61 protein-coding genes (1 of these 61 running past the window's edge) are annotated in these 54,408 nt (G+C 70.3%); 35 read left to right on the forward strand and 26 right to left on the reverse strand.

Annotated elements, in window-relative coordinates; genetic code table 11:
• Window positions 1-27: 27 nt before the first annotated feature.
• From H284_RS0100275 to H284_RS0100300, 6 genes are all read right to left on the reverse strand, one after another.
• Window positions 28-216: a hypothetical protein gene (locus H284_RS0100275; protein ID WP_018191040.1), complete on the reverse strand. Its 189-nt coding sequence runs from the start codon at window positions 214-216 to the stop codon at window positions 28-30.
• Between the two features lie 29 nt (window positions 217-245).
• Window positions 246-746 carry a peptide ABC transporter substrate-binding protein gene (locus tag H284_RS0100280; protein ID WP_231371025.1) on the reverse strand — a complete coding sequence of 167 codons (501 nt, stop codon included), beginning with the start codon at window positions 744-746 and terminating at the stop codon, window positions 246-248.
• A gap of 293 nt (window positions 747-1,039) precedes the next feature.
• Entirely contained in the window at window positions 1,040-1,483 is a 444-nt protein-coding gene (locus tag H284_RS0100285) for a VOC family protein (RefSeq protein ID WP_018191038.1), read from the reverse strand.
• Window positions 1,484-1,536: 53 nt separating this feature from the next.
• The gene (locus H284_RS0100290; protein WP_018191037.1) at window positions 1,537-2,775 is read right to left on the reverse strand and encodes an RNA polymerase sigma factor; all 1,239 of its coding nucleotides are present in this window, start codon (window positions 2,773-2,775) and stop codon (window positions 1,537-1,539) included.
• A complete protein-coding gene (locus H284_RS0100295) occupies window positions 2,772-3,101 on the reverse strand; it encodes a YciI family protein (protein WP_018191036.1) in 330 nt (109 codons plus the stop codon). Before H284_RS0100295 ends, H284_RS0100290 begins: the two co-directional genes overlap by 4 nt.
• 96 nt (window positions 3,102-3,197) lie before the next feature.
• Window positions 3,198-4,589 carry a DUF1254 domain-containing protein gene (locus tag H284_RS0100300; RefSeq protein WP_018191035.1) on the reverse strand — a complete coding sequence of 464 codons (1,392 nt, stop codon included), beginning with the start codon at window positions 4,587-4,589 and terminating at the stop codon, window positions 3,198-3,200.
• Between the two features lie 171 nt (window positions 4,590-4,760).
• Between H284_RS0100300 and H284_RS0100305 the strand changes: the two genes are divergently transcribed.
• Window positions 4,761-6,407 carry a SulP family inorganic anion transporter gene (locus tag H284_RS0100305; protein ID WP_020074730.1) on the forward strand — a complete coding sequence of 549 codons (1,647 nt, stop codon included), beginning with the start codon at window positions 4,761-4,763 and terminating at the stop codon, window positions 6,405-6,407.
• Between the two features lie 23 nt (window positions 6,408-6,430).
• Window positions 6,431-7,102, forward strand: coding sequence for a GAP family protein (locus H284_RS0100310; protein WP_018191033.1), 672 nt, complete (start codon window positions 6,431-6,433; stop codon window positions 7,100-7,102).
• A 56-nt stretch (window positions 7,103-7,158) separates the two neighbouring features.
• On the opposite strand, the gene H284_RS0100315 is transcribed toward H284_RS0100310, so the two are convergent.
• Both H284_RS0100315 and H284_RS0100320 read right to left on the reverse strand, forming a co-directional pair.
• Window positions 7,159-7,701: a P-loop nucleotide/nucleoside kinase family protein gene (locus tag H284_RS0100315; RefSeq protein ID WP_018191032.1), complete on the reverse strand. Its 543-nt coding sequence runs from the start codon at window positions 7,699-7,701 to the stop codon at window positions 7,159-7,161.
• Window positions 7,698-8,261 carry a hypothetical protein gene (locus H284_RS0100320; RefSeq protein ID WP_018191031.1) on the reverse strand — a complete coding sequence of 188 codons (564 nt, stop codon included), beginning with the start codon at window positions 8,259-8,261 and terminating at the stop codon, window positions 7,698-7,700. Before H284_RS0100320 ends, H284_RS0100315 begins: the two co-directional genes overlap by 4 nt.
• Window positions 8,262-8,330: 69 nt before the next feature.
• Between H284_RS0100320 and H284_RS0100325 the strand changes: the two genes are divergently transcribed.
• The gene (locus tag H284_RS0100325) at window positions 8,331-9,995 is read left to right on the forward strand and encodes a SulP family inorganic anion transporter (protein ID WP_020074731.1); all 1,665 of its coding nucleotides are present in this window, start codon (window positions 8,331-8,333) and stop codon (window positions 9,993-9,995) included.
• Window positions 9,996-10,110: 115 nt separating this feature from the next.
• On the opposite strand, the gene H284_RS0100330 is transcribed toward H284_RS0100325, so the two are convergent.
• Window positions 10,111-10,743, reverse strand: a complete 633-nt coding sequence (locus H284_RS0100330; protein ID WP_020074732.1) for an MBL fold metallo-hydrolase — start codon at window positions 10,741-10,743, stop codon at window positions 10,111-10,113.
• Window positions 10,744-10,862: 119 nt separating this feature from the next.
• Between H284_RS0100330 and H284_RS0100335 the strand changes: the two genes are divergently transcribed.
• The gene (locus H284_RS0100335; protein WP_020074733.1) at window positions 10,863-11,531 is read left to right on the forward strand and encodes a GAP family protein; all 669 of its coding nucleotides are present in this window, start codon (window positions 10,863-10,865) and stop codon (window positions 11,529-11,531) included.
• A 28-nt stretch (window positions 11,532-11,559) separates the two neighbouring features.
• On the opposite strand, the gene H284_RS0100340 is transcribed toward H284_RS0100335, so the two are convergent.
• Window positions 11,560-12,858, reverse strand: a complete 1,299-nt coding sequence (locus H284_RS0100340; RefSeq protein ID WP_020074734.1) for an alpha/beta hydrolase — start codon at window positions 12,856-12,858, stop codon at window positions 11,560-11,562.
• A gap of 220 nt (window positions 12,859-13,078) precedes the next feature.
• Between H284_RS0100340 and H284_RS0100345 the strand changes: the two genes are divergently transcribed.
• Window positions 13,079-14,338 carry a hypothetical protein gene (locus H284_RS0100345; protein ID WP_020074735.1) on the forward strand — a complete coding sequence of 420 codons (1,260 nt, stop codon included), beginning with the start codon at window positions 13,079-13,081 and terminating at the stop codon, window positions 14,336-14,338.
• 19 nt (window positions 14,339-14,357) lie between these two features.
• Here the strand turns inward: H284_RS0100345 and H284_RS0100350 are convergent, their stop codons facing one another.
• Window positions 14,358-15,074, reverse strand: a complete 717-nt coding sequence (locus tag H284_RS0100350; RefSeq protein WP_020074736.1) for an SDR family oxidoreductase — start codon at window positions 15,072-15,074, stop codon at window positions 14,358-14,360.
• Between the two features lie 111 nt (window positions 15,075-15,185).
• Between H284_RS0100350 and H284_RS0100355 the strand changes: the two genes are divergently transcribed.
• Genes H284_RS0100355 through H284_RS0100370 form a run of 4 tightly spaced genes read left to right on the forward strand, consistent with a single transcriptional unit; the run spans window position 15,186 to window position 18,484 of the window.
• Window positions 15,186-16,085 carry a LysR family transcriptional regulator gene (locus tag H284_RS0100355; protein ID WP_020074737.1) on the forward strand — a complete coding sequence of 300 codons (900 nt, stop codon included), beginning with the start codon at window positions 15,186-15,188 and terminating at the stop codon, window positions 16,083-16,085.
• A gap of 16 nt (window positions 16,086-16,101) precedes the next feature.
• Window positions 16,102-17,691, forward strand: coding sequence for an alpha/beta hydrolase (locus H284_RS0100360; protein WP_231371026.1), 1,590 nt, complete (start codon window positions 16,102-16,104; stop codon window positions 17,689-17,691).
• Window positions 17,692-17,735: 44 nt separating this feature from the next.
• Window positions 17,736-17,978: a hypothetical protein gene (locus tag H284_RS0100365; protein WP_039731156.1), complete on the forward strand. Its 243-nt coding sequence runs from the start codon at window positions 17,736-17,738 to the stop codon at window positions 17,976-17,978.
• On the forward strand, window positions 17,975-18,484 hold the full coding sequence (locus H284_RS0100370) for an ASCH domain-containing protein (protein ID WP_231371027.1): 510 nt from the start codon (window positions 17,975-17,977) through the stop codon (window positions 18,482-18,484). Before H284_RS0100365 ends, H284_RS0100370 begins: the two co-directional genes overlap by 4 nt.
• On the opposite strand, the gene H284_RS0100375 is transcribed toward H284_RS0100370, so the two are convergent.
• Complete coding sequence (locus tag H284_RS0100375; RefSeq protein ID WP_020074741.1) at window positions 18,400-19,326, reverse strand: AraC family transcriptional regulator; 927 nt, start codon at window positions 19,324-19,326, stop codon at window positions 18,400-18,402. The two genes, H284_RS0100370 and H284_RS0100375, sit on opposite strands and share 85 nt — an antisense overlap.
• Before the next feature lie 157 nt (window positions 19,327-19,483).
• Between H284_RS0100375 and H284_RS0100380 the strand changes: the two genes are divergently transcribed.
• Both H284_RS0100380 and H284_RS0100385 read left to right on the forward strand, forming a co-directional pair.
• A complete protein-coding gene (locus tag H284_RS0100380) occupies window positions 19,484-20,494 on the forward strand; it encodes an aldo/keto reductase (protein WP_029042760.1) in 1,011 nt (336 codons plus the stop codon).
• Window positions 20,495-20,521: 27 nt separating this feature from the next.
• Window positions 20,522-21,367: an MBL fold metallo-hydrolase gene (locus tag H284_RS0100385; protein ID WP_020074743.1), complete on the forward strand. Its 846-nt coding sequence runs from the start codon at window positions 20,522-20,524 to the stop codon at window positions 21,365-21,367.
• Window positions 21,368-21,373: 6 nt separating this feature from the next.
• Here H284_RS0100385 and panD read toward each other — a convergent pair whose 3' ends face one another.
• On the reverse strand, window positions 21,374-21,784 hold the full coding sequence (panD, locus tag H284_RS0100390; protein WP_020074744.1) for an aspartate 1-decarboxylase: 411 nt from the start codon (window positions 21,782-21,784) through the stop codon (window positions 21,374-21,376).
• A 129-nt stretch (window positions 21,785-21,913) separates the two neighbouring features.
• On the opposite strand from panD, the gene H284_RS0100395 reads away from it, so the two are divergent.
• Genes H284_RS0100395 through H284_RS0100405 form a run of 3 tightly spaced genes read left to right on the forward strand, consistent with a single transcriptional unit; the run spans window position 21,914 to window position 23,559 of the window.
• A complete protein-coding gene (locus tag H284_RS0100395) occupies window positions 21,914-22,324 on the forward strand; it encodes a hypothetical protein (RefSeq protein WP_020074745.1) in 411 nt (136 codons plus the stop codon).
• Window positions 22,318-22,536: a helix-turn-helix transcriptional regulator gene (locus H284_RS0100400; protein WP_018191015.1), complete on the forward strand. Its 219-nt coding sequence runs from the start codon at window positions 22,318-22,320 to the stop codon at window positions 22,534-22,536. Before H284_RS0100395 ends, H284_RS0100400 begins: the two co-directional genes overlap by 7 nt.
• A 27-nt stretch (window positions 22,537-22,563) precedes the next feature.
• On the forward strand, window positions 22,564-23,559 hold the full coding sequence (locus tag H284_RS0100405; RefSeq protein WP_020074746.1) for an NAD(P)-dependent alcohol dehydrogenase: 996 nt from the start codon (window positions 22,564-22,566) through the stop codon (window positions 23,557-23,559).
• Between the two features lie 12 nt (window positions 23,560-23,571).
• Here H284_RS0100405 and H284_RS0100410 read toward each other — a convergent pair whose 3' ends face one another.
• Entirely contained in the window at window positions 23,572-24,543 is a 972-nt protein-coding gene (locus H284_RS0100410) for an AraC family transcriptional regulator (RefSeq protein WP_231371028.1), read from the reverse strand.
• Window positions 24,544-24,567: 24 nt separating this feature from the next.
• Between H284_RS0100410 and H284_RS0100415 the strand changes: the two genes are divergently transcribed.
• From H284_RS0100415 to H284_RS0100460, 10 genes are all read left to right on the forward strand, one after another.
• Window positions 24,568-25,152 carry a TetR/AcrR family transcriptional regulator gene (locus tag H284_RS0100415; RefSeq protein ID WP_196802814.1) on the forward strand — a complete coding sequence of 195 codons (585 nt, stop codon included), beginning with the start codon at window positions 24,568-24,570 and terminating at the stop codon, window positions 25,150-25,152.
• 124 nt (window positions 25,153-25,276) lie between these two features.
• The gene (locus H284_RS0100420; RefSeq protein WP_020074749.1) at window positions 25,277-26,200 is read left to right on the forward strand and encodes a helix-turn-helix domain-containing protein; all 924 of its coding nucleotides are present in this window, start codon (window positions 25,277-25,279) and stop codon (window positions 26,198-26,200) included.
• A gap of 75 nt (window positions 26,201-26,275) precedes the next feature.
• On the forward strand, window positions 26,276-26,989 hold the full coding sequence (locus H284_RS0100425; protein ID WP_020074750.1) for an alpha/beta hydrolase: 714 nt from the start codon (window positions 26,276-26,278) through the stop codon (window positions 26,987-26,989).
• A gap of 18 nt (window positions 26,990-27,007) precedes the next feature.
• Window positions 27,008-27,973: an alpha/beta hydrolase gene (locus tag H284_RS0100430; protein ID WP_020074751.1), complete on the forward strand. Its 966-nt coding sequence runs from the start codon at window positions 27,008-27,010 to the stop codon at window positions 27,971-27,973.
• Window positions 27,970-28,464 (forward strand): MaoC family dehydratase, encoded by a 495-nt coding sequence (locus H284_RS0100435; RefSeq protein WP_020074752.1) that lies wholly within the window; start codon window positions 27,970-27,972, stop codon window positions 28,462-28,464. The genes H284_RS0100430 and H284_RS0100435 overlap by 4 nt, the downstream gene beginning before the upstream one ends.
• Window positions 28,461-29,417: a DUF5996 family protein gene (locus H284_RS19825; RefSeq protein WP_231371029.1), complete on the forward strand. Its 957-nt coding sequence runs from the start codon at window positions 28,461-28,463 to the stop codon at window positions 29,415-29,417. Before H284_RS0100435 ends, H284_RS19825 begins: the two co-directional genes overlap by 4 nt.
• Window positions 29,414-31,012: an MFS transporter gene (locus H284_RS0100445; RefSeq protein WP_020074754.1), complete on the forward strand. Its 1,599-nt coding sequence runs from the start codon at window positions 29,414-29,416 to the stop codon at window positions 31,010-31,012. The genes H284_RS19825 and H284_RS0100445 overlap by 4 nt, the downstream gene beginning before the upstream one ends.
• A gap of 161 nt (window positions 31,013-31,173) precedes the next feature.
• The gene (locus H284_RS0100450) at window positions 31,174-31,983 is read left to right on the forward strand and encodes an NmrA family NAD(P)-binding protein (protein WP_020074755.1); all 810 of its coding nucleotides are present in this window, start codon (window positions 31,174-31,176) and stop codon (window positions 31,981-31,983) included.
• 29 nt (window positions 31,984-32,012) lie between these two features.
• Entirely contained in the window at window positions 32,013-32,420 is a 408-nt protein-coding gene (locus H284_RS0100455) for an arsenate reductase ArsC (RefSeq protein ID WP_020074756.1), read from the forward strand.
• Between the two features lie 266 nt (window positions 32,421-32,686).
• Window positions 32,687-32,962: a hypothetical protein gene (locus H284_RS0100460; protein ID WP_020074757.1), complete on the forward strand. Its 276-nt coding sequence runs from the start codon at window positions 32,687-32,689 to the stop codon at window positions 32,960-32,962.
• 24 nt (window positions 32,963-32,986) lie between these two features.
• Here H284_RS0100460 and H284_RS0100465 read toward each other — a convergent pair whose 3' ends face one another.
• A complete protein-coding gene (locus H284_RS0100465) occupies window positions 32,987-33,598 on the reverse strand; it encodes a TetR/AcrR family transcriptional regulator (RefSeq protein WP_020074758.1) in 612 nt (203 codons plus the stop codon).
• Between the two features lie 78 nt (window positions 33,599-33,676).
• Here H284_RS0100465 and H284_RS0100470 point away from each other — a divergent pair, with 78 nt between their 5' ends.
• Window positions 33,677-34,120 (forward strand): ester cyclase, encoded by a 444-nt coding sequence (locus H284_RS0100470; RefSeq protein WP_020074759.1) that lies wholly within the window; start codon window positions 33,677-33,679, stop codon window positions 34,118-34,120.
• 27 nt (window positions 34,121-34,147) lie between these two features.
• Here the strand turns inward: H284_RS0100470 and H284_RS0100475 are convergent, their stop codons facing one another.
• Window positions 34,148-34,615, reverse strand: coding sequence for an SRPBCC family protein (locus tag H284_RS0100475; protein WP_020074760.1), 468 nt, complete (start codon window positions 34,613-34,615; stop codon window positions 34,148-34,150).
• A gap of 76 nt (window positions 34,616-34,691) precedes the next feature.
• Between H284_RS0100475 and H284_RS0100480 the strand changes: the two genes are divergently transcribed.
• Window positions 34,692-35,498 (forward strand): SRPBCC domain-containing protein, encoded by an 807-nt coding sequence (locus tag H284_RS0100480; RefSeq protein WP_020074761.1) that lies wholly within the window; start codon window positions 34,692-34,694, stop codon window positions 35,496-35,498.
• Between the two features lies 1 nt (window position 35,499).
• Here the strand turns inward: H284_RS0100480 and H284_RS0100485 are convergent, their stop codons facing one another.
• From H284_RS0100485 to H284_RS0100495, 3 genes are read right to left on the reverse strand one after another with little or no spacing between them, the layout of a single operon-like run.
• The gene (locus tag H284_RS0100485; RefSeq protein ID WP_020074762.1) at window positions 35,500-36,333 is read right to left on the reverse strand and encodes a carbohydrate ABC transporter permease; all 834 of its coding nucleotides are present in this window, start codon (window positions 36,331-36,333) and stop codon (window positions 35,500-35,502) included.
• The gene (locus H284_RS0100490) at window positions 36,326-37,267 is read right to left on the reverse strand and encodes a carbohydrate ABC transporter permease (RefSeq protein ID WP_020074763.1); all 942 of its coding nucleotides are present in this window, start codon (window positions 37,265-37,267) and stop codon (window positions 36,326-36,328) included. The genes H284_RS0100485 and H284_RS0100490 overlap by 8 nt, the downstream gene beginning before the upstream one ends.
• Complete coding sequence (locus H284_RS0100495; protein ID WP_020074764.1) at window positions 37,264-38,598, reverse strand: ABC transporter substrate-binding protein; 1,335 nt, start codon at window positions 38,596-38,598, stop codon at window positions 37,264-37,266. The genes H284_RS0100490 and H284_RS0100495 overlap by 4 nt, the downstream gene beginning before the upstream one ends.
• 198 nt (window positions 38,599-38,796) lie before the next feature.
• Between H284_RS0100495 and H284_RS0100500 the strand changes: the two genes are divergently transcribed.
• Genes H284_RS0100500 through H284_RS0100510 form a run of 3 tightly spaced genes read left to right on the forward strand, consistent with a single transcriptional unit; the run spans window position 38,797 to window position 42,660 of the window.
• On the forward strand, window positions 38,797-40,218 hold the full coding sequence (locus H284_RS0100500; protein WP_020074765.1) for an LLM class flavin-dependent oxidoreductase: 1,422 nt from the start codon (window positions 38,797-38,799) through the stop codon (window positions 40,216-40,218).
• Window positions 40,215-41,423, forward strand: coding sequence for an acyl-CoA dehydrogenase family protein (locus tag H284_RS0100505; protein ID WP_020074766.1), 1,209 nt, complete (start codon window positions 40,215-40,217; stop codon window positions 41,421-41,423). Before H284_RS0100500 ends, H284_RS0100505 begins: the two co-directional genes overlap by 4 nt.
• Before the next feature lie 10 nt (window positions 41,424-41,433).
• Complete coding sequence (locus H284_RS0100510; protein WP_020074767.1) at window positions 41,434-42,660, forward strand: acyl-CoA dehydrogenase family protein; 1,227 nt, start codon at window positions 41,434-41,436, stop codon at window positions 42,658-42,660.
• A 16-nt stretch (window positions 42,661-42,676) separates the two neighbouring features.
• On the opposite strand, the gene H284_RS0100515 is transcribed toward H284_RS0100510, so the two are convergent.
• The 3 genes from H284_RS0100515 to H284_RS0100525 all read right to left on the reverse strand — a co-directional run bounded on the left by H284_RS0100515 (window position 42,677) and on the right by H284_RS0100525 (window position 44,797).
• Complete coding sequence (locus H284_RS0100515) at window positions 42,677-43,048, reverse strand: VOC family protein (protein WP_020074768.1); 372 nt, start codon at window positions 43,046-43,048, stop codon at window positions 42,677-42,679.
• A 67-nt stretch (window positions 43,049-43,115) separates the two neighbouring features.
• Complete coding sequence (locus H284_RS0100520) at window positions 43,116-43,676, reverse strand: dihydrofolate reductase family protein (protein ID WP_020074769.1); 561 nt, start codon at window positions 43,674-43,676, stop codon at window positions 43,116-43,118.
• Between the two features lie 173 nt (window positions 43,677-43,849).
• Entirely contained in the window at window positions 43,850-44,797 is a 948-nt protein-coding gene (locus H284_RS0100525; protein ID WP_020074770.1) for an RNA polymerase subunit sigma-70, read from the reverse strand.
• Between the two features lie 523 nt (window positions 44,798-45,320).
• Here H284_RS0100525 and H284_RS0100535 point away from each other — a divergent pair.
• The 3 genes from H284_RS0100535 (at window position 45,321) to H284_RS19830 (ending at window position 48,829) form a co-directional block, all read left to right on the forward strand.
• Entirely contained in the window at window positions 45,321-47,234 is a 1,914-nt protein-coding gene (locus H284_RS0100535; protein WP_231371030.1) for an alpha/beta hydrolase, read from the forward strand.
• Complete coding sequence (locus tag H284_RS0100540; RefSeq protein WP_231371031.1) at window positions 47,231-47,938, forward strand: hypothetical protein; 708 nt, start codon at window positions 47,231-47,233, stop codon at window positions 47,936-47,938. The genes H284_RS0100535 and H284_RS0100540 overlap by 4 nt, the downstream gene beginning before the upstream one ends.
• Before the next feature lie 147 nt (window positions 47,939-48,085).
• Window positions 48,086-48,829 carry a hypothetical protein gene (locus H284_RS19830; protein WP_020074774.1) on the forward strand — a complete coding sequence of 248 codons (744 nt, stop codon included), beginning with the start codon at window positions 48,086-48,088 and terminating at the stop codon, window positions 48,827-48,829.
• Between the two features lie 174 nt (window positions 48,830-49,003).
• On the opposite strand, the gene H284_RS0100550 is transcribed toward H284_RS19830, so the two are convergent.
• The 3 genes from H284_RS0100550 to H284_RS0100560 all read right to left on the reverse strand — a co-directional run bounded on the left by H284_RS0100550 (window position 49,004) and on the right by H284_RS0100560 (window position 52,259).
• Entirely contained in the window at window positions 49,004-49,366 is a 363-nt protein-coding gene (locus H284_RS0100550; protein WP_018190985.1) for a YciI family protein, read from the reverse strand.
• A gap of 91 nt (window positions 49,367-49,457) precedes the next feature.
• Window positions 49,458-50,201, reverse strand: a complete 744-nt coding sequence (locus H284_RS0100555) for a class I SAM-dependent methyltransferase (protein ID WP_020074775.1) — start codon at window positions 50,199-50,201, stop codon at window positions 49,458-49,460.
• A gap of 192 nt (window positions 50,202-50,393) precedes the next feature.
• Window positions 50,394-52,259 carry a sensor domain-containing diguanylate cyclase gene (locus H284_RS0100560; RefSeq protein WP_020074776.1) on the reverse strand — a complete coding sequence of 622 codons (1,866 nt, stop codon included), beginning with the start codon at window positions 52,257-52,259 and terminating at the stop codon, window positions 50,394-50,396.
• Window positions 52,260-52,580: 321 nt separating this feature from the next.
• On the opposite strand from H284_RS0100560, the gene H284_RS0100565 reads away from it, so the two are divergent.
• The gene (locus H284_RS0100565; protein ID WP_018190982.1) at window positions 52,581-52,796 is read left to right on the forward strand and encodes a hypothetical protein; all 216 of its coding nucleotides are present in this window, start codon (window positions 52,581-52,583) and stop codon (window positions 52,794-52,796) included.
• An 18-nt stretch (window positions 52,797-52,814) separates the two neighbouring features.
• Here H284_RS0100565 and H284_RS0100570 read toward each other — a convergent pair whose 3' ends face one another.
• A complete protein-coding gene (locus H284_RS0100570) occupies window positions 52,815-53,204 on the reverse strand; it encodes a RidA family protein (RefSeq protein ID WP_020074777.1) in 390 nt (129 codons plus the stop codon).
• A 188-nt stretch (window positions 53,205-53,392) separates the two neighbouring features.
• Here H284_RS0100570 and H284_RS0100575 point away from each other — a divergent pair, with 188 nt between their 5' ends.
• Both H284_RS0100575 and H284_RS0100585 read left to right on the forward strand, forming a co-directional pair.
• Window positions 53,393-53,791, forward strand: coding sequence for a hypothetical protein (locus H284_RS0100575; RefSeq protein WP_020074778.1), 399 nt, complete (start codon window positions 53,393-53,395; stop codon window positions 53,789-53,791).
• Between the two features lie 270 nt (window positions 53,792-54,061).
• A protein-coding gene (locus H284_RS0100585) for an FBP domain-containing protein (protein ID WP_020074780.1) crosses the window boundary here: on the forward strand, window positions 54,062-54,408 show its 5' portion. The gene runs 139 nt beyond the window's last position; the window shows 347 of its 486 coding nt (coding positions 1-347); its start codon is at window positions 54,062-54,064; the stop codon falls past the right edge of the window.

Below are 54,408 nucleotides of genomic sequence, written 5' to 3' on the forward strand. Positions count from 1 at the left end.
ACCCCGGAGGTTCTGCTGCTCGGCCGGTCAGGCCGAGGCGGCCGTCGCCGCGCGGGTGGCGCGACGCCGACGGATGTAGTTGGCGCGCACGAGCGCCAGCCCGACCAGGACGAACGCGGCCGCTACGAACGTGTAGGCGAAGGCGTCGAATCCGGTCGTGGCGAGGGCTGTGGCGCCGGCGATCCCGCCGACGATCGGGGTTGCGGTTCCGTACATGACGTCACCTGTCCAATCTGGTGGGAGTGTTACGCCTGCTCGGCGGTGCGGCGGCGTCGGACGAGGACGATGCCCGCGAGACCGATGCCCGCGATAGCGGCTGCGCCGCCGATCGCCGGGGCGATCACGGGGATCGCCGGCTGGTCGTCCGTCCACGTGAACGTGCCCGAAATCTCGGGTTCGCCGGTTAGCTGCTTGATGTTGAACGTCAACTGTGTTTGGAGCGGCGCGGGGGTGGTCTGGCCGAGCTTGAGCGTCGGAATCTTCACCTCCGTGATGGTGGGCACGAGCCCAGTCGTGTTGATCTGGAGAGTCCAAATACCGGTGAGACTGTGGGGGAAGAGGTTGTAGTTGACTCCGTCGATTGTTGTGGCGAAGCCCTTATCGGGATTTCCCGGGCTGTTCTCCGTGCCGGGCACGCCGTTGAAGCTGTTCCGCCAGACGGTGCCCGCGGGCAGACCCAGTTCGACGCTGATGATGCCGGTTGGCTCACTCAGTGTCCAAGCTGTGCCTGTCATGGCGACGTCCAAGTCTTGACCGATGGGTCCGGTGGCACTGATCAGAGTGCCAGCGGGGGTCGCCACGATCTCCGCGAAGGCAGGCGTCGCTGTGAGGACTCCGACACCCCCGATGCCGGTGATCAGAACGCCGGCTAGTACGGCGTTACGAAGTTTCGTCATAGTGTTCCTTTCGGGTGTTCGCTTCCACGAAGGGAAGCTCACCCAGGATCACCGGCCCCTTACTTCTACTCAGGCGGAATCGGGCCTATAGAGTAGTGCGCTGCGTGCCCCGCGCGGCGCTATTGAGTAGTCCGCAGGACCACTCACTCCCCCGAGGGCGTCAGCTTCTGCGCCAGCATCAGCAGGATTCCGCTCGGCCCGCGCAGGTACGTCAGCTTATAGATGTCCTCGTAGGTCGCGACGCCGCGCAGCGGGTAGTAGCCGTGTCGGGCCGCGATCGCCAGCGACGCGTCGATGTCGTCGACGGAGAACGCGACGCGGTGCATGCCGATCTCGTTCGGGAGCGTCGGTGGCGTCGGGATCGCGTCCGGGTGCAGGTACTCGAAGAATTCGAGGCGACCGTGGCCGTCCGGCGTCTGCAGCACCGCGATCTTCGCGTGGTTGCCGTCCAGCCCGACCGCGGTGTCCGCCCACTCCCCGCTGACCGTGTCGCGCCCGAGCACGGTCAGGCCCAGGTCGGTGAAGAACGCGATCGCGGCTTCGATGTCGTCGACGGCGATGCCGACGTTGTCCAGGGCGATGGGCATGGGGCGTCTCCTTGAGCGGTCGGACGGCGGTGGCGCCATGCTATCGGGCCGTCTCAGCGCGCGGCGAGGCGGTCCCGCTGGCGGGTCAGGTAGGCGGTCTCGGCCGCGTTGTCCGTCAGGGCGAGCGCGGCCTCGTACGCGGCGCGTGCATCCACCTCCCGTCCCAACCGCATCAGCAGCAGCGCGCGCGCCGCGTGGAAGGGGTGGTAGCCGGACAGCTGAGGGGCGAGCGCGTCCAGCAGCGCGAGGCCGGCCGCCGGGCCGTCCTGCTCCCCCACCGCGACCGCGCGGTTCAGCCGGACGATGGGCGACGGATCGAGCACCGCCAGCTGGTCGTACAGTGCGACGATCTGCGCCCAGTCCGGCGCGTCTCCGTCCGTGTGCACGGCGTTGATCGCCGCCAGCAGCTGGTAGCGGCCGGGCGGCTGGCCCGACGCCAGCCGTTCGCGCACGAGGGCGTGGCCCTCGGCGATGAGGGACGCATCCCACATCCCGCGGTCCTGCTGCCCCAGCGGCACCAGTTCGCCGGTGGACGAGACGCGGGCGTCGCTCCGCGCTTCGCTCAGGAGCATGAGCGCGAGCATCCCGGTGACCTCGCCGTCGTCCGGCAGGAGTTCGTGGAGGAGCCGTGTGAGGCGGATCGCCTCCCGGGTGAGATCGCGCCGCACCGGCGCAGTGTCGGGGCCGGAGGCGAGGTATCCCTCGTTGAAGATCAGGAACAGCACGGTCAGCACACCGGAGACCCGCTGCGGCAGGTCGTCAGCGGTCGGCAGCCGGTACGGGATGTTCGCCGCCGCGATCTTCGCCTTCGCCCGGGTGATGCGGGCGCCCATCGTGGTGTCCTGGACGAGGAACGCGCGGGCGATCTCGGGCACGCCGAGGCCGCCCACCATCCGCAGGGTCAGCGCGATCCGCGCCTCCATGGCGAGAGCCGGATGACAGCACGTGAAGATGAGTCGCAGCCGGTCGTCGTCGACCGCGCCGACCGGCTCGGGCTGCGTGTCGTACACGAGGTGCGCCTCCCTGTGCCGGGCGTCGCGGGTGCTCTCGCGGCGGATGCGGTCGATAGCTTTACGGGTGGCGGTGGTGGTGAGCCACGCGCCGGGACTCGGCGGGATACCGTCGACGGGCCAGCGCTCGGCGGCGGTCGCGAAGGCCTCGGCGGCCGACTCCTCCGCCAGATCGAGGCTGCCGAACCGCTTGGCGAGCGTGGCGACGACCCGCGCCCACTCCTCGCGGTGGGCCCGGGTGAGGGCGTCGTCCGCGGCGGTGACCCGTCGAAGAGTGGTCACACGACGAGGAGGGGTCGCACCTCGAGCCGGCGGTTGCAGGCCTTGGAGCCCTCGGCCATCAGCTCCAGGGCGACGTCGAGGTCGGGTGCTTCGATCAGCCAGAAGCCGGCCGCCCACTCCTTCGCCTCGACGAACGGGCCGTCGGTGAAGACGGGCTCGTCGCCGCGCCCGTCGATGACGGTGGACACGGACGGGTCGGCCAGTCCGCCGGCGAACACCCAGTGGCCACCGGCCCGCAGCTTGTCGTTGAAGGCGTCGATGGCGACGGCCTCCTCCTCGGTGCCCGAGTTGCTGCGGCTGTCGATGACGTTCACGAGATACTGCATGCGCACATCCTCTCCCTTCGGGCCGCCTCCTCGCGGCAGCCTCCACCCCTGCTACGAACGCGGGCGTCGCGTTTCGACAGTTCGGGCGGATCCACCTCAGACCGGGACGATGTCCCCGAGCTTCCAGCTGCGATCGAAGTACGGCTCGAGCGGGCCGTAGAGGCGGAAGTACGAGAACCAGTGCTTGCCCGGGATGGTCTGCACCCAGTTCGTGTCGCCGGTCGCGGGCGGTGTCGGGCCGAAGAACAGGTCGACGGAGCCGTCGGCGTTGGTGACCAGCTCGGGGTCGCGCGAGCCGCGGTCGCCGCGCTGCTGCTCGGTGTCGATCAGGCAGCGTGTGGCCACGTCGTAGACGGTGGCCGACCAGAACAGCTTCGCCGGGACATCCGCGGGCACGTGGAGGGTGTAGCTGCGGCCGCCGTCGAGCCACGCGCCGTCGCCGTCGGTGTACGCGCCGAGATACGCCTGGCCGACGCCGGGCGTCTGGCTCTTCATCGCCTCCGAGAAGCTGACCGCCTCGTAGAACCAGGAGGCGCGTTCGAGCAGCTCGTCATATCCATCGCCGCGCTGTGCGGAGTCGTCGAGGACGATCGCCTGCTCCCAGCGCCGGTCCGGCCAGTAGGCGCCCTGCGCGAACCGCTTGGCGAACGTGTTCGCCTGCGCCATCAACTCCCCCGCCGCCGCTCCCTGCTCGAGGATCCTGACCAGCCGCTCGGACGGCTCGAACGGCTTCCCCTTCTCGATGCCGAGCTGCTTGAGCATGGCGAGGTAGAAGCGGTCGCGCTCGTCCACCACCTCGCTCTGATAGATGTCGTGCAGCCGCCTCCAGTAATCGAGCCCGCGCGGCTGGTCGCCGGTCCAGGGGCGGCCGTCGGGCGACACGATGCGCGTCGGTGCCGGGTTCTCGCGATCGGCGTATGGGTAGATCCGCACGGCACGCACCAGGGCGTCGGCGCGCTCCGGGTCGGGGTCGAGGGTGCGGAACCCGAACATGATGTTGACGCCGGAGGACCGCAGCGTGCGATAGTCGTCGCCCAGACCATCCGGCTCGTCCATGCCGGGGCCGAGGATGACGTACTTTCCGCCCTGACCGCGGTCCGGGCCCATCTCGCCCATCGCGCCGACCTCGCGCTGCCAGAAGTCCGAGACGCCTCCCGCGGTCGGTCCGGCGGGCAGTTCGATCACCAGGGGGCCGCTCGCGGACAGGTCGAAGAAGTTCAGGATGTACGGGGTCGTCGCGTTCGCCGTGATGAGTCCCAGCCGATCCCGGTAACTGAGGTACCGCACCAGGTCGCTACCGGTGGCGCCGAACACGTCGTAGTGCTGGGTCTTCCATTGCGCGTAGGAGACGAGCGGCAGAGCCCAGAGGTACGCCTGGCAGGCGAGCTGGTAGTCCAGTTCGTCGAAGATCGTCGGGATCGCCTCGCGCGACGGCAGGTCGCCGTCGCTGGGGAGGCCGGCCAGGCGTCCGGGCAACTCGACGGTCATGGTTTCGTCCCTCCCACGAGGTCGGGTCGACGTCCCCCGACCGTACGATGCGCTCGCGTCGTCGCGGCACGTGGCGCCAGGATATTGATCGAGCGGGCCAGCGTCTAGGGGCGGTGTCCGGCGAAAATCAGGCTCTAGCGCGGCCCATCCGTCTCCCCTCAGACTGAGCGCATGCAGCGACCGCTCGCGGGTCTCACCTGGCGCAATGCCGGCGGTGAGGCGGTCGCGGGCGTCACGCTGCTGGCCATCGCCGTGCCGCTCAACATCGGCTACGCGCAGATCGCCGGGCTGCCGCCCACGGCCGGGCTGTACGCGCTTGTGCTCCCCGCGATCGTGTACGCCTTGATCGTGTCGTCCCGGCAGCTGGTGGCGTCGCCGGATGCGGCGGCGGCCGCGCTCGTCGCCTCCTCCATCGGCGGACTGGCCGTCGCGGGATCCGCCGACTACCTCACCCTGGCGTTCGCGCAGGCGATCATCTGCGGGGTGCTGTTCGCGTTCGCGGCGGTGCTCAAGCTCGGGTTCCTGGCGAACTTCCTCTCCAAGCCCATCCTGGTCGGGTTCGTCGGCGGGCTGGCGCTCGACATCCTGGTCAGCCAGATCGCGAAGATGCTCGGGGTGAAGATCGACTCGGGTGCCGAGTTCACCGACAAAGTGGGCGCGCTCGTCACCGGGCTGCCCACGCTGAACGGATGGTCGGTGCTGATCGCCGCCCTGTCCGTCGTCGTGCTCGTGGTCGGCAAGCGCGTCGCCCGGGCGGTCCCGTGGGCGTTGATCGTGCTCGTGGTCGCGACCGTGGCCGTCGTCGCCAGCGGGCTGGAGGCGCAGGGCGTCTCCGTGCTCGGCCCGGTGGATGCGGGTCCGCCGACCCTCACCTGGCCGGTGCTCGACTGGGGTCGCTGGCTCGCCCTCATCCCCTCGGCCATCGCGCTGACGCTGGTGACCATGGCCGAAGGGCTGCTCGTCGCGCGCAGTTACGGCGAGAAGCACCGCTACGGCACGAGCCCCAACCGCGACCTGCTCGCGTTCGGGGCGGCGAACGTCGCCGCCGGCGCGACGGGCGGATTCGCGGTCGGGTCGTCGACCTCCCGCACCGCCGCGATGGACCAGGCGGGATCGCGCACCCAGCTGCCGTCGCTGGTCGCGGCGGTCGGCACTCTGCTGCTGCTCGTGTTCGGCACGGGACTGCTGGAGCACATCCCCTCGCCTGCCATCGGCGCGATCGTGGGGGTCGCGATCATCCCGCTGCTCGGCATCCGCGAATTCGGGGAGCTGTGGCGGCAGGACCGGTTCGAGTTCGCGATCGGCGCCGTCTGCTTCGTCGTGACCGTGCTGATCGGCGCGATCCCGGGCATCTTCGTTGCCTTCGTCCTCGCGCTGATCAACCTCGCCCAGCGGGCCTCCTCCCCCGCGATCGACGTTCTGGAGGCGGACGGCGACCCGCACTCGTCGCTGCTCGACCCGGCGCCGCGCGGGGCGACGACGGCCCCGGGCATCGTGATCATCCGGCTCGCCGCTCCCCTCTTCTTCGCGAACGGGTCGGTCTTCGCCGACGCCGTCAAGCGCGCGGTCACCTCAGCGAGCGGCGTCCGCAACGTCGTACTCGACCTCGAAGCGGTGACCGACATCGACGTAACCGGCGCCGAGGCCTTCGCCGGCCTGAAGGCCTGGCTGCACGACAACGGCGTCGCCCTGTCGTTCAGCCGGCCGCGCACCGAGCTCGTCGACTGGATGCGCGACCTCGGCGTGCTCGACGACGAGCGCCTCTACCCGACCAACCGGGCCGCGCTCGCGGACCTCGGCGCCCCCTCCGTCGGCTGACGGCCACGAGAAAGCAGGACACTATGGGACCGGTCATCGGAGACGTCATCCCGCTCGCGCTCGGCGTGGCGATCAGTCCCATCCCGATCATCGCGGCGATCCTCATGCTGCTGTCGCCGAAGGCGCGCGGGACCAGCCTGGGCTTCCTCCTCGGTTGGCTGCTCGGCATCGTCGTCGCCGTCGTGGTGTTCACCCTCCTCTCGTCGGTCCTCCCGCAGGGCGACCCTTCCGAGTCGAAGCCGATCCTCGGCACCGTCGAGATCGTGCTGGGCCTGCTGCTGCTCGTGCTCGCGGTGCAGCAGTGGCGCGGGCGCCCGAAGGTCGGTACCGAACCGGCGCTGCCGAAGTGGATGTCGGCGATCGACACGATGACGGGCGCCCGAGCGCTCGTGCTCGGCTTCCTCCTCTCCGCCCTCAACCCGAAGAACCTGCTCATGGGTGTCGCCGCCGGCGTCGCCATCGGCTCCGACGCGCAGACGACGGCGGAGACGGTCGTCGCGGTGATCGTCTACACGGTCATCGCCGCATCCACCGTCGCCATCCCCGTCATCGCCTACCTGGCCGCCTCCGCCCGGATGGCCCGGCCGCTCGAATCCCTGCGCGCCTGGCTGGTCTACAACAACGCCACCATCATGGCCGTGCTGCTCCTGGTGATCGGCGTCGTGCTGATCGGCAAGGGACTCGGGGAGTTCTGACGGCCCTCGAGAGTCTCGGCGTGGTGGAGAAGGCCACGGCTGCTGCTCCGCGCCCTTCAGGACGGGTAGCGCTCTGCCAAGGCGGCGAGCACCTGGGCGACGGAGGCGTCGACAGGTGTGCGCGCATCCACCGTTATCGCGCGCTCGTCCGCGCCCGGAGCCTCGAAGTCGCCCAGATGCGCACCCATCACGTCGTCGGTGACGTCGTGGCGGGCGAGGTCGCTGCGGTTCGCCGCGAGACGCGCGCGGATCAGCTCCTCCGGGGCGTCGACGAAGACGAGGGCCGTCTCGGCGTGAGCGCGGGCGGCGAGCTCACGCCAGCGGTCGCGGAGGAACCGCGGCGAACTCGTGTCGTCGACGACGACGGCGCGTCCTGCGCTGAGCGCTTCTTCGACACGAGCCGACGCTTCGTCGTTGGTGCGCATCCATTCGGACACCGGGATGCCGTCGCCGCCGCGCAGTCCACGCTCTTCGTTGATGGCGTCGAGGCTCACCCGGTGCGCCCCGAGCCGGTCAGCCAGCGCGAGCGCGAGCGTCGACTTTCCGGAGAACGAGCGCCCGCACATGACAACCAGCAGAGGTGCGTTGCGGGTGGTCACCGAGTCGCCCGCGTCGACGGGCTGGACGGAAGCCAGCCGACCGTGCGGAGGATGTCGACCGCGACCTCCTCCGGCGTCCTGCCCGTCGTGTCGATGCGCATCACGGACTCGGGGGCGTGGGCTTCCAGCCGTACCGCAGCTGCCGCACTGCGCGCCAGGTGGGCGTCGAAGGATGCGCCGCGCTCGCGCTGGGCCAGCCGTCCCCGGACCGCTTCGTCGCTGCCCTGCAGGAGGACGGCCGCGATCTCCGCATCCTCGCCGAGTGCCTGCCGCAGCTGCGGGATCGTGACCACGGCCGCCGTGTTCGTGTAGACGAGGCGGCCGTATCCCAGGTCGCGGTAGTTGGTCCACATCGCGGCGAGGTTTCGCTCCGCGAGCAGCGCTTCCGGATACGCGCCCCACGGGGCTGGGTGCGCCAGGTCGAGGTTGTCGCCCTCGATGATGGCGTGCGCGACGTCGCCGGCCGAGAGGATGTCGTGGATCGCCAGCGCGACCGTCGACTTGCCGACTCCCGAGCGGCCGCCGATCAGCAGCGCCTTCGTCGCAGTGGTGGTCGGCACGGTGGGAATCTATCCGAGGGCTCAACTGCTGTCCAGCCGGGAGCGGCGGCCGTCGCTACCCTGTGGCCTGTGCGCGCCAAGAAGCGACGGCTGCGTCGCCGTGACATCGTCAAGGACGCCATCGCCGGGATCGTCCTCGGCATCGAGAGCGTGCCGGACGGCCTGGCGTCCGGGCTGCTCGCCGGCGTCAATCCGCTCGCCGGTCTCTACGCGTACCTGTACGGGATGGTCGGCGCGGCCGTGCTCACGAGCAGCACGTTCATGGCGGTGCAGGCGACCGGGGCGATGGCCCTCGTCATCCAGGACGCGAACCTGGAGACGCGACCCGACCCGGACCGTGCGCTCTTCACGCTCGCCCTCATGACCGGGCTGGTCATGTGCATCGCCGGGTTGCTGAAGGGCGGACGGCTGATCCGCTTCGTCCCCGCCGACGTCATGACCGGGTTCATCACCGCGGTGGGCGTCAACATCATCCTCGGCCAGCTATCGGCGTTCACCGGCTACTCGGGGGAAGGCAGCAACCGGGTGACGCGGTCGATCGACCTGCTCCGGCACATCCCGCAATGGAGCATCCCGACCGTGATCGTCGGTGCCGTCACGATCCTCGCCATCGTCGTGCTGCAGCGCACACCGGTGGGCGGGTTCGGGCTCGTGATCGCGGTCGTCGTCGGGTCGCTAACGGCTGCCGCTCTGAATCTGTGGGTGGATGCGCGGGTGCCGCTGCTCGGCGACATCGTCGTGGTTCCGGCCGGGCTGCCGTTGCCCACCCTGCCGTCGATCGGCGACGTCCCGTATCTGCTGATCCCCGCTGTGTCCCTCGCGCTCGTCGGACTCATCCAGGGCGCCGGGGTGTCCGCGGGCATCCCGACGGCGAGCGGGCGGCCGGCGAACGCATCCCGCGACTTCATCGGGCAGGGCGTCGGCAACATCGTGTCGGGGCTGTTCCGCGGAATGCCCGTCGGCGGGTCGATGTCGGGGTCCTCCCTGTTGGTCACTGCGGGAGCGCGGTCGAAGCTGGCGCTGTTCGTCGCCGGGGTGACGATGGCGCTGGTCATCGTGTTCGCGTCGGGCATCGTGGCGCTCACGGCGATGCCGGCGCTCGCCGGGCTGCTCATGACGATCGGCTACGCGGCCATCAAGCCGAGCCGCGTCTACTCGGTCGTGAAGAGCGGGATCCTGCCCACAGCGGTCATGACGGTCACCTTCGTGCTCACCCTCGTCATCCCGTTGCAGTTCGCCGTGCTCGCCGGAGTCGGGCTCGGCATCATCCTCTTCGTCGCCCGGCAGTCGAACCGGCTGCGGGTGCGGCAGGTGCACCTCGACGCGAGCGGCGGGATGCGCGAATCGGACCCGCCGGCAACCGTCGGCACGCGCGAGGTGATCGTGCTGCAGCCGTACGGGAGCCTGTTCTTCGCGAGCGCGCCCTCGTTCGAGCGGCAGCTGCCGAGCGTCGACGAGGACACGGAGGGCTCGGTGGTGATCATCCGGCTGCGCGGGACCGACGAACTGGATCTGGCGCTCATCGACTCCCTCCGCCGTTACGCCCGCAGTCTGGCCGCCGCCTCATCCCGGTTGAAGCTGGTCATCAGCGAGGCGGCGGTGCGCCAGCAGCTCGCCGCGAGCGGGCTCCTCGCGGAGCTCGGCGAGGAGAACGTGTACCAGGGCACCGAGTGGATCGGTAAAGCGGTGCAGCTCGCCTGGGCCGATGCTCAGCGCTCCGTCGCCCGCGAGTGACCCGTCCCTCATATCCGCCCACCGTCGAGTCCGCACAAACTGCACGCTGTGAGCCCCCGGAGCGTGCAAAGTTTGCGGACTCGACGGTGGGCGGAGGGGTGAGGTGCGGAGGGGGTCAGGGGGCGGTGAGACGGCCGGGGGCCCCGTGGCCGGGGCACACGAGGCGCGGACGGAGGGACGCGATGAGGTGCTCGGTTTCGAGCGCCTGGGGCTTGTCGCTCGTGAGGACGGACGGCATCTGGCGGAGGCGGCCCTTCGAAACCATCACCGCGTCGCCCGCGAAGACCACGCCGCGGTACTCGACGATGACGTGGCCAGGCGTATGGCCGGGCGCGGCGATCGCACGCATACCGGGAACGATCTCCGTCTCCCCCGCGTCCGGCAGCTCGTGCAGGCTCGCCGGAACCTCGCTGGCACGCCAGACCCGCGCCAGGAAGCGGCGGAACCGCGTCGGCGGCGGCGTCTGGCTGCGGAGGATGTCGGCATCCCGAGCGCCGATCCACACCCGGGCTCCGGTCTCCCGCTGCAGCGCCGAGGCCGACCCCGCGTGATCGGGGTCGTAGTGGGTGAGCACGATGTCGGTCACCGGCCCCAGACCGTGCTCGTCCCGCAGCTCGGCGATCAGGGCGGATGCGCCACCGGACGTCCCGGTGTCGATGACGACGGAGGAGTCGCCCGTGTCGACGAGATACGCGTTGGCGCCGGTCGCCTTCCGCAGGCGGTAGACGCCGTCGGTGAGAAGCTGCATGTGCTCAGCTTCGCACGGTGCCGTGCCTGTCCGCGCGGGTGCCCGCTGTCGTACCCTCGGCTGAGCGGACGGCGCACGGGCGGCCGGCTCGCCGCGGGCTCTCCGGCGAAAGGAGTCGCATGCTGAGCGTCATCGGGCAGCTCCTGCCGCTGGCCGTCGCGGTCGCGCTCAGCTCCGTCCCGATCCTCGCCGTGCTCGTCCTCCTGCTCGGTGCCGCCCGGCCGCGCGTGCCGACCCTGTTCGTCGTCGGATACGTCGCGGGCCTCGTCACGATCACGTCGCTCTTCGCGATCTTCCTGCACGCCATCCCCGCGAACACCTCCGTCGGGCCGGAGCCCTTCGTCGGCGTCCTGGAGATCCTCGTCGGCGTCGCCCTGCTCGTCTACGCGGTCATCGAGCTGCGACGGCACCCGCAGGCGGCGGAACGTGAGACGCTCCCCCGGTGGATGGTGGCCCTCGGCAGGATGCGCTCCCTCCCCGCACTCGGGCTGGGATTCGCGCTGAACATCCGGCCGAAGTCCATCCTGCTCGCCATCGCCGCCGGTCTGGTGATCGGGCCGGCGAAGCTCCCGGTGTCTGAGGATGTCATCGTCATCGCGATCTACGTGCTCATCGGGGGCAGCTCGGTCGGCGGCCCGGCACTGTTCGCTCTGATCCGTCCCGACAAGGCGCGGCCGGCGCTCGCCGCGACCGAGCGCTGGCTCCTGCGCAACGACACGACGGTCGCGATCGTCGTCGCGGCGGTCATCGGCACGGTCATCATCGGCAACGGGCTCTCGCGCTTCTGAGCGCTGGCCGCGATCGGGGCCGCGCGGATCAGGCCGGCGGCTCCTCCAGACCGAGCAGCGGATACAGTAGCCGCACGCCCTCGGTCAGCCCGCCCATCAGCGCGCCCCGTCCGTGGCCGCCGGTCGGCAGATCGGCGAACGCGGAGTCGATCCCGGCCGCTCGGGCTGCGGCAGCCGCCCGGAGCGCGACGTGGTGGTAGGCGGGGTCGTCGCGGCAGGCGGTGAAGATCGCCGTCATGCCCGGATGCCGGAACTGCCGCAGCTTGACGAACGGCTTCGCCGCCTCGTACGCCTGGGTATCGCCGCCGAACTGGTCGCGGAGGGTCGCGTCGGGATGCTCGGCACCGGGGAACTCCTCCCCCGAGATGTCGAGGATGCCGCCGTACAGCTCCGGATGGTCGATCGCGAACGACAGCGCGCACAGCCCGCCGTTGGAGTACCCGGCCGCCGTCCAGAACCGGTGGTCGCGGGTGACCGGGAGATGGCTCTCGGCCCACGCCGTCACATCCGTCGTCACGTAGGTCTCGGCCTTCCCGAACCGCGCGGTGTCGAGGCACAGCGTGTCGTCGTACGGGCTGCCCAGCTGGTCTGCGACGACGACGACCGGCGCGAGGCCGTGGTGGGTGGCGGCGTACTGGTCCAGCACCTCGGCGATGGGCTCCGGGTCCGGATTGCCGGGCTGGCCCATCATCATGACGATCAGCGGAAGGGCGGGTGGATGCGCGACGCGCGCCGCCGGCGGCAGGTACAGGCCGGCATCCCGCGCGTGGAATCCGCTCGTGGTCGCCGGGATCTTCGCCGTGCCGACCAGCCCGTGCGCGGGCATGCCCGCCGGCGGCGTCCAGTGCTTCCAGAGCGACGAGTCGTATCCCGTGGAGGCGAGCGCGGGCGGGGCGAGTTTCAGCGGCTTCTGGACGGCGATGGCGAGAACGCTGCCGAGGGTGCGGTTGAGCCCGTAGTTGGCGTTGATGCCGACGCCGGCCGCCAGGAGGAACACCGGGACGGCGGCGATCGCGACCACCGTGCGCCAGGCGGGGCGCCTCCGGATGCTGACAACGGCTATGGCCACGCCGACGAAGGCCACCGCCATCCAGGCGTAGTTGCCGAAGCCCAGCGACTCGCCGAACAGGTTCAGCCAGCGGATGCAGATCAGCCAGGTCGCGACGGCGGCCAGGATTCCTACCACGACCGCGAGCGCGATCCGCAGCAGCCAGCGCAGCGACGGGCGGCGGAGCAGCAGCCCGACCAGTAGCACGGCCGCCACCGCGAACACCACCACGGGCACCGGTCCATCGACGACGTCCAGCGCCAGCAGTCCGTCGAACACGCGGCCCCCTCGTTCCCCCGGACCGCAGGACGGGCCCCCAAGCAGCTCGACTATACAAGTGTTCGCCGAACGAACAGCCCGGGTCGTCGGGAGAGTCTGTGGAGGCTCGCAGATCGACAGCGCACGGCCCCCGAGCACGGGTCTTGCGAGAGAGAAATATTACCGTAGAGTGACCGGGACGTATTTTTGCATGCATGCAGATCGGCGGCGAGAGGAACCCGTGAGCGACGAACGACAGAGCCGCCCCGAGCCCGAGGAGGCGGCCCCGCAGGCCGTTCCGCCGATCGACACGTCGACGCCCCCGGCGACCCCGGCGCCTGTAACGCTCTCGGCTCCGCGGCGCCGCGGCCGGATCTGGATCGTCGCTACCGCAGCCCTCCTGCTGATCACCGGTGGGACGCTGGCGGCGGGATGGGGTTGGCGCGCTCTCGCCGCGGAGGCCGAGTCGCAGGCGCACCGTGAACTGGTGGCCGCATCCACCGCCCTCGACGACGTCACGGACCGCCGCGGAATGGCGATCGACAAGGCGCGAGCGGCGCTGCTGTCGCTGTCCGCATGGGGGGTGAAGCAGCGTCCGGACTACCTGCAGGAGTCGACGGCGAAGGCGCTGTCCGATGCTCAGGCGTCGCTGACGAAGGCGTCGAAGGGCCTGAAGTTCACTCCGTTCGACCCGCCGCAGGTGGCCGCCGGCAGCCCCGACCTGATGCCGTGGAGCGTCTCCGCCGACGTGCAGCGCACTCTCCAGCTCGCGAAGCAGGAGGAGACCACCCGCCGCACGCGGGCGGCGGAGCTGAAGGCCCTGACCGCCGCGCAGAAGGCCGTGTCGACCAGCGCGGCCGCGGTCTCCGCCGAGCTCACCGCGCACGGCGAGCAGGTGCTCACGGCCGACACCTCCGCGACCTACGAGAGCAAGGTCACTCTGCGGCACGCCATCGACGACGCGAAGGCGGACGTCTCGGCGGCTTCGACCATCGACGGTTCGCGCCTGCTCGCCGTGATCTCCGCGATCGACGGCGTCAACACGGCGCAGGCCGCCGGCGAGGCGGCCAAGCAGGACCCGGCGTATCCGGTACGCGCGCAGATGGAGGCCTACGCCCGCTCCATCGCCCACGGCGTCACTCTCGACTTCCAGTGGCACGAGAAGGTCAGCGGCCTGGGCGAGGGCTGGTACTCCGGGACGACGATGTACCACGAGGGCGACGGTGGCTGGGCGACGATCGACCTCAACTTCAGCCTGCAGGAGGGCTGGACCGACGGGGACATCAACGCGAAGGCCCTGATCACCCACGAGGTCGGCCACGCACAGGTCGTCCGCCCGGAGTGCAAGCCGCTGTTCGACGGTCCGACCTTCCAGGGCGACGACGAGATGTGGGCGACGGCGTGGGCGATCGCGATGGGCTTCGACGTGCCGGGCTCCGGCATCGAGGCCTACGGCCGCCCGAGCGACCAGCAGATCGCGGTCGCCGGGCAGTGCCGCTGAGGGCCCGGCCGCAGGCGCTTCAGACGAGCAGCGCGCCGCCGTCGACGGGGATGGACGTCCCCGTCATGAACTCCTGGGTCATCGCGTAGACGAACGCTCGGGCGACGTCGTCGACCTCGCCGACGCGACCGACGGGCAGGACGGCAGCCTGCTGGTCGTACATCGCCTGCTGGTCGTCCGCGCTCATCCCGGACCACAGCGGGCTGCGCACGATGCCCGGCTCGATAACGTTCACCCGCACAGGCGCGAGCTCGACCGCGAGTGCGCCGGCCAGGCTCGTCATCGCGCCGCACAGGCTGGACGCGACCGCCCATCCTGCTCCGGGCCGCGTGCGGGCGGAGCCGGACGTGAGGGTGATGGATGCGCCGGGCGCCAGGTGGCCGATCGCCGCGCCGACCGCGTTGAGCGCACCGAAGTAGCGCACCTCGAAGAAGCCGCGTGCCCGGTCGAGGTCCAGTTCGTCCATCGGCATCAGGCTCAAGGGCTCGCCGGCCGTGTAGGCCAGGTGGTCGACCTCCCCGGTATCGGCGAAGAACGCCCTCAGGTCGGCGGGGTCGAGGACGTTCACCGCTCGACCGGATGCCGTGGGCAGCTGGGCGAGCGCCGCATCCACACTCGATGTGCGGCTGGATGCGATGGTCACCCGTGCGCCGGCGTCGAGCGCCGCGCGGGCCGTCGCCAGGCCGATGCCGGAGCTTCCGCCGATGACGACGACGTGCGAGTTCTTCAGAGACATGGGGGTTCCTTTCGGTGGGACGGATCCAGTGTTCCGCCGAGCCGACGCGAGCGTCCAAGACCTCTTTGGACTTCGGTGACACCCGATGGGTATCAGTGGCATCATCGACAGATGAACACCGACCTCGATCTGCGGCGACTGCGCTATTTCGTCGCGGTCGCCGACACGCTCAACTTCGGCCGTGCGGCGGAGGCGCTGATGATCGCGCAGCCGGTGCTCTCGCGGCAGATCCGGGTGCTCGAGGCGGAGCTGGGCGTTCAGCTGTTCGTGCGCGACACCCGGGGCACGCAGCTGACGGACCACGGGCGGATGCTGCGCGACGAGGCCGAGACCCTGCTCGCCACTGCGGCCGCCGTCCGTCGCCGTGTCGCCGTCGCGGCGCGCGGCGAGACGGTGTTCACCGTCGGATTCATGCCGGGACTCACGGTCACCGGTGCCGTGCGCGCCTTCCGTGAGACGCATCCGGAGGTGACGGTCGAGGTCATGCGGACGACGTGGGAAGAGCAGTCGCGCGTCCTCCTGGACGGCCGCGCCGACGTCAGCTACCTGCGCGAACCCTTCGACGCCGGCGGCATCGCGTCCGTCCGTCTGTTCACCGAACCGCGGGTCGCGATGCTCCCGTCGACGCATCCGCTCGCGGAATCCGCCGAAGTGCGACTGGCCGACCTCAGCGGCGAGCAGCTCCTGCAGGACCCCGCCGCGGTGCCCGAGTGGACGGCGATCGAAGGGGGCTCGCGCCGCGGGCGGGCGCCTGGGCGCAGGCCCAGCCGCACGGTCGAGGAGAAGCTCGAGCTGGTCGCGATGGGAGCGGGAATCGCCGTCCTCCCCCTCTCGACCGCCACGTTCTACATCCGCCCGGACGTGCGCGCTGTACCGGTCGCGGACCTGGCGGAAACCGCGGTCCACCTGGGCTGGGAGGCCTCGCGGCGCTCGACGCTCGTCGAGGACTTCGTGGCGGTGGCGTCCGCCGCCGACGTCATCCGATCGGAGGATGCGCGCTCGCACGTCTGATTGAAATAGTGGATGCATGAGCATCCGCAGGTCAGTGACTCCCCCGCGCCGAACATCCGTCCATCGTCTCGGCGGCCTCCGCCTCCTCGCCGGGGCCGTCGTCGGGGCGCTGCTGCTGACGGGGTGCGTGTCGGCGGCGAAGCCGAAGATCGTCCCCCCCACCACCCTCAGCTCGCACACGGACGAGCAGGTGGCCCCCGAACTCGAGCCGTACTACAAGCAGGCTGTGTCGTGGGCCCCCTGCCTCGACCCGGGGATGCAGTGCGCCGAGCTCATCGCGCCCGTCGACTGGGCGAACCCGGGCGGAGAGCGCATCACGCTGGCGATCGCGAAGCGGCCGGCGGAGAGCGGAAAGGCGCGCGGTTCGATGCTGATCAACCCGGGCGGTCCGGGCGGCTCCGGCATCGAGTTCCTGCGCGGTTTCCAGGGCTCGAAGGGCGTGATGTCCGACTACGACGTGGTCGGGTTCGACCCGCGAGGGGTCGGTGAGTCGACCCCGATCGTCTGCTTCACGGACGATCGGGACCGCGACCGGATGCTGTCCGGCACGTTCCGCGACCCGTACGGCTCGGCCGGCTGGGAGAAGGAGCTCGATACGCGTCAGAAGGCGTGGGTCGACGCGTGCGTGAAGAACACCGGCCCGCTGCTGGCCCACATCGACACCGCCAGCGTGAGCCGCGACCTCGACATGATGCGAGCAGTGCTCGGCGACGACAAGCTGAACTATCTGGGGATCTCGTTCGGAACGTACATCGGCAGCGTCTATGCGGCACTCTTCCCCGCCAAGGTCGGACGGATGGTGCTCGACGGCGCCGTGGAGCCGCCGTACGGCTCGTTCGAGAGCAGTGTCCGGCAGGCCGCCGGCTTCGACCGCGCGTTCGCCGCGTACCTCACGAAATGTCTGAAATCGGCCGACTGTCCCGTGCAAGGCCCTCTGGCGAAGGCCAAGAAGCAGGCGCACGACCTCATCCTGAGCGTCGACCGCAAGAAGCTGAAGGCGTCCGACGGTCGGCTCCTCGACTCGTCCACGGTCGTGGACGCGATCGCCTACAACCTCTACGCCGAGTTCTCCTGGGACACCGTCACCGAGGTGCTGCGGGCAGTGAAGAAGGGCGACGCGGGACCGGTCTTCGAGCAGGCGGACAGCTCCAACGAACGTCTGCCGGACGGCGAGTACTTCGGACGCCTGATGGATGTGCTCGTCGCCGTGGGGTGCGCGGAACCCACCCGTGACGACAGCCCGGGCTTCCAGGAGGGCATCGACCGGATCAGCAAGGCCGCGCCGGTGCTCGGGTCCATCGGCGTGTACGACAACTTCGCGGCGAGCGAGAAGGCGTGTGCGCACTGGCCCTACCCGAAGCCCACGGAGACCCTGGACTTCACGGCGCCGGGTGCCGCTCCCATCCTCGTCCTCGGCACCACCGGCGACCCGGCGACGCCGTACTCGCAGGCCGTCGCGTTGTCGAAGCTGCTGTCGAGCGGGGTCCTGGTGACGCACAAGGGCGAGGGCCACGGCGCCTACGGACGCGGGGTCGGCTGCATCGACGGCATCGTCGACGACTACTTCGTCCGAGGGAAGGTGCCCGGGTCGCAGCCCACCTGCTGAGCTGCTGGCTTTCCGGCGCCCGTCCGCATCCCTAGGGTGCAGACATGGATGGCGATGTCACGTTCGAAGCGGTTATGCAGCGACCAGGTCTGGTCGACGCGGTGATCCGGCTGACCGCGGGCCCCGGAGAGCCGCCCGCCGCTCTGCGGGGCCGGGCGCGGTACCGGGACGACGAGGTGTGGGAGGTGTTCGTCCTCGACGACAGCACCGACTGGCCCCGCCGCGCGGTGTACCGGCTGGTGGACAGGATGGACGACGACGGCGACCCGCTCCCGGAGGAGGCATGATGCGGACGGCCGAGCGCATCTCGCGCTTCCGGGCTCGCGCGGCGCAGCTGCCGGTGGTCGCCTTCGGCCGGCCGGGGCCGGAGCGCGAGGACGTCACGCGTCACATCCTGGATGGAGCGCGGATGGCGACCACCACTCCCCTCGCCGACTACCTCCGCGACGGGGAGCCGCTTCCTGTGCCCGGCACCCGCTACCAGCTGGTCGACTCGACCGACGAGCCGGTCGCGATCGTCGAGCTGGCGGCCGTGACCACCTGCCGCGTCGACGACGTCGACCTGGCGCCCGCGCGCCCCGCCGTCGCGGGTGGGACCGACGATGCGGCGGCCCGTTGGCAGGCCGCCCACCGTGCGGCCTGGCCCGGCATCGACGGCGACACGGAGATCGTGGTGGCGGAGTTCGAGGTCGTCGAGCTGCCCAGCCGTCACCGGGCCGGTTCACCGGCCGTGACGTCACCGGCGATGTCGTCGGCCTCTGAGGCGCCCGCACGCAGCCGTGCTGCATCCTGACCCGGCGACTGCCCGAACGTGCGGCGGTACTCGCGGCTGAACTGCGAGACGCTGCCGTAGCCGACCGCGGAGGCGACCTCCGCGACGGTCGTGTCGCCCTCGGCGAACAGGATGCGCGCCCGTCGCAACCGCAACGCCTTCTGCCACTGGATCGGCGTCAGCGAGGTCGCCGCGCGGAAGTGCCGATGGAAGGTGGACACGCTCATGCCGCTGAGCCGCGCCAGCGCCGCGACGGACACCGGCTCGGCGAGGTTCTCACGCAGCCACGTCGTCGCGCGCGAGATGTGGGCGATGCCGCTGTCCGCCGAGCCGATTTGCCGCACGAGACCGCCCTGCGGCCCGGTGAGGAGGCGCCACACAATCTCCCGTTCGGTCGGCCCGCGGAGAGCTGCGGCATCCGCCGGGGAGTCGAGCAGCCGCATCATCCGGATCACCGCGTCGACGAGGTCGTCCGAGGCCTCTCCGACCGCCATCCCGGTGAAGCGCGGAGGGTCGGCCACGTCCACCGTGTCGAGGAGCAGACCGGCGATGACCGCCGGACGCAACGCCATGCTGAAGACCACGAACGGGTCGTCGGGGCTCGCCTCGGCGACGTGACCCGTGACCGGGAGGTCGAGGGATGCGACAAGGAACTGCCCGGGACCGTAGACGAAGTCGACGTCGCCGACGCTCGTGCGCTTCCGGCCGCCCGCGAGCACGGTCACGGAGGGATGCGTCATCGTCGCCCTCGGGCGCGTTCCGTACTCCACGACGCCGATGCTCACGCCATCGACCACGTCGCGGCGCACCGCTCCGGCGGCGCTCCGCAGGATGAGCGCGCGCAGCTCCTCCAGTCGTTCCATGGCTCGTAGCGAAGCACAGCGTGTCCGTGGCGGCAACGCGAGGGTGCCCGATCCGGTCGAAGTCGGCAGGATCGGGCTGCCCTTCGGCAGGATCGTGGTCGTCGCGCACGTCGTCCGGCTGGTGGCATGGAGACATCCGCTTCTGGAGGAGGACACAATGAGACGACGGACGTTCGGAGCGACCGGATGGTCGGTGAGCGAGCTGGCGCTGGGCACGATGATGTTCGGCGCGATGGGGAACACCGACCACGACGACAGCGCCAGGATCATCAACCGGGCACTCGATGCGGGCATCAACCTGGTGGATACCGCAGACGTGTATTCGCAGGGCGAGTCGGAGGAGATCGTCGGCGCGGCCATCTCCTCGCGACGCGACGAGGTGGTGCTCGCGACGAAGTTCGGACTGCCGATGGGCGAGGACGGCAACCAGTCCGGCGCGTCACGCCGCTGGATCGTGCAGGCGGTGGAGGGAAGCCTCCGCCGGCTGAAGACGGATCGCATCGACCTCTACCAGCTCCATCGGTACGACTGGAGGACCGATCTGAACGAGACCCTGTCGGCACTCGACGACCTCATCAGAGCCGGGAAGGTGCTCGCCGTCGGTGCATCGACCTTCGCCGCCGAGAAGATCGTCGAGGCGCAGTGGGTCGCCGAACGGAACGGTACCCATCGTTTCGTGAGCGAACAGCCGATGTACTCCATCCTCGGGCGGACGCCGGAGCGCTCGGTCTTCCCCGTCGCACAGCAGTTCGGGATGGGCGTGATGACCTACAGCCCGCTGCACGGCGGGTGGTTGTCCGGGCGCCCGCGGACCGACACGGCGCATCGCGCCAGGAGCCGGGCCGCACTGTACGACCCGGAGACGGAAGCCGGCCGCCGGCGCGTGCGGGCGGTCGACGAGCTGCAGACGATCGCGGCCGACGCCGGCCTCACGATGCCGCAACTGGCGATCGCGTTCGTGACCTCGCATCCCGCTGTCACCGCCGCCCTCATCGGCCCGCGGACGCAGGAGCAGCTCGACGGCCTGCTCACGGCTACCGACATCGTGCTGGGCGACGACGTGCTCGACCGCATCGACGCGGTCGTCGCGCCGGGCGCCGAGGTCAACGACGATAGCTACAACGCCACGCCCCCGGCCCTCGCCGAGCGCGCACTGCGCCGGCGGTGACGGATCGAGACGACGAGAGGACGCACCATGACCACCCCGCTGACGTTCGAGGTCTACACGGAGCGACGCGAAGGACTCACCCGCGACCTCCCACCCGGCAACGAGGAATGGCGGTGGGTCGCCAACACGGCGACCCTCATCGTCGGAGAACGCGAGGCCGTGCTGGTGGACACGTTCGCGACCATCGCGCAGAACGAGCGGCTGATCGAGTGGATCCGGTCGCACGACGTCCCGCTCGCCGCCGTCTATCTGACCCACGGTCACGGCGACCACGCGTACGGGGTGGGACAGCTGCGTGCCGCGTTCCCCGGCGTGCGGGCGCTGGCCACCGCCGGCACCATCGGCGAGCTGGAGGTGCAGGCGCGGCCCGAGTGGCGGGACGACTTCTGGGGCCGGCTCTTCCCGGGCCAGATCCCCGAGGTGGAGTTCCCCGAGGTCGTGGAGGGTGGCTTCAGCCTGGAAGGACACGACCTGATCGTCGTGGAGGCCGGCCACACGGACACGGAGGGGACGACCTCGCTGTGGGTGCCCGACGCCGGACTCGTCGTCGCCGGCGACGTGGTCTACAACGCGACGTACCCGTACCTCGCCGAGACGACGGCGGAGACGCGCCGCATCTGGGTGGCCGCCCTGGAGCGCCTCCGTGCTCTGGAGCCGCGGTGGGTGGTCAGCGGGCACAAGCAACCGGATCGTCCGGACTCGCCCGCGGACATCGAGGCGACCATCCAGTACTTCCGCGACATCGAGGAGACCCAGACGACGCCGGGCGACCCGCTGGGCTTCTACGAGCGGATGCTGCTGAAGCAGCCCGGGCGCGCGAACGTCGGCTCGCTGTGGGGTGCGGCGAAGGCGATCACCGCCGAGCGCGGCTGATACGGCTCAGAGCGCGAGCGGCGGCCGTTCGACGCCCGGCGTAACGGCGTCCGCGGGGTCGTCGCCGATCGCGAGGATGCGGTTGGCCGCGTCGACGTGCACAACGGTCGGAACGAACGTGCGGGCCTCGGCGTCATCCAGCTGCGCGTAGGAGATGACGATGACCGTGTCGCCGATTTCCGCAAGGTGGGCGGCCGCACCGTTCACGCCGATGACGCCGCTGCCCGGCTCCCCGGCGATCAGATAGGTCTCGAAGCGCGCGCCGTTGGTCACATCCACCACGGCGACCTGCTCCCCGGGCAGCAGGTCGGCCGCCGCCATCAGGTCGCTGTCGACGGTCAGCGAGCCGACGTAGTGGAGGTCGGCGTGCGTCACCGTCGCGCGGTGGATCTTCGACTTGAACATCGTTCGGAGCACGCTTCCATCCAACCAGGTTGTCGTCGCCGCCATTCCCCCATGTAAAAGAGCTTTAACATCGTGTCTGTTCACGCTTACACTCGCTATGTACAGAAACTTTGACATGCCCGAGTGAGGTGGAGGCGGCGGATGTCGTTCGACGAGAAGAACTCGTGGGTCTACCTGGTGACCGCGGTCGCCGGGTATGCGACCTATCTGATCCTGCTGGCCGCCCTGGGCACCGACGTGTACGCCGCGCTCCTGCTGTGGACGGTCGGCGGGGCGATCGTGGCCAACATCCTGGCGCGGATCGTGCTGGCGGTCGGCAACCGCCGGGATGCGGGAAAGCGCGACCAGCGCGATCGCGAGGTGTTCGCGTTCGGAGAGCGCGTGGGGGGCGCGTTCGTCGTCATCGGCGCCGTCGCGGCGCTGATCCTCTCGCTCGTCGAGGCGCCGTGGTTCTGGATCGCCAACGCCGTCTACCTGGCGTTCGTGCTCTCGGCCATCGTCGGCGCCGCCGCCCGGCTGACCGCCTATCGTCGGGGGATGCCGGAATGGTGAAGCCCACGCGCGTGACCAACTCGCTTCGTGCGCTGCGCTTCGCCGCCGGCGAGATGACGCAGGCCGAGCTCGCGGATCGGGTCGGTGTCACACGGCAGACGATCATCGCGATCGAGCAGGGGCGCTACTCCCCCTCCCTCGAGATGGCCTTCCAGCTGGCACGGGTGTTCGGGGTCCCCCTCGACGACGTCTTCCAGTACCCGGAGAACTGAGAAACAGTACTGAGACAGGAGACCGCGATGGACACGAACGAGGGCCGCACGATGCGGGCCGTCACCCAGGACGCCTACGGACCGCCGAGCGCGCTGCGCGTCGAGCGCATCCCGGTGCCGGTGCCCGGCGAGAACCAGGTGCTGGTGCGCGTGCGGGCGGCCGGGGTGGATGCAGGCACCTGGCATCTCACGACCGGCCGGCCGTACCTGATGCGGGCGATCGGATTCGGCTGGCGCGGCCCGAAGGCACGCGTGCGCGGTCTCGGGTTCGCCGGAGTGGTCGAGGAGATCGGCGCCGGCTCGCAGACCGCCTGGCGGGTCGGGGACGCCGTGTTCGGGTCGGCGGACGGCGCCCTGGCGGAGTTCGTCGTCGCGCCAGCGGACGACCTCGTGGCCGTGCCGCCCGGCGTCGGTTTCGAGGAGGCCGCGGCCGTGCCGATCTCGGCGGTGACGGCCCTCCAGGCGGTCACCGCGAGCGGCGCAGGCGCAGGCGACCGCGTGCTCGTCATCGGCGCGGCCGGCGGCGTCGGCCACATCGCGGTCCAGCTCGCAGCGGCCCGCGGAGCCCAGGTGACCGGGGTCTGCACCGGGCGGAAAGCGGAGCTCGTCCGCTCGCTCGGCGCGCAGGAGGTCGTCGACTACACGACGACCGACATCCTGACGCTCGGCCGGGTCTACGACGCCATCATCGACACCGCCGGCAACCGTCCGCTCACCGCGCTGCGCAGCATCCTGAGCCCCACCGGCTCGGTCGTGCTCGTCGGCGGCGAATCCGGTGGCCCGCTGCTCGGCGGCATCCAGCGGACGGCGGCGGCCGGGATGCTCGACCGCTTCAGCCGGCAGCGGCTGGTCGGCCTGATGGCGCGCGAGCGACCGGAGGACCTGCGCGAGCTGGCCCGGCTGCTCGGAGACGGATTCTTCCGGCCCGTCATCGACGCGGTGTATCCACTGGAGGAGACAGGCGGCGCGGTGGCGCATATCGGCGAGGGACGCGCGCGGGGCAAGGTCGTCGTCGCCCCGTGACCCGCAGGGTGGTCAGCCGCGCTCGTCCGCGGCGGCCCAGCCGGCCCTGAGCCGTCTCCACCGGGCGGGCGTCCATCCTGTCGCGGTCTTCCAGGCGCGGATGAACGCGGTGACGTCCGCGTAGCCGACGGCGTACGCGACCTCGGAGATCGGCAGCCGGGTCGTGAGCAGAAGGCGTTCGGCGGCCCCGAGCCGTACCCGGCGCAGGGTTGATGCCAGAGAGTCATCGGCGTCCTCGAACGCGGCGAAGAGCGTCCGGAGCGATACGTGAAGACGCGCAGCGACGGCCGCAGCGGTCAGTCCGGGGTCGGCGTACTCGCGGTGGAGGAGGTCTGTCGCCTCCCGCACCAGCTGGGCCGCCGGAGCGTTCCTCTCGCGTGCGGCGCCCAGCTCCTCGTCGACCATCAGCCGCGCCGCCCGCACGATTCCCGAGGACAGCGACACCGGATCGTCGGCCGGCCGGACACCGCGGCCGACGGAACCGCGCAGCAGCCCCTCGAGCTCCCGGCGACCGGTGGACGCGACGTCCACCGACCGCGCACCGAGCGAGGCCGGGAGCACCCCGCGTGCGGAGAGCAGAACGGTCGGGACCTGAACGATCGTCGTCCGGAACTCGTCCGGATAGACGAAGGAGAAGGGCCGGCTCGCGTCGTACATCGCCAGCTCCCCCGCGCCGAAACGCCTCTGCGTTCCGTCCTGTTCGAGGATGAGGCTGCCGCTGTGCACCAACTGCAGCTGGGTGCTCTCCATCGCCCGAGCGGGCACTTCGTCCAGGCGCGCCTCGACGCTCTGCGCGACGGACGCGATCTGCGACAACCCGACGTGACCGAACGAGTGCCGGTGCATGCGTCGATAGACCGCGCTCTCCGCGTGCGTCGTCGCGCGCATCTGCACGAGGACGCACGTCGGGTCGGTCGGCAGTCGCATCATCCCTCCGGGGTCGTCGTAGCCAGGATCGCACGCCGGCCGCGCTTCCGCCTCCACGACCCCGATTGCTAGGCTCGACCAATGGCTCGCCGTCGAGAGTTTGACGAGGATGCGTTTCTCGCGCGCAGCACTGCCGTGTTCTGGCAGAAGGGGTACACCGCGACCGCGATGTCCGACCTGGCCGAGGCGGCCGGTGTCGGCAACGGCAGCATCTACGCCGCGTACGGCTCGAAGCCCGAGCTGTTCCTTCTGCTGTTCGAGCGCTACTGCGAGAGCCGGGTGGACATCGTGCGGCATGCGATGGCCGACGGCGCCACCGCGGAGGAGGCCGTGGGGCTCTTCTTCCGCGCTGTGGTCGCGGATTGCGCCGCGCATCAGCCCAGCTGGGGGTGCCTGATGCTGAACAGCCTCGCTGAACTCGGCCGCGACTGGCCCGAGGTGGCGGCGGTCTGCGCTCGCGCCATCGCCGCCATGGAGCAGCTCGTCGACGAGCGACTCGCTCGCGACGGCATCCCGGAGGACGGCCGTGCGACACTCGCGGCCGAGATCGTGCTCGTCTCGCAGGGACTCATTCAGTTCAGCCGTGTCGAGGACGACCCGGAACGGCTGGCGAGCATCGCGGATTCGTCGCTCGCCCACCTGGCGCCGGCTCTGCAGGCTGCCTGAGCCGTCGCCGCTATAGCGGGCGTAAATCGGCTCATCGTGCAGACCTGGCGAAGCTTCGCGCGCATCTGAGACAATCTGGAGTGGTGAATCCAGTACGGCGCCTCCACGACAGGACCCTCCGCACATGAGCGACTCCAACGCCGCCCTCGGCGCCTACCTCCGCGCCCGCCGCGACGCCCTGCTTCCGGAGGACGTCGGCCTCCGCTCCGAACCGCGCCGTCGCGTGCGTGGCCTCCGCCGCCAGGAGGTGGCCGGGATGGCCGGCATCAGCCCCGAGTACTACCTGCGGCTGGAGCAGGGACGCGACCACCAGCCGTCGCCGCAGGTCCTGCTGGCGCTGGGCCGTGCGCTGCAGCTCGACGCCGACGCGACGGTGTACCTGTTCCGGCTCGCCGGGCAGACGGTCCCCGCCCGGCACACCGCGGACTGCCCGCCGGCCCTCAGCGGGACTCCGGCAGACGTGCTGGACAATGTGAACGTCCTCCTCGACCAGTGGACGATGGCGCCCGCGTACGTGGTCGACCGCAACCAGGACGTGCTGGCCGTGAACCACCTGGGCCGCGCGTTCATCCCGCTGTCCCTGCCGCCCGGCGCGAACATGGTCGAGGCGATCGTCGACGCAGCCCTGGCGGCGGGCGACGACCGACGGCCCTACTGGCAGCGGGCGGTGCGCGGGGCCGTCGCCAGCCTCCGCTACCACGCCGAACCCGACGACCCGCGGCTGCAGCTGCTCGTCGCCGCACTGTCCTCGCGCTCCAAGGACTTCCGCGACGTCTGGGCGAGCCACGAAGCGCGCCCGCAGCGGCGCGGCGTCGCGCTCGTGCACATCGAGCCGTTCGACTACATCCCGTTCCGCTGGCAGACGTTCGAGGTTCCGGGAGGCGGCCAGCACCTGACGACGTTCTTCGGTGATCCCGGCTCGCCGGCGGCCGCGGCGATCGAGTACCTCCAGGCGAGGCTGCGGGTCGATCGCGCCCTCGACTCCGCCGACGTCGCCGTTCCGACGCCGGACGAGCTGATCGAGGACGAGCCGGGCCTCGGACGGTGACCCCGAGAGGGCCACGACACGGCTTCCGTGCCCCTCTTAGCGTGGCGATCGAACCCCAACGAAAGGATCGGCGTCATGGCCACACCCACCATCGTCCTCATCCACGGAGCCTTCGCCGACGCGGCGAGCTTCGCTCCTGTCACCCGCATCCTGCTCGACCAGGGCTACACGGTGCGCGTTCCCGCGGTCCCGAACCGCAGCCTCCTCGGCGACTCGGCGTACATCCGCTCGGTCGTCGAGCAGATCGACGGCCCGGTGCTCCTGGCGGGCCACTCCTACGGAGGTGCGGTGATCACCGTCGCCGGTGCGGCGGACAACGTCGTCGGTCTCGTCTACATCTCGGGATACGCACTCGACGAGGGCGAGAGCCTCGGGCAGCTGCAGGGCGGCTTCCCCGACTCCGATCTCGCCGCCAACCTGGTCTACACGCCGTTCCCCATCGAGGGCTCCGAGCCCGGGACCGACGTGTCCGTGAAGGTGGATGCGTTCCCGGACGTGTTCGCCGCCGGTATCGACCGCGAGGTCAGCGAGGTGCTCGCCGCGTCGCAGCGTCCGCTCGCCGCGCTGGCGTTCAGCGAGACCGCCCCGGTCGCGGCGTGGAAGACGAAGCCGGGATGGGGCATCGTCTCGTCGGCCGACCACACCATCAACCCGGATGTCGAGCGCTTCGGCTACAAGCGGGCCGGGCTGCGCTCGGTGATCGAGATCGACGCGCCGCACCTGGTGATGCGCTCCCACCCCGCCGAGGTGGCGAAGGTCATCGCCGACGCCGCCGCCGAGCTGGCCTGAGCGAGGGGAGCGACCAGCATGGCGACAGCCAACCCGCACGGCTACGCACTCGAGGCCGCCGCGCAGGCGTTCTGCGAGGCCACCGCGAACCCGCCCTTCCTCTACCAGCTCCCGCCGGAGGAGGGCAGGAAGGCGGTCGACCAGGTCCAGGACTCCGAGATCGCGAAGCCGGCCGTCGATGAGAGGTGGATCACCGTCGACGGCGGTCCGACCGGCTCCGTTCCTGTCCGGATCGTCCGGCCGCAAGGCGCATCCGGTCCCCTTCCGGTCGTGCTGTACACGCACGGCGCCGGCTGGGTGTTCGGCGATGCGCATACCCACGACCGCCTGGTTCGCGACCTCGCGGTCGGCACCGGGGCGGCGGTCGTGTTCCCCGAGTACACACGCTCCCCCGACGTCCGCTACCCGATCGCGAACGAGCAGTCGTACACCGTGGCGAAGTGGGTCGTCGAGCACGGTGCCGACGAAGAGCTCGACGGCACCCGCATGGCGATCGCCGGCGACTCCGTCGGCGGCAACATGGCCATCGCCCTCACGCTGATGGCGAAGGAGCGCGGCGACCTCGCGTTCCGCGGCCAGGTGCTGTTCTATCCGGTGACGGATGCGGCGTTCGACGACGGCTCGTACCAGGAGTTCGCGGACGGCTACTGGCTCACCCGGGATGCGATGCGCTGGTACTGGGACCAGTACACGACGAGCGCCGACGAGCGCGCGAGCATCACCGTCTCACCGCTGCGGGCGACCGAGGAGCAGCTCGCCGGGCTTCCGCCCGCTCTCGTCATCAACGCGGAGTGCGACGTGCTCCGCGACGAAGGCGAGGCGTACGCGGCCAAGCTCCGCCGGGCCGGTGTGACGGTCACGGGTGTGCGGTACGAGGGCATCATCCACGACTTCGTGATGGTCAACAGCATGCACGACACTCCGCAGGCGCGTGCGGCCGTCGCGCAGGCGGTCGCCTTCCTGAGCGACTGGCTCGCGGCGTGAGCGGCGGGACGTTCGATCCGCTCGACTTCGCCATCGTCGAGCCGCGCACCTTCGAACAGCTGACCGTGGGCGAGGTGTTCCGGGCGCCGAGCCGCACGGTCACCGACGCGCACGCGTCGGCGTTCCAGGCCGTGTCGGCCGACAACCACCCGGTTCACTACGACGAGGTGTGGGCGAAGGCGCACGGCCACAGCGCTCCCGTCGTGCACGGCCTGCAGGTGCTCGCCTTCACCGCTCCGGGGGCGACCCTGTTCCCGCATATCATCGGAGAGGTATTCATCGCGTTCACCGGGCTCTCGGCGCGCTTCCTCCAGGAGGTCCACGCCGGCGACACCCTCTACTCGCAACTGGAGATCACCGCCTTGACACCGGATGGCCCCAACGGAATCGTCACCGCAGCGGTGACCGTGCACAATCAGCGGTCGGAGGTCGTCCTCTCCGGCGAGCACACCTACCTGTTGCGGCGGGCTCCGCAGCCGGCGGAGGGATGATGGCGCCGGTCGCCGAGCCACGGGTGCAGCTCCCCGTCGACAGCTGGGTCGCCACGCGCGACACGCTCCACATGTGGACGCAGGTCGTCGGGAAGATCCGGATGGCGCTGACGCCGCCCATCAACCACTGGTGGCACGTCACGCTGTATCCGAGCGCCCGCGGGCTCGGCACCGGCCCCATCCCCCTCCCGTCGCGGATCCTCGACATCGAGTTCGACTTCGTCGACCACGAGCTCGTGCTGCGCACCAGCGACGGCGGGCTGCGCCGCTTCCCGCTGGCCGGGCACTCGGTCGCCACGTTCTACGCCGCAACGCTGGAGGCGCTCGCCGACCTCGGCGTGACCGTCGACATCCACGCGGTCCCCAACGAGGTGGCGGTGGCCATCCCGTTCGCCGAGGACACCGAGCACTGCACGTACGAGCCGGAGCAGGCGCGGGCGTTCTGGCGGCAGCTGATCGACGCCCAGCGGATGCTGCTCGAATTCCGCTCGGGCTTCACGGGCAAGGTGAGCCCCGTGCACTACTTCTGGGGTGCGATGGATCTGGCGGTCACCCGGTTCTCGGGACGGACCGCACCGCCGCATCCCGGGGGCGCGCCGAACTGCCCGGACAGCGTCATGCTGGAGGGCTACTCCCGTGAGCTGAGCAGCGCCGGCTTCTGGCCCGGCGGAGGAGCGGAGGGCGCCTTCTACTCATACGCGTACCCCGCGCCGGACGGGTTCGAGCGGACGCCGATGCCCGAGGGGGCGTACTACAGCGACGAGCTGGGCGAGTTCCTGCTGCCGTACGAGAACGTCCGGCGTGCGGAGGACCCGGAGGGGCTGGTCCGTGACTTCCTCGAGGCGACGTACCGGGGCGCCGCAGAACTCGGGCGGTGGCCGGTGCTCGGTGGCAAGGGAGAGCACGGCGAGGTAGCGCACGGCGACGCGGCGCATCCCGTGACCGCGCGATGACCGCGCCGGCGAGCAGGACGGCGCCGAACGCATCCCTCTCCCCCTGGGCGCCCCTGGCGATCTCGGTGTTCCGCGTGCTGTGGTTCGCGCAGCTCGGCAGCAACATCGGGACGTGGATGCAGACCGTCGGCGCCCAGTGGTTCCTGGTCGAATCGCACGCGGACAGCGTGGTGATCGCGCTGGTGCAGACGGCGAGCCTGCTCCCGGCGGTGGTGTTCTCGCTCCCGGCGGGCGTGCTCGCCGACTCGTTCGACCGCCGCAAACTGCTGATCTGGGGGTCGGCGGCCAGTGCTGTCCTCGCCGTGGGGCTGACCGTGGTCGCCGCGGCCGGTGCCCTCACCGCTCCGACACTGCTCGGGTTCACGCTGCTGCTCGGCGTCGCGTCCACGCTGACGTCGCCGGCCTGGCAGGCGATCCAGCCGGAGCTCGTCCCGCGTGAGCAGGTGGTCGCGGCCGCCGCGCTCGGTGGCGTGACCGTCAACGGCGCCCGGGCGATCGGGCCGGCGCTTGCAGGCGTCGTGCTGTCGCTCTTCGGGACGCCCGTGGTCTTCGGGATCAACGCCGTCAGCTTCCTCGGAGCCGTCGTCGCGCTGCTGTGGTGGCGTCGCCCGCCGCAGCCCGGCCTCGACGACCGCGAGCGGTTCGGCCCGGCTCTGCGCGCAGGCGTCCGGTACACGCTGTCGGCCCACCTCGTGCGGCGCATCCTCCTCCGGTCCGTGCTGTTCGCCTTCCCGGCCAGCGCGCTCTGGGCACTGCTGCCGCTCACGGCGACCCGCCTCGGGCTCGACTCGAGCGGATACGGCCTGCTGCTCGGCGCGCTGGGCGTCGGTGCCGTCGCGGGTGTGTTCCTACTGCCCGTCGCCCGGAAGCGGTTCAGCGACAACGTCGTGATCTCCGCGAGTGCCTTCCTCTTCGCGTTGGGCACGGTCGCCGCCGCGTTCGCGCCGTTCGTCGTCGCGCTCGTCGTGCTCGTCGTGGCCGGGCTCGCCTGGATCGGCACCCTGACCGTCCTCAACGCCGCCCTGCAGCTGACGCTCCCGCAGTGGGTGCGGTCGCGTGCGGTCGCCGTCTACATCCTGTTCTTCATGGGCGCGATGGCCATCGGGTCGTTCCTCTTCGGCGTGCTGGCCCAGGCGGCCGGTACGACGACCGCGCTCGTGATCTCGGCCGTCCTTCTGGTCGTCGTGGCGGTCAGCGTGCGTCCGCTCCCGCTGCTCCCCGGCACGGCGACCATCGACCGGACCATCGCGAACTCGTGGCCCGAGCCGATGCTCGTCTTCGAACCCGACCCGACAGACGGACCAGTGCTGATCGAGATGTCGTACCGCGTGAGCGACGCCGACCGCGCCGCGTTCGAGCGGGCCATCCGGCTGGTGGCCGACTCCCGCAGACGCACCGGCGGCTACCGCTGGCGGCTGTACCGCAGTGGCGACCACCCGGACACGATGCTGGAGACGTTCCTCGTCCCCTCCTGGGGCGAGTTCACCCGGCAACGGACGCAGCGCTTCACCGGACGCGACCGGGAGCTCTGGGAGGCGGCGCGCGCGTTGAGCAGCACCGAGCCGGTGGAACGGCACTACTTCCACGCTCCGTGATGCGGTAGCCTCGGCGGCGGATGATTTCTCACACCGTGATCCCCGCAGGCGCCTGACGGCAGCCTTCCCTCGCGTGCGCGCGACGACGGTCTCGTGACGGCCGGGAGTCCTCGACTCCCCCGCCCCGGAACCCTTTCTCGTCGACTCTTCAGGAGCACGCAATGACCCATATCCTCATCACCGGCGCGTCCGGTCGTCTCGGCGGCGCGGCCGTCCGATCCCTGCTCACCCTCCACCCCGCCGAGGAGGTGCATGCGCTCGTCCGGTCCGACGAGGCGGCCGACCGGCTGCGGCGGATCGGAGTGGATGCGCGACGCGCCGACTACGCCGATCCCGCGGGCCTCGCCACGGCCTTCCGCGGGATCGACCGCCTGCTGTTCGTCTCGAGTCCCGTGCTCGATCCGGACGAGCGACTCCGGCAGCACCGCGCGGTGCTCGCCGCTGCGGCCTCGCTCGAGCACGTCGTCTACACCAGCGTCCACGGCGGCGACCATGACCCTGCGCATGCGGCGACGGAGGCGGCCCTGCGCGACCGCGGCGCGGCGACCGTCCTGCGCAACGGGTTCTACACGGAGCCGTTCGTGACGGCCGCGGTCGAACAGGCGGCGAGCGGATGGATAGGGTCGGCCACCGCATCCCGTCCGCTGGCCACCGCATCCATCGCCGACCTCGCAGAAGCCGCCGCCCGCGTGGTCGCCGATCCGCCCGGCGAGGAGCTGTGGGAGCTGCGTGGGCCGGCGTGGACCTACGAGGAGCTCGCCCGCATCCTGAGCGGTCTGCTTGGCCGGCCCGTCGCACACCGGGATGTGTCCGTGGCCGATGCGGGTCCGTTCGGGCCATTGCACGCCGCGGCAGCCGCGGGGGTGCTCGCGCACGAGACGGACGATCTCCGTCGGCTGCTCGGACGCGAGCCGCGCAGGGTCGGGACGGTCGCCGCGAGCGTGGTCGAAGACATCGACGGTCATCTATGATTCGGGTACCGAGAGAATGCGAGGCCGCCGTGTCCGACCGCCCCACCGTCCTGTTCGTCTGCGTGCACAATGCCGGACGCTCCCAGATGGCCGCCGGATACCTCCGCGAACTGTCCGGGGGTCGCGTCGAGGTGCTGTCCGCCGGCTCCGAGCCCGCCGACCGGCTCAATCCCGCGGCCGTCTCCGTGATGGCCGAGGAGGGCATCGACATCGCCGGGAACACCCCGCAGATCCTCACGACGGACGCCGTGCGCGAGTCCGATGTGGTGATCACCATGGGATGCGGTGACACCTGCCCGATCTTCCCGGGTAAACGCTACGAGGACTGGGACCTCACCGACCCCGCCGGTCTCCCGGTGGAGCACGTGCGCCCGGTGCGCGACGACATCAAGCGGCGCGTCGAGGCCCTCATCGCGGAGTTGCTGCCGGCCGGCTGACCCGGGCCGTGCCGTTCGCGGCGCGGTCGGAAACGGAGGGGATGCCGGGCACGCTCGCCCACATCCCCTCCGTTTCCGGCGTTTCGCGGGGTCAGGCTGCCGAATCGCCTCCGTTTCCCGCACTCGAACCTTCGCTCGCGGCGCGGTCGGAAAGGGAGGGGATGCTGCGGCGACACCCCGCCGCCGTGCCGGAACGGAGGATGTCCGCCCATCCGGGCCGCGGGATGTCTTCCGTTTTCAGCGCGTGGGCGGAGGCTAGGCTCGGCGTGCCGGTCACCGACGAGAGGGATGAGGGGACGATGACGCAGTACCGCGCGGTGTTCGACGCCGAGGTGACGTTCTCGAACGAGGGCGGATTGCAGGCGCAGGGGTTCCGCGTCGACGTTCCCGGACCCGAGGTGACGCCCGAAGAGATCGGGCGGTTGTTCGTCACGTCGCTCGACCTGCTGATGACCGAGAGCGTCACCGTGCACGACGTCCGGATCATCGAGGAGGCTCACAAGGGCACGCGAGGCGGTCCGAGCGACCCGCGCAACCACTGACCGCGCGGGCAACCCGCAGCCCGGCTACCGCATCCCGAGCAGCTGACCCTCCAGCGTGGCCGCCAGCCACTGCTCGAAGTGCTCCGGCGTCCATCCGGCGTTGATGACGAGCTCGAGGTAGACGCCGCTCGCGGCGAACGCCCGGTACACCGCCTGGGCCTCGGCCAGAGGGACGACCAGCGCGTCCTCCACCGAGGTGATCAGGCTGTCCATCACGCGGTTGCGCGCGCGGAGCTTCGAGCGCAGCAGGGCCTGAGTCTCCGCATCCTCGTCCAGAGCGGAATCGAGGATGCGCACGACGTCGAAATCGGTCGAGTACAGCACCGTCAACCAGCGGGCCGCTCCCGCCATCCGCTCCCCCGGCTCCGGCAGTTCGAGGATCTCGCGGGCGAGTTCGCGGGCGCGCGCCCGCTCCAGCCAGCGCTCGCAGATCACGTTGAGGATCTCGCGCTTGGCCCCGTAGGCGGCGTAGACGGTCCGGGTGCCGACGCCGGCCTCCCGTGCTATCGCCGCGATGCTGGTTACCGCATACCCGTCGCGTGCGAACAGTGCCTGAGCGGCGGTCGCGATTCGGAGGCGCGTCTGCAGCGCCTGCTCCTGCCGGTAGGAGGATGCGGTCTTGACGTCGGCGTTCACGAGATCGATACTAATGGTGCAGTCAATGCAGTGTCACTGCACTGACCGCAGTTAAGGTGCAGACGAAGGAGTCCTCCCATGATCACCACAGACGCAGAACCGGCCGCGGTCGTCCTTCTGGAGCGGATGCTCCACGAGGGATTCGCCGGCGGCCGCACCGACATCGTCGACGAGCTCTGCTCCCCCGACCTCGTCGAACACCAGCTCGGGCTCTCCGGGACCGGCGCCGACGCCATCGCCAAGGTCAAGAAGGGAATGACCGACGTGCACACCGCCTTCCCGGACCTCCGATTCACCATCGGGGACTGGGCCCAACGTGACGACATCGTCTGGGTGCGCGCCGAAGGTGCGGGAACCAACACGGGGCCCTTCCTCGGAGCGCCGACCGGGCGGCCGGTGCACTTCACCGTCATCGATGTGGCGCGGGTCGCCGAGGGGCGGATCGTCGAGCACTGGGGTGTGCCCGACCGCTTCGCGATCCTGCTCCAGCTCGGCCGTATCGAGGTTCCTCAGCCGCAGTGAACGGCGCCACGGCCTTCGCCTGGCGACCTACTCCCCTGTGTCAACCAGGCGTGCAAGGTTGTCCAGCTCGTTCGCCCGGCCGGCCAGGAGCCGCTCGGTCCACACCTCGTCGTGCAGCGGCTCGACCCTCATGATCACACGCGTCCCACCGTCGACCGGCCCGAGCTCGATCTCGGTCAGCTGCTCGTAGGGCTCGTGGCCGGGCACGAAGTCGATCAGGGAGCGGTACCCGAGCCGTGTCGGCCGCTCGACCGTCGTAAAGGTCTTGCGAGATTCCGTACTCAGCGGCATCCCGTTCTGGTCCATGAACGCCACCTGCTCGGGCGCCGTCGCCGTCATCGTGTAGACGAGCTCACCTCCGGGCCGCAGGTCGAGTGCGGACACGTCGGTGCGGAACCCGTCCGGCGCCCACCATTGCCCGATGCCCGCCGGGGTCGTCCAGAGTTCCCAGACGGTCTCGGCAGGGGCTGCGATGATCCGTTCGATCGTTTCCATAATTTGCTCCCTTGTTTGACCGCACGATATATTCGTTGCAACGAATGTGTCAAGCAATGATCGATCGGAGGGACGGATGGCGGTCGAAAGCGACCGGGTGCACGCGATCCTCGCGGTACTCGCAGAACCGACGCGGTTCCGGATCATCGAGACGCTGGCCATCCGCCCGCACACGGTCGGCGAGGTCGCCGCCGTCCTCGGGGCCTTGCAGCCTCAGACGACCAAGCACCTCCAGGCACTCGAGGCTGCCGGCGTGGTGCGTATCCACCGGCTGGGCCGGCGCAAACTCGCCTCCCTGAACCGAGCGGTCCTCGACGAGGTCGCCGACTGGCTCGGCGGTCTGTCGACGGCGACTCCGGACGACGTCGCCCTCGCGCGATACGCAGACGCGGTAGCGGCAACCGAGGCGCGGATCTCCGACGAGCCGGGCGGTCACGCGACCGTCCTGCGCTTCCGTCGCACCATCCCCGCTCCTCCGGCACAGGTGTGGGAGGCCTGGACCGACCCCCGCCTCCTCGCGCAGTGGTGGGCTCCCCCGCATTTCGAAGTGGAGCGCAGCCAGTTGGATGCGACTCCCGCCGGTCGCGTCGAGCTCCGCCTGCGTGAGGCGGACGGCGCGCGTTACGCCTCGGCCGGCACGGTCAGCGCCGCAGAGCCGGGCCGCCGCCTGGAGTTCACGCTCGCGCCCCTCGGGCCCGACGGCGAGCCGCTGTTCGACGCCGTGCACGAGCTGACCCTGTCGGGCCGGACGCGTTGCCGCTTGGAGCTCACGATCCGGGTCGCAGACGCGGATGCTGGAACCGCACCCATGATCGCCGGCCTCGAACCGGGGTGGACGCAGCTGCTGGACGCCCTGGCGGAGGTCGTCGCACGCCCGGCGTGACTCAGCGCGTCGACCCCGCCGTCAGCCCCGACACCAGTCGGCGCTGGAAGAACGCGGCCGCGGCGAACACGGGGATGAGCCCGATCACCGATGCCGCCGCGAGCTTGCCGTAGTCGGTGATCCGCTCCCCCAGCATCAGCGTCAGCACGACCGGGAGGGTCTGCGCGTCCGGCGACTGCGTGAGGAAGGCGGCGAGCAGGAACTCGTTGTAGTTGAGCACCGCGACGATGATGCCGACCGCGACGAGCGCCGGGGCGAGCAGCGGAGTGACGATACTGACCAGCACGCGGAAGCCTCCCGCGCCGTCCAGCTGGGCGGCCTCGTCCAGCTCGGCGGGGATGCGGCGGGTGAAGCCTTCGAGCAGCCAGACGGCGACCGCGACGTTCGAGAGGGCGTAGACCAGGGTCAGTCCGGGCAGCGTGTTGTTGAGCGACAGGGAACGCAGCAGCGTGAACAGCGGGATGACCGCGACGATCGGCGGCAGCAGCCACGGGCTCAGCACGGTCGCCGCCAGTGTGCGCCCTCCCGCACGGTACCGGGTGATCGCCCAGGCCGCAGGCACGGCGATGACGAGCGTCAGCGCCGCACCGGCCAGGGCAGCGACGAGGGAGTTGAACACGCCCTGCAGCAGGCCGCCGGAGAGGGCGTTCACCCAGTTCTGCGGCTGCGGGTGTGCGGGGATGAGGAGGCCGGCGCCGACGTCGGCGCGCGACATCAGCGACACCGACACGAGGTACGCGATCGGGACCAGCGTGCCGGCGAGCACCAGCGCGAGCACGACGACCGCGGCGATGGGCCGACGGTCGCGGGATCCGGCGAGCAGGCGGTCAGTCACGGTGGAGCCTCCTGGCGATGAGGATGACGGGCAGTGTCACGACGGTCACCACGACGGCGAGCAGCAGCGTGATGGCCGACGACCGGCCGAGGTCGAACTGCTGCAGTGCTGCCTGGTAGATCAGGTACGCGGGCATACTCGTGGAGGTGCCGGGCCCTCCCGAGGTCAGCACGAAGACGAGGTCGAACACCTTGAAGGCGAGCACCAGCCGGATGAGGAAGGCCGCCGCAATCGTGCCCGCGATGGTGGGCAGCGTGATGCTGCGGAAGAAGCGGAACCCGTGCGCACCGTCGAGCGCCGCGGCCTCGGCAACCTCGCGGTCCTGCCCGAGGAGCGCTGCGAAGACGAGGAGCGCGATCAGCGGCGTCCACTCCCACACGTCGGCGACGCCGATCCCGACGAGCGCCCAGCCCGGCGACGACAGCACGGCGACGGGCGCGCCGTGGTACCCGACCAGGCTCAGCAGCGTGTTGAGCAGCCCGCCCGACGGGTTGAAGATCAGCTTCCAGAGCACTCCGACGATCACCGGCGGAGTGATCAGGGGCAGCAGCAGGAGGGTGCGGCTGAGCGAGCCGCGAGAGGTCGCGCTGCGCAGCGCCAGCGCGGTGACGACGCCGAGCACGGTGCTCGCCGCCGACACCACCAGGGCGTAGACCACGTTGCGCGCGAGCGAGGCGGTCACATCCCCGTCGGTGAGGGCGTCGGTGAGGTTGGCCGTGCCGACCCAGCTCTGCAGCGGCCGGCCGAGCGACGACTCCGACAGCGCGGTCAGCACGATGAAGACGAGCGGGTACGCGCCGAGCACGAGCGTCGCGAGCACGGTCGGCGCGACCATGGCACGGCGCACGCCGGCGCCGCCCGCCCGGGCTCGCCGCGCGGGTGTGCGCGCGGCGGCCCGGGGGGCGGCGTCGGTGACGAGGGTGGCCTCCGTCACTTGAGGATGCTCTCCCACTTCTTCTGGATGTCGTCCATCGTCTGCTTGGCGCTCCCGCCCTGGCCGGCGAGCAGCTTGGCGAGGCCGTCCGTCAGCACCTGGGCGAGCTCCGTCGCGTGCTTTCCGGTGGGCCAGGCGAGCGATCCGGTCAGGGTGGCCTTGTTGACGTTCTGGATGGTCGGGAAGTCCTTGCCGTAGGTCGCGTCGTTCAGCGAGCTCTTCCGGTTCGGGTCGATCCCGGTGGGCGGCGACGCGACGAGCAGCTGGGCGTTGACCTTCGACGAGGTCGCGAACTGGATGAACGCCTTGGCCAGGTCCGTCTTCTTGGTGTTGGCGGTGATCACCCAGGTGAAGCCGGCGACCAGCGATGCGCGGGAGGTCGTGTTGGATCCACCGGTCGGCAGGGTCACGACGCCCCACTTGCCCGCGACCTTCGAGTCGCTGGATGCGTCCTCCGAGCGGACGCCGAGGTCGGTCCAGTTCTCGATGAACCCGACCTTGCCGGCGAACCAGGCGCTGTTCCCCGCGCCGAAGTCCGTCTCGGCCGGCGTGGGCAGCGCGTACTTGTTCACATCCACCAGCGCCTGCGCCGCCTGCACGGCCGCCTCGGAGTCGAGCGCGGGCTTGCCCTTCTCGTCGAGGAACTCGCCGCCGAAGCCGGCGAGGCGGTTGGCGTAACTGGCGCCGAGGATGAGCGGCGACTTCTGGCCGAAGACCGCGGCGCCGTACACGCCCTGCGCCGACTCGTTCGCGGTGATGGTCTTCACGTCCTGCAGGTACTCGTCCCAGGTCTTCGGCGGCGCCTGGATGCCGTTCCTCGCAAGGATCTCCTTGTTGTAGAACAGCACGTGCGTGTCGCCGTCGAACGGCAGGCCGTAGCGTTTGTCGCCGACCTTGCTGTACGCGTCGTAGATCGACGGGATGAAGTCGGACGTGTCGAGCGCTTTGTCGTCCTTGATCCAGGAGGACAGGTCCTGGATGGCGCCGTCGGCGGCGAGATCGCCGAGCGAGACGTACCAGGGCGCCGCCGCATCGATCGTGTTCGCACCGGACTGCTGGTCGAGCGCGATCTTGGAGCCGATCTCGTCATAGGGAACGATGACGGTCTTGACGGTGGCGCCGGTCTCCTTCTTGAACTCGGCGGCGAGCCACTTGGCGGCGCCTTCGTGCGACGAGATCATCTCCACGGTCAACGTCTGACCGGCGAACTTCTTGCCGTCGGAGGCGGTGGATGCGCTGGAGCCGTTCGAGGCGCCGGCGCAGCCCGCGAGCACGAGTGCGGTGGCGGCGAGGGCGGCGACCGCAGCAGCGGAACGTCGTCGGGATGTCATGGGTGCTCCTCGGGAAGGGATCGGAGGTGGGTGCCGGGCGCTGAAGGCCGGACGCACGGAAAGCCGGATGGTGAGTGCCGTCACGGTAGGGACTCCCCCGGCTCTGCCGCAAGCGAGTGTGACGCTGTGCTACGCCGACGCAATCTGGCGTCACATGCGCTGGCCCGCGGGCGCGGGAGCCGCTAGCGTTCCGCACCTATGGCCGACCGAATCATCCTCAACGCGTTCGATATGAGCTGCGTCACCCACCAGGCACCCGGACTCTGGCGTCATCCCGACAACCAGGCGCACCGCTACACCGACCTCGACTACTGGACCTCTCTGGCCCGGACGCTCGAGCGCGGCGGGTTCGACGCCCTCTTCCTCGCCGACGTGCTCGGGGTGTACGACGTCTACCGCGACTCCGCCGCCCCGGCGCTGCTCGATGCTGCGCAGGTCCCGCTGGGCGACCCGGTCGTGCAGATCAGCGCGATGGCCGCGGTGACCGAGCGTCTCGGCTTCGGCGTGACCGTCGCGACCACGTACGAGCAGCCCTACCTGCTCGCGCGCCGGTTCTCGACGCTCGACCACCTGACCAAGGGCCGGATCGGCTGGAACGTCGTCACCTCGTACCTCGACTCCGCCGCCCGCAACCTGGGGCTGCGCAAGCAGATCGCCCACGACGACCGGTACGGGATCGCCGAGGAGTTCCTCGACGTCACGTACAAGCTGTGGGAGGGGTCGTGGGAGGACGGCGCGGTCCTGCGCGACCGCGAGACCGGCGTCTTCACCGACCCGGCACTCGTGCACCCGATCGAGCACGACGGCGAGCACTACCGGGTGCCCGGCATCCACCTGAGCGAGCCGAGCCCGCAGCGTACGCCTGTCGTCTTCCAGGCCGGCGCGTCGCCGAAGGGCCGGGAGTTCGCGGCGAAGCACGGCGAGGCCATCTTCATCAACGGCCTCACGCCCGAGCTCACGCGCAAGGCGACGGACGACATCCGTGCCCGTGCCGCCGCGATCGGCCGACCGGCTGAGACGGTCAAGATCCTGACTCTGGCGACGGTGATCGTCGCGCCGACCGACGAGGAGGCGCAGGCCAAGCTCGACGAGTACCGCACTTACGTCTCGACCGAGGGGGCGTTCGCGCTCTACGGCGGCTGGTCCGGGCTCGACCTGTCGCAGCTGCCGCTCGACGAGCCGCTGCAGTACATCGACACCGACGCCGCACGGTCGGCCCTGTCGATCTTCACCACGGCCGACCCGAACCGCCAGTGGACGGCCCGCGACATCGCCGAGTACGTCGGCATCGGCGGGATCGGCCCGGTGATCGTCGGAAGTCCGACCACCGTCGCCGACGAGCTGGAGCGCTGGATCGAGGTGGGCGGCATCGACGGATTCAACCTCGCGTACGTGGTCACCCCGGGGAGCTTCGAGGAGTTCGTCGAGCTGGTGGTGCCCGAACTGCGCGCCCGCGGCCGCCTCGACCAGCAGCCCGGGACGACCCTGCGGGGACGTCTGAACGGCACCGGCGACGCCGTCGTGCCTGCCTGGCACCCCGCGCACGCCTACCGCGGTGCGTACCGCGGACGCCCGAGCGCCGCGGACCGCCGCGAGCCCGTGACCGAAGGAGCAGCATGACCCGCAGCTATTGGACCGGACAGGCCGACGCCGCCGAGCTCGCGCACTGGGAGGCCGTCGCCACCGAGGCCGCCGACCGGCTGGCCGTCGACGCCCTGGAACGTGACCGGGCGAACCAGGATCCGACCGCCGAGCTGGAGCTGCTGCGCGACGCCGGCCTCGTCAACCTGCTCGACCCGGCGGAGTTCGGCGGAGGCGGTGCGCACTGGGAGACGGCCTTCCGGGTGATCCGCATCCTGTCGCGTGCCGACGCCTCGGTCGCGCAGGTGCTCGCCTATCACTACATCAACTCCGGCAACATCGGCTTCGCCGTCGCCCCGGAGCGCCAGCCGGACCTGTACCGCCGAACGATCGACGGCCGCTGGGTCTGGGGCGACTCGGTCAACCCGGTCGATCCGGACCTCACGCTCACCGACCTGGGCGACGGACGCTACCGCCTCGACGGCACCAAGCGGTTCTCGACCGGCGCCTCCGCCGGCGACATCGTGCTGGCGGCCGCGACCGTCGCGGGCGGCGCGCGGGCGGGCACCCCGGTGTTCGTGCTCCTCGACCACGACCGCGCGGGCATCCGCTATCACGGCGACTGGGATGCGCTCGGCCAGCGGCTGTCGGCGAGCGGCTCGGTCACCTTCGACAGCGTCGCCGTGGACGAGTCCGACATCCTGGGCGAACTGAGCGACGAGCCGTTCTCGACGCTGATCACCCCGGGCATCCAGCTCGCCTTCGGCAACCTGTACCTCGGGATCGCGGAGGGCGCGCTCGCCAAAGCGCGCGAGCTCACCCTCGCCCGCACGAACTCGTGGTTCCTCTCCGGCGTCGACCGGTATGCCGAGGACCCCTTCGTGCTGCGCGTCTTCGGCGAGCTGCTGTCGCGGGTCGAGGCCGTCGAGGCCCTCGCCGACGCGGTCGGCCGCGAGTTCGACGCCGTCGTCGACAAGGGCGAGGACGTCACCGCGGAGGACCGCGGCCGGCTCGCCCAGCGGATCGCCCGACTGAAGGTCGTCTCCACCGAGGTGTCGATCGAAGTGACCACGCGCGTGTTCGAAGTCACCGGATCCAGCTCGGCTCGCGCCTCCGTCGGGCTCGACCTGTGGTGGCGGAATGTGCGCACGCACACCCTGCACGACCCGGTCGACTACAAGAAGCTCGAGGTCGGCGCGTACTACGTCAACGGCGACCTGCAGCCCATCTCCCTGTACACCTGATCGGAGCGACATGACCGACACGACGACCGCCGCCCGTCCCTCCGCGCCCGCGAGCGCCGCCGAAGCGCTCGAACGGCTGGAGCCGATCCTGCAGCGTCTGAGGAGCTCGGCGTCGCGCCGGGAGCGCGAGCACGAGCTGCCGACCGGCGTGGTGCGCGAACTCGCCGATGCGGGGCTCGGTGCTCTGCGCGTCCCGCGTGAGAACGGCGGCGCCGGCCTGACCTTCGTCCAGCTGGGCGAGGTGCTGGTGGAGCTGGCGGCTGCCGACTCCAACCTCCCGCAGATCTTCCGCGGTCACTTCGCCTTCGTGGAGGACCGGCTCACCGCTCCCGCCTCCGCCGAACGCGACGCCTGGCTGGAGCGCTTCACGGCGGGCGAGATCGTCGGCAACGCCTGGAGCGAGACCGGTTCGGTGGGTCTCGGGGACTCCGGGACGCACATCCGTCGCACGCCCGACGGCCCGCGCGTCGACGGCCGCAAGTTCTACACGACCGGCAGCCTCTACGCCGACTGGATCGACGCGACCGCGAAGGACGCGGACGGCACCGACGCGACCGTCCTCCTGCGTGTCGACCAGCCGGGAGTGTCGGTGCGCGACGACTGGGACGGTTTCGGCCAGCAGCTGACCGGCACCGGCACCGCGGTCTTCGACGACGCAGCGGCCTCGCCGGCCGACGTCTTCCGGTTCTCCGATCGCTTCCGGTACCAGACCGCCCTCTACCAGTGGGTGCTCGTCAGCGTGCTGGCGGGCATCGCACAGGCGACCGAACGGGAGGCGGGTGAGGCGCTGCGCGCACGCACGCGGGTGTACAGCCACGGCCTCGCTCCGCTGGCAAAGGACGACGGGCAGCTGCAGGCCGTGATCGGCGAGATCTCGGCGGTCGCGTTCACCGCGCGAGCACTGGTCCGCTCGGTGGGCGAAGCCCTCGATGCGGCCGCCGCCACCGCGTCGCGCCGCGGCACCGCGGAGGACGACGAGGCCAACGTGCGGGCGGAGATCGCCTCGGCGCAGGCGCAGATCGTGCTCAGCCAGTCGGTTCCGCTCGCCGCGACCCGGCTGTTCGACACGCTGGGCGCCTCGGCCGTGAGCCGCGCTGCCGGCCTCGACCGGCACTGGCGGAACGCGCGCACGGTCGCCTCCCACAACCCCTGGGTCTACAAGGCGCGTATCGTCGGCGACTGGAGCGTCAACGGCACGGTTCCGCCCTACATCTGGCAGATCGGAACCGCGGACTGACTCGCGACGGGCTCGTTCAGGCGCCGGCTTCGTCGTCGGCGACCGGCGCCTCCCACAGCTCGATGGGCAGCCCCTCCGGGTCGTGAAGCCGGGCGAACCGGCCGTAGTCGCCATCCCACTCGGCCCTCCGCTCGACCGCGATCCCGGCCGACTCCAGCGAGCCGACCAGCTCATCCAGCCCACTGACCCGCAGGTTCAGCATGAACGGCTGGTCGGCCGCGAAGTAGTCGGAGTCGGCCGGGAACGGCGCGAACACGGTCATGCCGCCCTGCTGCTCCCACACGCTGTCCGAGCCCGCCGCGATCCCGAGATGCTCGCGGTACCAGGCCGCGCGCGCCTCCGGATCACGGCTCCGGATGAACAGTCCGCCGATGCCCTCAACGCCCACTGCGACCTCCTCGCCTCGGCGCTCAGGCTAGCAACCGGCGGGCGCTCCGGGCGATCGATTGCGGCGATCACCCGCGTGTATCGAGCACCGATAGGACGGCCGGGCCGACCTGCTCGGCCGACACGAGCCGCAGTTCGGTCGGGCTGGCGGCGTCGAATAGCCGCCTGCCCGCCCCGACCGCCGTCGGGAACGTCAACAGCCGGTACTCGTCGATGGCGTCCTTCCGCGCCAGTTCGGCGACAACCGATCCGCTGCCGATGACGACCACATCCCGCTGCGGAACCGTCCGGTCGAGCCAGCTCTCCAGTCCGCCGTCCACCGCGGCCGAACCGGACCACGCGTCCAGCGCCACCGGCGTGCTCGCCAGCACGGCCTTGCTCGCCCGGTTCATCGCCCGCGAGAACGGGTCGTCGCGGTTCGGCCAGAGGGTGCTGAAGTGCTCCCACGTGCGGCGGCCGAACAGCAGCGTCCCGGTCTCGAGGATGCTGCCCAGCCGGAACTTGTCCCCCGCGACCCCCTGCGGCCCGAACCGCATCGCCCAGCCGCCGAACGGCGTGCCGTCGCTGCCGTCCGGATCCTCCACCACGCCGTCCAGCGTGATGAACTGCACCACGATCACTCGTCCCATTCGCTCGTCTCCTTCTGTTCGCTCTCGTTGCGTTCACACGTGCATACGAACGAGCGCTCCCAAACTCATCTCCGCCCTCTCCGCCCACCGTCGAGTCCGCAAAAACTGCACGCTTGCGGGCCCCGGAGCGTGCAGTTTGTGCGTACTCGACGGTGGGGGTCTGTGGGTGGAGGTCAGGGTGTGGGGGCGAAGAGGGCGAAGAGGCGTGGGTCCTGGTAGACGAGCACGCTGGCGATGGCGTCGCCGCGGGAGGTCTCGGACCCGTCGAAGAGCTGGACGGTGTGCGGCTCGCGACCCTGCTCGGTGACCCGGTACAGGAGGAAGCCGTGCTGGCCGTTCGCGGTGATCGGCTCGGTCGCCCACGCGGTGCCGCGCCAGGCGAACAGGTGCGCCATGAAGGCGGCGAACGGTGCGCGTCCGACCGACCACTGCGGCACCGGCGGCATCTCGAACACCACATCGTCGGCGACCAAAGATGCCAACGCCCTCACATCGGCGGCCCGGATCGCGGCCGCGTAATGTTCGACGACGCCAGGGCGGAGTGGCTGTGCGCGCCGCGTCCCTTCGCGGATCGCTGCGCGAGCCCGCTGCAGCGCCGAGTTCGCCGACGCGACGGAGACGTCGAGCACGGCCGCGGTCTCCCCCGCGGTGAGCCCGATCACCTCGCGGAGCACGAACGCACCGCGCTGGAGCGGGGACAGCGTCTGCAGCATGGCCGTCACGGCGAACCGCACCTCCTCCGCCTCCTCCGCCGCCGAGGCAGGCTCCGAGTCGGATGCCGCACGGCCGGCCCAGCCCGTCGGCGCGGGCAGCAGCCACGGAACGTCGAAGGCCGGCACGAGCGGCGCGCCCACCTCGATGCCCGGATCCGTCAGGTCACGGGGAAGCGGCCGCCGAGGGGTCTGCCGCAGCCGGTCGACGCAGACGTTGCGGGCGACGCGGTAGGCCCAGGTGACGAAGGATGCGCGGGCCGGGTCGAAGCTGTCGCGCGAGCGCCACATCCGCTCCAGCGCATCCTGCACCGCATCCTCGGCCTCGAACGGCGACCCGAGCAGCTGGTACGAGAACGCGAGCAGACCCCGGCGGACGCCCGCCAGGTCCGCCTCCGAGAACGCCGCCATGGGCTGATCCTAGTGACGGCAGGCCGCCCGCGCGGCGGCCCGCTGATCGAGGACCCACAGCTCGGCGAGGCCTCCGGACGCGGCCGCAATTGCGGTCATGCCGCCGCGCCGTGTTGCGGAGGAATGATACGGTCTGCGAGAAATACCGATTGAAATGTTGGAGCGCAGATGGTCAGGGCTGTCGGGGTCGATACGGCCGCGTTGAAGGCGGGTGCGAAGTCGCTGAAGGGGGCGGTGATGGGCCGTCGCCCCTCGGCGACGGAAGGAACGGGTTTCGGGTCGGCGGTGTCGGAGGGAGCCGTCGGACGATTCGAGGCGTATTGGGTTCCGGGTCAGACGGCCGTCGATGACCTGATCGGGACGTTGGCCGGAGCTCTGGAGCAGGCGACCGCGTCGTATGAGCGGCGCGATACCGAAGACGCTCAGTGCCTGACGAGTGGCGGGGGTCAGTTCGTTGGGTTCTAGGGCGGAGGATTGGTCGCCGGTCGGGTTCGAGGCGGATCCGACGCCGGGTGATCGGGAGATGGTGGAGGCACTGGGCGCCCATCTTCGGACGTGGTCGGAGCGGTTGGATCGTCAGGCGGAGGTGTCGAGGAACGTGCTGGATACCCGTCTGGGTGCGGCGTCGTGGTCGGGTTTGGCTGCGGATGTGTTCTCGGACAGGTTGCGTTCGTTGATGTCGTCGGCCTCGGATGCCGCTGCACGCCACGCTGAGGGGGTTGAGGCGGCGACTCGGTGGTCGGGGTCGATGGGGCTGGCGCAGAGTGATGCGGATCGGGCGTTGCGGGACGCAGAGGACGCGTTGGCGGATCTCGAGTTGGCGCAGGAGTCGGTGGCGGCACTGGGGGCCGAGCATGCCGCCCTTCTGTCGGCGCTGAGTGCGGTGCAGAAGGCGTACGCCTCCACCGAGAAGCCGCCGCCGGGCAAGAGCGCACCATCGGCCGGGGAGGTGTCGGCCGCCCGCCGGCGGGAGCAGGAGGCCAGCGCAGACCTGACGACGGCGCGGTTCGCGGTGGAGGACGCGCAGGAGCGCCTGGAGGATGCGAAGCGTCGAGCCCGGGATGCGAAGCGTGAGTATGACGCGGCCGAGAAGGTGTTCGCGGACGCGCTGGATGCGGCGTTGCACGGCGCACTGACCACCGTCGCGAAGCCGGAACTGCAGGCGTTCGCGTCGATGGTGGGAAAGCTGTCGAAGATCTCACCGACCGCGAGCGTGAACGCCACCCTGCTGGACACGCTGAAAAGCCTGACACCCCAGGAACTGGCCACCCTGGTCGCCGACGACCCGCCGATCCTGCAGCAGTTCTGGCAGCACCCACCGTCCCCGGACCAGGTCGCGACATGGTGGACGGGCCTCGACCCCGAGGCGCAGGGTGCGATCGAGGTGGCCGTGCCCGGGGTTCTGGGCAACCTGGCCGGGCTGCCGTACGCGGTCCGCGGCCGCTGCAACCTCGAGATCTACAAAGCAGCCCGATCCCATTCGGGCACTCTGACGCCTCAGCAGCGAAAGGTCTTGACCGCTCTAGGAGACGTCCTTGCCGATCCGTCAGCGTCGCTGATCTGCTTCAACCTGGACGCGTCGGTGCCGATGGTCGCGGTCGGATACGGCGACCTGGACACGGCCGACACCGTGACATGGGCGGCACCGGGGATGCTCTCCGACGCCGCCGACGCGACCAAGGGGTGGTCGCGGTCCGCGAAGAACCTCTACACCCAGCAGAACCTTGTCGACGATCGCACGCATGGGGTTGTGGCCTGGTTGGGGTATGACACGCCGGACCTGGTAACAGTGAACAATCCGGCGGCAGCGCAGAACGGCTCATGGCGGTTCGCAGCGGAACTGGATGGCACCTGCGCCGCCCGCACTGCCAAACCTGCCTACGTGTCGGTGGTGGCACATTCGTATGGCACGACGATGGCGGCGGATGCGTTGACCCACACCAAACATCCGGTCGATTCCTTCACCATGCTCGGCTCCGCCGGAATCGACACGCAGGTGGTGACGTCGCTGTCCGACCTACACGTGAAACAAGCAAGTGGTTCTGCTGCCATCTACACGACGGCGGCCGCCTTGGACTATCTCGCCCCCTTCGGGTCGACGGTCGGAGGTCGCGCCGAACCGAACCCGGAAGCGGCCTTCTCTCCGGCAGCCGCCGCCGCGAACGCGGTATTGGTGATGCCGCCCAAAGTCATGGGCGGCGCGCAATCGTTCTCCTCCGAAGGCGCCGTCCTCCCCGGCGGTGACGTGCTCAAACCGACCAAGGGTCATAGTGCACTGGGCGGGACCCCGGCCGAGAACGACCCGAACCTGATGAACGGGACAGCACCCGTCGGCCACGGATACCTCGATCCGAAGACAGAGTCGCTGTACAACGCCGCCTATACGACGATCGGGTTGCCCGGAGAAGTCGTGGGCGGCTTGAGGCCGACCGGATGAGCCACCTCGTGAGTGCGATCGTAGGTCGGGCCGTGAAGAAGCACTGTGTCGCGGTCGTGCTGGTCGTGGCCGTGTCGTTGTTAGGAGGATGTATGTCTGTTCCCGCTCTGCGTGACCCTGTCCCGCACACCCCGAATGGTCCGGAGAAGACCATCACGCAGTTGCTGACCCAGTGGGAGGACCTCACCAACGCCGCCATCGCGGCCACCGGGCACACCGAGGGCTGGTTCCGCGGACCCATGCAGGACAAGAAGCCATGGGACCCGGCCGCCGAAGAGGTAGGCCTGGCACCGTGCGCCACAACAACATCGGACGACGCTTCCCAGGTTTCAGCGATCGTTACCCACGTCGCATTCGAGCATGATCCGCATCCCATCGCGGATAAGCTCACCGCCTACTGGGAGAGCCAAGGCTTCACCGTCACCCGAACCATTGACTGGACCTCCCCCTCGGGCAAGACAAGCGTTGAGGTCCGCGCGGAGCGGTCTGACGGGGTCTTTTACGGTCTCACCGCCACCACGGAACAGGTAGGAATCGACGTACTGACGGAGTGTTCCGCGGACCCCTCAATCCATGAGTGGGCGGAGGAACGGGTGCAACGGAGACTCGATTCTCTCTACTCGACACCAACCCCGTCATCGGCTGCAGAAACCGGCATCGCGGACACCGCAGCGGATATCGACGACCGGTTCTGGGGATTCTGACGCGTGACAGCGCAAACAGGTCCCCGCCAACTCTTGACGGTTTCCGTCCACCGAATCGAGGACCCGGGTGTCTACGGATACAGACCACGCCGCCTTCATCGCGAGCGGCCAGCCCTGGAGAGTTGAAGGCGAAATGAGGCACTCCTGATGAGCCACCTCGTGAGTGCGATCGTAGGTTGGGCCGTGAAGAAGCACTGTGTCGCGGTCGTGCTGGTCGTGGCCGTGTCGTTGTTAGGAGGATGTATGTCTGTTCCGGCTCTGCGTGATCCTGTCCCGCACAGCCCGGATGGTCCGGAGAAGACCATCACGCAGTTGCTGACCCAGTGGGAGGACCTCACCAACGCCGCGATCGCGGCCACCGGGCACACCGAGGGCTGGTTCCGCGGACCCATGCAGGACAAGAAGCCATGGGACCCGGCGGCCGAAGAGGTAGGCCTGGCACCGTGCGCCACTACCGCCTCGGATGACGCTTCTCAGGTCCGAGCCGTGGTTACCCATGTCGCGTTCGAGCGTGATCCTCATCCGATCGCGGACACCCTCTCCGCGTATTGGGAGAGCCAAGGCTTCACCGTGACCAGAACCGTCGACTGGGCTGACGGGAAAGGCTGGATGGACATCGCGATCCGCGCGGAGCGCTCCGACGGGGTCTTTTACGGTCTCACCGCCACGACGGAGCAGGTAGGAATCGATGTGTACACGGAGTGTTCCGCGGACCCCTCGATCGATGAATGGGCGGAGGAACGGGTGCAACGGAGACTCGATTCTCTCCACTCGACCCCGATACCGTCGTCGGCAGCAGAAACCGGCGTAACGGACACCGCAGCGGATACCGACGACCGGTTCTGGGGCTTCTACCGTGTGACGGGGGACACGCCCCCCGTCAACTCTTGACGGTTTCTGTCCTCCGAATTGAGGACTCGACGGCCCGCGGGTTAGCGTTGTCGAGGCCCGGGGATGCCGGACCGACGCGGATACGAATTCTCAGCGAAAACGTCTCAACCCGACGCGAAACGGAACGGCATCCCGGGAAACCCTCTCCCCTGTGTTGCGCAGCGCGCGCGGCGTTCAGCCCGCGCTGTGGTCGACCAGCGGCTGCACCTGCACCCCGCTGTGGTCGTGCCGGGCCTCGGCGAGACCCGACGCCAGAGCGACCGCCGCGTCCCGGTCGGGCACGTCGATGACGTAGAAGCCGCCGACGACCTCCTTCGCCTCGGTGAACGGGCCGTCGACCGCGATCGGCTCCCCGTCGTCACCGCGCCGGACGGTCACCGCGGTCTCCGGCCCCTGCAGCTCGCCGGACGCGACCACGGCATCCCCTGCCTTCTGCCAGAACTCGCGGTGGGCGGAGTCGATCTCCGCGCGCTCGTCAGCGGACATCGCCTTCCATCGGTCCGCGTCGCCCTGGATGAGAATGATGAACTGGCTCATCGGTCATGCCTTCCTGTTGTCGGAACATCTTCTGACCAGGCGTCGAACGAACACGCCGGAAATCGACACGGGCGCAGGGATGCGAGCGGCCTCACCCGACGCGGTCGAGGAGGATGAGGGGTGTCCGGTAGTGCTCGGTCACCGTCCCGCCGAGGTCGCGGACCGCGCGAGCGGCCTCCTCGGCCTCCGCCTCAGACCAATCGCTGAACGTCGTGAACAGCCCGCGCACCCCGTCCTCATCGAGATCGATGGCCCACGCGAACTCGGCCACATGCGACGCACGGAAGTACCCGCCGGACTCCAGCAGCCGGGCCCACTTCGCCGTCTGCGACTCGTCCGGTCCGGGCCGGGGCGGCGCATCCCGCCGGTCGACGATCGCCTGCACCCGCTCACGGAACGGCGTCGGCGCCACGGCAGCGTCCCCGTAGGCGTTCCGCCAGACCGTCAGGTGTGCTCCCGGCACCAGTGCCGAGTGCAGCTTCGGCAGGACCACACCGAGGTCGAACCAGTGCACCGCGGTCGCGATCGTCGCGAGGGTGAAGGATGCGGTGGGCAGGTCCGCCTCCTCCGCCGTCGCCGCGATCACCCGCACATCCGGAAACCGTTCGGCGAGCCGTGCCGCCAGCGCCGGGCCCGGCTCGACGGCGGTCACCTCCATCCCCGCCTCCACCAACCCTCGGGTCGCCTGCCCGCTCCCGGCGCCCAGATCGAGTGCCCGCGCGCCGGCAACCAGCAGCCCGAGCTCAGCGAGCCGCTCCCACAGCGCAGCCGGATACGGCGGCCGAGCGCGGTCGTACAGGTCGGCGTGCCGATCGAAATGCATCGGGTCGGGCATGCGCCGACGATACCGCGGACCGCCGCCGGGCGGACGTGGCGAGGTGCCCGTTGCGACGGAAGCATCGGGCACCTCTGCGCACGGATCCCGTATCCCCCACCATGCGCAATCGCCATCGTGGCGGACTCGCGCACGACCGCGAAAGACGGTGGATGCGGTCGACCGCCGGCGACCCGGGCGCGCTGGCCGCGGTCAGAGCGACACGCGGTTGCGGCCCTGCTTCTTCGCCCGATACATGGCGGCATCCGCCGCGTCGAGCAGCTGCTTCGCCGTGAGCCCCGCCTCGATGGGCAGCACGCCGCACGACGCCGTCACGGTCATCGGGCCGCGCGCGGTGTCGATCGGCAGTGCGATCTCGTGTACCAGCCGTGCGGCGAACCGCTCGCCGTCCTCCGGCGTCACACCGACGCTGAGCACCACGAACTCGTCGCCCGCCAGGCGGGAGATCACGTCGGTGGCGCGGCTGCCCCCAGTGAGGCGCTCGGCGACCGTCCGCAAGACGGCATCCCCGGTCTCGTGCCCGTGCCGATCATTGATGGCCTTGAAACCGTCCAGGTCGAGGAACAGCAGCACGCCGCCGTCACCCTGCACGACCGCGGACTCGAGGCGGTGCTCCAGGGAGCGCCGGTTGTGCAGGCCTGTCAGATGGTCGATCAGCGCGAGCTGGGCGAGTCGCGCCTCCTGCCGGCGATCGAGTGCACGGGCGAGGTCGCGGCCCAGTTCACGCGCCTCCTCGGGGATGGTTCCCCACGCCAGCGCCGTGCCCTCTACGCTCTGCCGCCACTCCGAGAACGACCGGCGCGGTGACAGCGGGGTGTCGCGGTTCTCCGGGCTCTGGTCGCCGAGCCAGCGGATCACCTGCGTGACCTCATGCCGGAAGAACAGCAGGACACCGTGAGCGCCGACCGGAACGACGAGCAGTCCCGCGAAACCGGGCATCAGCGCTGCCAGTGCGGGATGGGTGCGCTGCAGCTCACTCGTGTGGAACGGTTCGATCCCGACGGCGGAGAGCAGCAGGCTGCGGTCGATCGTCGGGACGTCGCCCACGCTGCGGCTCACCCCATCCAGAGCCAGCACCGCGCCATCGGCGCCGACCAGCCGGCACAGCTCGTCTCCGCTGTCGACCAGCGTCAGCAGGGGCTCAGCGGACGACGGGATGCCCGCGAGCGCCGCCGCGCGCTGCTCGCGGATGGTGAGGTCTCGGCGCAGCCGCGCGATCGACTCGAGGGCGGCGAGCTGCAGGGTCAGCTGGGTAGCGAGCACCTCCAGCGCGCGGCGGAGCAGGATGGGCATGCGCCGCTCGGTCCTGTGCGCGCAGGTAATCATGCCGGTCAGCCGGTCGTCCTCGATCAGCGAGAACGACACCGTGGACGCCTGGCCCATGTTGCGCATGAACTGCAGGTGGTGGGGCGAGACCGCCCGGAGCTCGCCGCTGCTGAGGTCGAGCGGCGGAACGTTCTCGTCGACGGACACGAGCGGGGTGCCGGGGTCCTCGGTGCTCACGATCTGGCGAGACAGCTTCGTCAGGTACAGCGAACGCGCCTGCTGCGGGATGTCGGATGCGGGAAAGTGGAGGCCGCGGTATGACTCCATGTCGGGCTCGGACGCCTCCCCCGCGACCTCGCCATGGCCGTCCTCGAAGAAGCGGTAGACCATGACGCGGTCGAACCCGCTGATCCGCTTGACCTCCTCGGCCGCCGCCTGACGAAGCTCCGCCGCACTCGCGACGAGCCCCAGCGACCGGATCGCGCCGACCACGGACGCGGTCGGCAGATCCCGGGCAGTCGGGGCCGGCTCCAGCTCGATGACGACCTGCTCGCCAAGGCGGTGCGTGATGGCGTCGTACGGCTCGCCCTGCAGGTCGACGCGGACCGGGTCGCCGTGCGTCTCGGCCGCGATGCTCCACTCCAGGGTGGGACTTCCGAGCTCGGACACGGAACGGCCGAGCCACTGCGCCGCGTTCTCGCTCGCGGTCACGATCTCGTAGGTCGCTGCGCTGACGACCAGCAGCATTCCGAACGACTGGATCCGGCCGGGGGTGCGGATCGGCTCCTTCACACACTCTTCGAGTCTCCGAAGCTCCGACGCGTCGGGAACCGCACCACCATCCACCACCTCTCGACCCTAGCCCAGACCCACGCGCCGCGTGACCGGGGCGGACATCCGTCGCGCCGCCTGATGTCTCCTCCCTTTCCGCCGCCGCGCGAAAGGGAGGAGATACTGGTCGGCTTCCCGGTGTGTCGCGAGAAAGGGAGGGGACGCGACCCGCCCCGCCGATCAGCACCTCCGTTTCCGCCGCGGAGCGGAGCAGTGGACGACCCGGGGGTGTGCTGCGGGTGCCGGGCGGTGGATGATGCCTACAGACACGGAAGGACGCACATGGACGAGACAGCGAACACCGACCGCTCCGAATACCCCGACGACGCCGGTTACCCCGACGGCCAGGGCACCCTCGACGAAGGGACCGGCGCCTTCCGCGGCCCGACCGGCGACGAAGCGGCCGACGACGGCGGCCGGGACGACACGGGACTCGAGGGCGAGGAGGTCGTCGAGGAGCTGTCCGAGTTCGACGGGCCGGATGAGCGGGACGAGTAGCGAGCGACCAGTGGCCGCCTAGCGCGGAACCGCCGCCACCGCGTCGATCTCCACCAGCGCACCGGGCCGCGCCGGAGCGACGGTGAGCACCGTCACCGCGGTCCGCTGGTCGCCCCACACCGCCCGCGTCGCCCCGTACGCGTCGGTCGGGTCGATCCCGGGCGCCAGGTGGATGGTGAGCTTGGCGACCTGCTCGGGCCCGCTCCCTGCCTCCTCGAGCACGGCGAGGAGGTTGCGGAGCGCCTGCTCCGTCTGAGCGGCGAGGCCGTCCAGCAGAGCGCCCTCCGCATCCACCCCGTTCTGGCCGCCGACGAAGAGCAGCGGACCCGGTGGGACGATCATCCCCTGCGCGAAGGCCGGGCTGCGGTACAGCTGGGGCGGGTCGACGGGGGTCGGTGTCTCGGACATGGCGCGTCCTCCCTGGTGACGTCTGGTGAGTCTCCAGTGTCCCGCCGACCCCTGACACCGCGGCTGCCGAATAGCAGTCGGGTACGGTTCCTCCCCCGCGACTGACGGATCCGGCGCGCCTGCCGACTATGACTGAGGAAGGGCGGACGCCTCGCTCCGCCGTACTGTCCCCGACCCCGAGGAATCCCGTGTCTCAGCCGCTCTCCGCCGCCGCCCGCACTGCACCGACCGTCATCACCGCCTCCTTCTGGCTGTGGATCGCCAGCACGGTGGTGAGCTTGATCGCGTTCGCCATCCTTCTCCCCGGCCTGTTCGGCGGCGCGCCGGACGCGGGCGGGATCGCCGCCGGCTCCGTCGCCGGAGCGATCATCGGCTCCGCGCTCCGCGTGTTTCTCGCGATCTACCTGCTGCGCGGAGCGAACTGGGCGCGCATCGTGCTCACCGTCATCGGCGTGGTAGTTCTGCTCACCGGCATCCCGTCGCTCCTGACCGGCGACCTGCTCGGGCTGCTCGTCGTGCTCATCGTCGTCGTCGCCGCCGTGCTCATGTGGCTGCCCGCGGCGCGCCCGCACTTCCGCCGGGCCTGATCCCGGGCGGCTGTCGCGCCTCGCTGTTGACAGCCCCCGGTAGAGTGGATGTGTGAACCCGCTCATCTCGCAGCCTGACGCCGCCCTCGCGGCCGACGGGCTTCTGGAGGTCGTCGGCGCGCTCAGCGCCGGCGTCAGAGCGTTCTGACCCCGTTTCGGTGATCTCTCGCGCGCACGGCGCGCGATCCGCTGCCGCGGTATGCCCGCGCGCGGACCACTTCCCCCATCGGCTCGACCGATGACGGTTTCAGACATGTCAGGCGTTCATTCATGCATTCATTGACCGAGCAGCAGCTCCGTTCCTCCTTCGTCAACGCGTCCCAGCGCGAGCGCAAGGAGCTCACCATCCCCGACCTGGCGCAGGTGCGCTGGGACGACATCGACTACCTCGGCTGGCGCGACCGCAAGCTGCCCGCCCTCGGGTACGTCGTGGCCGAGATCGACGGCGAGCCTGTCGGCGTCCTCCTGCGCCAGGCGGAGGGCCGCGTCCGATCGCGTCCGCAGTGCTCCTGGTGCGAAGACGTGCACCTGCCCAACGAGGTGCTCTTCTTCATCGCGAAGCGCGCCGGGAAGGCCGGCCGCAACGGCAACACCCTGGGCACGCTGGTGTGCGCCGA

The sequence above is a fragment of the Cryocola sp. 340MFSha3.1 genome, assembly GCF_000383315.1.
Classification (GTDB): Bacteria; Actinomycetota; Actinomycetes; order Actinomycetales; family Microbacteriaceae; genus Leifsonia.

Bases quoted from the DNA above. Each gene is read 5' to 3' on its own strand.
- H284_RS0100275 (WP_018191040.1), bottom strand. From the start codon at position 216: ATGTACGGAACCGCAACCCCGATCGTCGGCGGGATCGCCGGCGCCACA.
- H284_RS0100285 (WP_018191038.1), bottom strand. From the start codon at position 1,483: ATGCCCATCGCCCTGGACAACGTCGGCATCGCCGTCGACGACATCGAA.
- H284_RS0100295 (WP_018191036.1), bottom strand. From the start codon at position 3,101: ATGCAGTATCTCGTGAACGTCATCGACAGCCGCAGCAACTCGGGCACC.
- H284_RS0100300 (WP_018191035.1), bottom strand. From the start codon at position 4,589: ATGACCGTCGAGTTGCCCGGACGCCTGGCCGGCCTCCCCAGCGACGGC.
- H284_RS0100305 (WP_020074730.1), top strand. From the start codon at position 4,761: ATGCAGCGACCGCTCGCGGGTCTCACCTGGCGCAATGCCGGCGGTGAG.
- H284_RS0100310 (WP_018191033.1), top strand. From the start codon at position 6,431: ATGGGACCGGTCATCGGAGACGTCATCCCGCTCGCGCTCGGCGTGGCG.
- H284_RS0100330 (WP_020074732.1), bottom strand. From the start codon at position 10,743: ATGCAGCTTCTCACCGACGGCGTCTACCGCCTGCGGAAGGCGACCGGC.
- H284_RS0100335 (WP_020074733.1), top strand. From the start codon at position 10,863: ATGCTGAGCGTCATCGGGCAGCTCCTGCCGCTGGCCGTCGCGGTCGCG.
- H284_RS0100350 (WP_020074736.1), bottom strand. From the start codon at position 15,074: ATGTCTCTGAAGAACTCGCACGTCGTCGTCATCGGCGGAAGCTCCGGC.
- H284_RS0100355 (WP_020074737.1), top strand. From the start codon at position 15,186: ATGAACACCGACCTCGATCTGCGGCGACTGCGCTATTTCGTCGCGGTC.
- H284_RS0100360 (WP_231371026.1), top strand. From the start codon at position 16,102: ATGAGCATCCGCAGGTCAGTGACTCCCCCGCGCCGAACATCCGTCCAT.
- H284_RS0100365 (WP_039731156.1), top strand. From the start codon at position 17,736: ATGGATGGCGATGTCACGTTCGAAGCGGTTATGCAGCGACCAGGTCTG.
- H284_RS0100370 (WP_231371027.1), top strand. From the start codon at position 17,975: ATGATGCGGACGGCCGAGCGCATCTCGCGCTTCCGGGCTCGCGCGGCG.
- H284_RS0100375 (WP_020074741.1), bottom strand. From the start codon at position 19,326: ATGGAACGACTGGAGGAGCTGCGCGCGCTCATCCTGCGGAGCGCCGCC.
- H284_RS0100380 (WP_029042760.1), top strand. From the start codon at position 19,484: ATGAGACGACGGACGTTCGGAGCGACCGGATGGTCGGTGAGCGAGCTG.
- H284_RS0100385 (WP_020074743.1), top strand. From the start codon at position 20,522: ATGACCACCCCGCTGACGTTCGAGGTCTACACGGAGCGACGCGAAGGA.
- H284_RS0100395 (WP_020074745.1), top strand. From the start codon at position 21,914: ATGTCGTTCGACGAGAAGAACTCGTGGGTCTACCTGGTGACCGCGGTC.
- H284_RS0100400 (WP_018191015.1), top strand. From the start codon at position 22,318: ATGGTGAAGCCCACGCGCGTGACCAACTCGCTTCGTGCGCTGCGCTTC.
- H284_RS0100405 (WP_020074746.1), top strand. From the start codon at position 22,564: ATGGACACGAACGAGGGCCGCACGATGCGGGCCGTCACCCAGGACGCC.
- H284_RS0100415 (WP_196802814.1), top strand. From the start codon at position 24,568: ATGGCTCGCCGTCGAGAGTTTGACGAGGATGCGTTTCTCGCGCGCAGC.
- H284_RS0100420 (WP_020074749.1), top strand. From the start codon at position 25,277: ATGAGCGACTCCAACGCCGCCCTCGGCGCCTACCTCCGCGCCCGCCGC.
- H284_RS0100425 (WP_020074750.1), top strand. From the start codon at position 26,276: ATGGCCACACCCACCATCGTCCTCATCCACGGAGCCTTCGCCGACGCG.
- H284_RS0100430 (WP_020074751.1), top strand. From the start codon at position 27,008: ATGGCGACAGCCAACCCGCACGGCTACGCACTCGAGGCCGCCGCGCAG.
- H284_RS19825 (WP_231371029.1), top strand. From the start codon at position 28,461: ATGATGGCGCCGGTCGCCGAGCCACGGGTGCAGCTCCCCGTCGACAGC.
- H284_RS0100445 (WP_020074754.1), top strand. From the start codon at position 29,414: ATGACCGCGCCGGCGAGCAGGACGGCGCCGAACGCATCCCTCTCCCCC.
- H284_RS0100450 (WP_020074755.1), top strand. From the start codon at position 31,174: ATGACCCATATCCTCATCACCGGCGCGTCCGGTCGTCTCGGCGGCGCG.
- H284_RS0100470 (WP_020074759.1), top strand. From the start codon at position 33,677: ATGATCACCACAGACGCAGAACCGGCCGCGGTCGTCCTTCTGGAGCGG.
- H284_RS0100475 (WP_020074760.1), bottom strand. From the start codon at position 34,615: ATGGAAACGATCGAACGGATCATCGCAGCCCCTGCCGAGACCGTCTGG.
- H284_RS0100480 (WP_020074761.1), top strand. From the start codon at position 34,692: ATGGCGGTCGAAAGCGACCGGGTGCACGCGATCCTCGCGGTACTCGCA.
- H284_RS0100495 (WP_020074764.1), bottom strand. From the start codon at position 38,598: ATGACATCCCGACGACGTTCCGCTGCTGCGGTCGCCGCCCTCGCCGCC.
- H284_RS0100500 (WP_020074765.1), top strand. From the start codon at position 38,797: ATGGCCGACCGAATCATCCTCAACGCGTTCGATATGAGCTGCGTCACC.
- H284_RS0100505 (WP_020074766.1), top strand. From the start codon at position 40,215: ATGACCCGCAGCTATTGGACCGGACAGGCCGACGCCGCCGAGCTCGCG.
- H284_RS0100510 (WP_020074767.1), top strand. From the start codon at position 41,434: ATGACCGACACGACGACCGCCGCCCGTCCCTCCGCGCCCGCGAGCGCC.
- H284_RS0100520 (WP_020074769.1), bottom strand. From the start codon at position 43,676: ATGGGACGAGTGATCGTGGTGCAGTTCATCACGCTGGACGGCGTGGTG.
- H284_RS0100525 (WP_020074770.1), bottom strand. From the start codon at position 44,797: ATGGCGGCGTTCTCGGAGGCGGACCTGGCGGGCGTCCGCCGGGGTCTG.
- H284_RS0100535 (WP_231371030.1), top strand. From the start codon at position 45,321: ATGGTGGAGGCACTGGGCGCCCATCTTCGGACGTGGTCGGAGCGGTTG.
- H284_RS0100540 (WP_231371031.1), top strand. From the start codon at position 47,231: ATGAGCCACCTCGTGAGTGCGATCGTAGGTCGGGCCGTGAAGAAGCAC.
- H284_RS19830 (WP_020074774.1), top strand. From the start codon at position 48,086: ATGAGCCACCTCGTGAGTGCGATCGTAGGTTGGGCCGTGAAGAAGCAC.
- H284_RS0100550 (WP_018190985.1), bottom strand. From the start codon at position 49,366: ATGAGCCAGTTCATCATTCTCATCCAGGGCGACGCGGACCGATGGAAG.
- H284_RS0100555 (WP_020074775.1), bottom strand. From the start codon at position 50,201: ATGCCCGACCCGATGCATTTCGATCGGCACGCCGACCTGTACGACCGC.
- H284_RS0100565 (WP_018190982.1), top strand. From the start codon at position 52,581: ATGGACGAGACAGCGAACACCGACCGCTCCGAATACCCCGACGACGCC.
- H284_RS0100570 (WP_020074777.1), bottom strand. From the start codon at position 53,204: ATGTCCGAGACACCGACCCCCGTCGACCCGCCCCAGCTGTACCGCAGC.